This is a genomic window from Thermoanaerobaculum aquaticum (assembly GCF_000687145.1).
In the GTDB taxonomy this organism is placed as follows: Bacteria; Acidobacteriota; Thermoanaerobaculia; order Thermoanaerobaculales; family Thermoanaerobaculaceae; genus Thermoanaerobaculum; species Thermoanaerobaculum aquaticum.
Genome location: NZ_JMFG01000004.1, coordinates 1 through 46,400, shown reverse-complemented (window position 1 = coordinate 46,400; position 46,400 = coordinate 1). Strand labels below are relative to the sequence as shown.

Sequence of the window (46,400 nt, the reverse complement as noted above, 5' to 3'; positions counted from 1 at the left end):
ACGGGTCTTGCTCCTCGTCCACCACGATGAGCCGCAAGCGCGCCAGCGGTGCCCACAAGGCGGAACGGGGACCGGCCACCACGTCCACCTCCCCGCGGCGGGCCTTCTCCCACAGGGCGAAGCGCTCCCCCGCCGGGAGGGAGGAGTGCAGCACCGCCACCCGGGAGCCAAAGCGGGCCGCCAGCTCCCCCGCCACCTTGGGGGTAAGCCCAATTTCCGGCACCAGGATCAGCGCCTGCCCTCCCGCCCGCACCGCCGCTTCGGCCGTGCGCAGGTAAACCTCGGTTTTTCCCGAGCCGGTAACACCCAAAAGCAGAAAAGCCTGAAACCTCCCGGCCAAAAGCGCCGCCTGGAGCCTGGCGCAAGCCTCCTCCTGGGAGGGGGAAAGGCTTTCCGGTAGAGGCGACGGGGGAAGCTCCCAGCGTTGGGGGGCTTTCTTGCGCAGCTGCTGAAAGCGGCGCAAAAGCCCTTTTTTCACCAGAGCGTCGCTGACCGAGCGGGAAAGCCCGAGCTCGGCCAAAAGCTCGCTTTCCACCGCCCATCCCCCCCGGCGGGAAAGCTCCTCCCAAAGCAGGCGCTGGCGGGGGGAGCGAAGGAGCATCGCTGCATCCGCGCGTTCTGCCACCAACGAAAGCACCGAAACCCAGCTGCCCGCCTCCCGCGGGGGGGCCGGCTGCACCAGCCGCAGCACCTGCCGCTCCTCCAGTTCCGGGAGGAGCCGGCGCAGTTCATCGGGATCGAAGCCACGGGCGCGGAGGTTGGGCAGGGAAACCCGGCGCTTTTCCAGCAAGAACCCCACCAGCTCCCGGGCCTTCCCCGAAAGCGCAGGCCAAAGCTCCACCGCCCGCGGGCCCAGCTCCAAGCGAGCGGGCGGCAACTGCATGAGCTTGGGGGGAATGGCGGTTTTGGCCACCAGGCCGGGCGGGCAAAAGTAGTAATCGCTCACGAAGCGCACCAACTCCAAAACGTGAGGGGGAAGCAGCGGTTCTTCGTCCAGGACCTCCTGCACCGGCAAGATCGTGGCAACACCCTCAGGGGGCTGCGTTTCTTGCTCCAACACCAGCCCTACCCGCGCTCGCCCGCGCAGGGGCACCAGCACCCTCACCCCCGGACGGGCCTGCGGAACCCAGGCCTCCGGGACCCGATACGTCAAAGCTTCAGGAACCGCCAACGGAAACGCAACCCGGACAAACACCGCAGGATGATACACTCGCGCGGTGATGGACGAAGGCAGGCTTGCCACCTTTCGCGAGGCCGTAAACCGGCTCCGGCAGGGCCCTCACCCCCGAGGGGAAGAGTTTGAGCTTTGCCGCGAGGTCCTGGCCGTGGCCCCAAGCTCCCCCGAAGCGGCCCAAGCGCTGCGGGTACTTTTGGAGGGGGCCATGGCCGATGCCCACACCTCCATTGCCGATGCGCAAATCATCATGCGGCTTTTGAAGGCCCTGGACCGTGGCGAGGTGCAGCCCGCCGATCTCTTACGCTAGGAAAGGAGGCCCCATGGCAATTACCCTCGATTCCCAGGACCGCAAGGAGCTTTTGGAGCGCTTTTTGCGCTACGTGCAGGTGGACACCCAGTCGGATGAAAACAGCACTTCGTTCCCTTCCACCGAAAAGCAAAAGGACCTGGCCCGCATGCTGGTGGAAGAGCTCAAAGCGCTGGGACTGAGCGACGCCGCCATGGACCAGTGGGGCTACGTTTACGCCACCCTGCCCAGCAACATCCCCGCAGACCACCCAGCCCACGGCAAGGTCCCCACCATTGGCCTGATCGCCCACCTGGACACCTACTTCGGCACACCTGGGGGCGGGGTCAAACCCCAGGTGATCGAAAACTACGCCGGTGGCGACATCACCTTGCCCGGCGATTCCAACCAGGTCATCCGCTACGCGGAAAACCCCAACCTCGCCCGCTGCCTGGGCCACACGTTGATTACATCGGACGGCACCACGCTCCTGGGCGCCGACGACAAAGCCGGCATTGCCGAAATCATGACCGCCCTGGCCTGGATGCAGCGCCACCCCGAGTTCCTCCACGGTACCGTCCGGGTGGCCTTCACCCCCGATGAAGAGGTAGGCCGCGGCACCGAGCACTTTGACGTCCCGGGCTTCGGCGCCCGCTACGCGTACACCCTGGACGGCTCCGATCTCGGCGAAATCGAGGACGAGACGTTTTGCGCCGACTCGGCCTTGGTTACCGTGGAAGGTCACGACGTCCACCCCGGCTACGCCAAGGACAAGATGACCAACGCCGTGCGGGTGGCTGCCGCCATCATCGAACGCCTCCCCAAGGACTTCCTTCCCGAAACCACCGAAGGCCGCCAGCCTTACCTCCACCCCTACGACATCCGCGGGGACGTGAGCAAGGTGGAGGTGAAGTTCCTGGTCCGCGCCTTCAGCGAAGAGGAGCTGCACCAGCAGGAAGCCACCCTGCAGCGCATCGTGGAGGAGGTGCGAGCTTCCTTCCCGCAGGCCAAGGTCAGCATCACCATCAAGGAGTCCTACCGCAACATGGCTTACGCCATCCGCAAGGAGCCGCAGGTGCTGGAGGTGGCCCTGGAGGCGGTGCGGAGGATGGGCCTGGAGCCGGTGCGCAAGGCCATTCGCGGCGGCACCGACGGGGCCCGCCTTTCCTTCATGGGCCTCCTCACCCCCAACATTTGGGCCGGCGGGCAAAACTTCCACTCGGTGCAGGAGTGGGTTTCTCTGGAATGGATGGCCAAAGCGGCCGAGTGCGCCTTGAACATCCTGGCGTTGTGGGTGGAGCGGGCCGGCGCTTAAGTTTTGTAAACCTGCAAAGCCCGCAGCTCCTTGATGCGGTCACGAAGGCGCGCCGCTTCTTCAAACTCCAGCCGCTTGGCCGCGGCCTTCATTTGCTTTTCCAGTTCGGCAATGGTCTTGGTGAGGGACTTTTCGTCCAGAACCTCCAGCTCACCCACCCGTGGCGGCTGGGTGAGCGCGTCGTGGTAGTCCAGGTTGGCCATTTGCACCAGGGGGTTGGCAATGTCCTTGATAATGGTGCGCGGCTCAATACCGTGCTCCCGGTTGTAAGCCTCTTGAATGGCCCGCCGCCGCCGCGTTTCCTCAATGGCCTTGCGCATGGACTCGGTGATGGTGTCGGCGTAAAGGATGGCCGTGCCGTTGACGTTGCGGGCCGCCCGGCCAATGGTCTGGATGAGGGCGGTGTGGGAGCGGAGGTAGCCTTCTTTGTCGGCGTCCAAAATGGCCACCAGCGAAACCTCCGGCAAATCCAGCCCTTCGCGCAGGAGGTTGATGCCCACCAGCACGTCAAAGACCCCGCGGCGCAGGTCGGCCAGGATAGCCGTGCGCTCCAGGGTATCAATTTCGCTGTGCAGGTAGCGGGCGCGAATGCCTAGCTCCGAAAGGTACTGGGTGAGGTCCTCGGCCAGGCGCTTGGTGAGCGTGGTCACCAGCACCCGCTCCCCCGCTGCCACCCGCTCCCGGATGCGGGCAATCACGTCGTCCACCTGCCCCTGGGCCGGCCGCACCTCCACCACCGGATCCAAAAGCCCGGTAGGGCGGATGAGCTGCTCCACCACCACCCCGTTGGAGACCTGGATTTCCCACTCTCCCGGCGTGGCCGAAACGAAAAGCACCTGGTGCAGGCGGGACATGAACTCCTCAAAGGTCAGCGGCCGGTTGTCCAGCGCCGAAGGCAGCCGAAAACCGAACTCCACCAGCGTTTCCTTGCGGGAGCGATCGCCGTGGTACATGCCCCGCACCTGGGGGATGGTCACATGCGACTCATCCACGATTAGCAGCCAATCGGACGGGAAGTAGTCCAAAAGCGTGGGTGGTGGCTCGCCAGGCTTTCTGCGGGTGAGGTGGCGGGAGTAGTTCTCAATGCCCGGGCAGTAGCCGAGCTCCGAAAGCATGTCGAGATCGAACAGCGTGCGCTGGGAAAGCCTCTGGGCCTCCAAAAGCTTGCCAGCGGCTTTCAGCTCCGCCACCCGCTCATCCAGCTCCGCCTTGATGTCGGCAATGGCCTGCTGGAGGATGTCCCGGGTGGTCACGTAGTGGGAGGCCGGGTAAATGGGCAAGCGATCCTCCACGTCTTCCAGCACCACCCCGCGGAGGGGATCGATGCGGCTTATCCTTTCGATTTCCCGGTCCCAGAACTCCACGCGAATGGCGTGGTCCTCGTAAGGAGGGTAGATCTCCAGCACATCCCCCCGCACCCGGAAGGCGCCGGGCACCAAATCCAGCTGGGTGCGTTCGTACTGCATGGCCACCAGCTGCCGCAACACCGGCTCCATCCCCGGCGCCGTACTCGGCTCCAACAGCAAAAGCATTCCGTAATAGGCCGCCGGGTCGCCCAAGCCGTAAATGCAGGAAACCGACGCCACGATCAGCACGTCCCGTCTTTCAAAGAGCGAGCGGGTGGCGGAAAGGCGCAACCGATCTATTTCCTCGTTGATGGAGGTTTCCTTTTCGATGTAGGTGTCGGTGGCGGGCACGTACGCTTCCGGCTGGTAGTAGTCGTAGTAGGAAACGAAGTACTCCACCGCGTTTTCCGGGAAAAAGCCCTTGAACTCCTGGTAAAGCTGGGCGGCAAGTGTCTTGTTGTGAGAAAGCACCAGGGTAGGCCGGTTCAAAGCTTCGATGACCTTGGCCATGGTGAAGGTTTTCCCCGAGCCGGTGACCCCCAGAAGCGTCTGGGCAAAAAGGCCCTGGCGGAACCCCTCCACCAGCTTGGCAATGGCTTGCGCCTGGTCTCCCGCCGGCGCAAAAGGCGCCACCAATCGAAACGGCTTGCTCATTTCTGGCCACAGGCAGCGCGCGCCGCCTCCAGCACGCGGTGAGCTTCTTCGGGGCTCAATTGGCCGTCGGCGAGGGCTTCCCTGGCTGCTCTCATAAACGCACCGCTCCGCTGGGCGTTCAAAAGCCCACCTTCGCGCTGCAACTTGAGGCAAACCAAGGAAGCCAGCAGCTCATCGCGCAGCGGTGACGGCAGCGTCCTGGCGCGGGCTTCCAGCTCCCCCATGGTTTTATCCCAGGCTCGCCCTTCCAGCTGGCGCACCTTTCCCGCGAGCCCCAGCAGCAAAACCACCAGGACCAAAAGCAGCGCCAGCCCTAAGCCGCGCCACACCCACAACCTGCCAGCGGACAACGCCCCCATGGGCCGCCCTCCAACTTGACAGTCTAGCCACTTTGTGGGGATTCTCACGGCGATGGGGAAGACGCTGTTGCGCTGGCTGCTGGTGGGCTTGCTGGCGGGGCTGGCGGTGGGTGCCATTGCCGCCGTGGTGGTGGCGCGGTTTATCCAGCTGCCGGCGGTGGAGGCCCTCACCGCCTATCAACCCCCGGCCGCTACCGTGGTGAAAGCCCGGGACGGTTCGGTCATTGGCAGCTTTGCTGCCGAACGCCGGCTCCCCGTGACCTTCGAGCAAATCCCCAAGGTGTTCCGGGATGCCGTGCTGGCGGTGGAGGATGCCAACTTTTACAAGCATCCCGGGGTGGACCCTTCGGGCATGGCCCGGGCTTTCCTGCGCAACGTGCTGTCCTTAAGCAAGGCCCAGGGGGGATCCACCATCACCCAGCAGCTGGCCCGCAACGTGGGGATCGTGAGCCGCGAAAAGAGGCTCATGCGCAAGCTCAAGGAAATCCTCCTGGCCATTGAAATCGAGCAACGCTTTTCCAAAGACCAAATCTTCACGCTGTACGCCAACCAGGTGAACTTTGGCCATGGCGTTTACGGCGTGGAGGCAGCCGCCCGTTTTTACTTTGGCAAGCCGGCTTCGGCTCTCACCCTGCCGGAAGCGGCGCTGCTGGCGGGGCTTCCCCAGCGACCCACCGACCTCTCCCCCATTGACCACCCGGAGAGGGCCTTGCGTCGGCGCAACCACGTGCTCAAGCGCATGCTGGAAGAGGGCATGATTGACCGCACCACCTACGAAAAAGCCATAGCGGAGCCACTGGGGGCCAGCCCCCATCTCGATCGCGAAACTTCAGCCGCATACTTTTTGGAGGAAGTGAGACGCTCCCTGGAAGAAAAGCTGGGGAGCGAGCTGCTGCTGGAAGGTGGCCTTACCGCCGAAACCACCCTCGATCCCACCCTTCAAAGGCTTGCCGAAGAGGCCCTGCGGGAGGGCCTGGTGGAGTTGCAAAAGCGCCTGGGCTGGCCGGGGGCCTTGCGCAACCTGATCGACGAAGGGATCAAAGACCTCAAAGCCTTCCGTCACCCTAGTTGGCCGTTCCTCAAGTGGCAGCCCGGTGAGCTCACCTACGCCGTGGTCCAGGAGGTAAAAGCCCAGGAGGCCAAGCTCATTATCGGCAGCCGGGAAGGCCGTCTGCCCCTGGCCGAGGCGCAATGGACCAAGCGCACGAGCCTGTACTCCCTCATCAAGCCCGGGGACGTCCTTCTGGTTCGGCTGAAGACCCTGCCCCCGGCACCTGCGCCCGTGGAGGTGAGCCTGGAAGCCGAGCCCAAGGTGGAAGGCGCCATCGTGGTGCTGGACAACCGCACCGGGGCCATCCTGGCGCTCGTAGGGGGATTTGACTTCAACCGCTCGCAGTTTGACCGGGCCATGCAAGCCAAAAGGCAGGTAGGGTCGGCGTTCAAGCCGTTTGTGTACGCCACCGCTTTCGAGGCCGGCTACTCCCCCGCCGATACCATTCTCGACGCGCCGGTGCTCTTGCCCGACGAACACGGCCTGCCCACCTATTGCCCCCTCAACTACTACCGCAAGTACTTTGGCATCGTGACCTTGCGCTACGCCCTGGAGCACTCCCTCAACGCCTCAGCGGTGAAGCTGCAGCAAATGGTGGGGGGCGAAAGGGTCATTGAGCTCGCCCGCCGTTTGGGGATTCGGGAGGAGCTCCACCCCTATCCCTCCATGGCCCTGGGGTCTTTTGAGCTCCCCGTGGTGAGCACCGCAGCGGCCTACGCCGCCTTCGCCAACGGCGGCATGGCCGTGGAGCCTTTCTTCCTCACCAAAGTTCGGGATGCCCAAGGGCAAGTGCTCGTGGAAAATCGGCCGCGGGTTCGGCAGGCTTTGAGCGAGCAGGTGGCGTTTCTGGTCACCCATACCCTAGAAGGCGTAATCCAGCGCGGTACCGCTGCCAAAGCCGCGTCCTTACCGGGGCATTTGGCTGGCAAAACCGGCACCACCGACGCTTACACCGACGCTTGGTTTATAGGCTACTCCCCGCGCATCACCTGTGCGGTGTGGGTGGGGCGGGATAAAAAAGAGCCCATCGGTCGCCGCATGACCGGAGCGGAGGCGGCCTTGCCCACCTGGATTCGCTTCATGCAGGCTTACCTGGAAAGGCTCCCGGCGGGGGTGCGGGACGAGGAGTTCCAGCCGCCGAGCTCCGGGGTGACGCTCATTGCCGTGGATCCCCGCACCGGGCTGAGGGCCACCCCGGAGTGCGGAGAAAACGTCATTCTCGAGGCTGTCCCCGAAAGCAAGGTGCCGGTCGCCTGTTCCCCGCAAGCTCACGCGGTGGCTGAGCTACCGTGGGAACGGCAAATGGGTTACTACACGTTCAAGCCAGGAGAGCCCATCACCACGCCGGAGGCGGTAGCAGTAGCTAACGCCAAAGCTGCAGAAAAGGACAACTGAAACTACAAAAGCCGCGGCTGGTTGTAAGCCAGAGGTTAGCCCCAAAACCCCCGAACGCCGTCGACCACCCACCAGGTAAGGGCAGCCACCAGGGCGGTAGTGGGTAATGTCAAAACCCAGGCCCATACGATGCGACTGGCCACCCCCCACCGCACCGCCGACACCCGCGTGGTGGAGCCCACACCGGCAATGGCACCGGCAATGGTGTGGGTGGTGGATACGGGAATCCCCGCGAGGGAAGCACCAATCAGGGACACCGCACCAGCACTTTCGGCACAAAATCCCCCCACCGGCCGCAGCCTCGTCAAGCGGATCCCCATGGTGTGGACCACGTTCCAACCCCCAAGTAGGGTGCCGAGGGCAATGACACCGTGACAGGAAAGGATGACCCAAACCGGCACGTGAAACTCCTTAAGGTAGCCGGTGGAAAACAGCAGAACGGTAATGATGCCCATGGTTTTTTGCGCATCGTTGAGGCCGTGGCCCAGTGAGTATGCTCCTGACGAAACCAGCTGTCCCACCCGAAACCAGCGGTCCACCTTCTGGACCTTTACCTTTCGGAAAATCCAGAAAACCGCGACCATAAAAAGCCAGCCCAGGATCATCCCCACTACCGGCGAAATGACGATGAACGCTGCCACCTTCCCAATCCCGGAGGGGATGAGGGCAGCCAAGCCTCCCTTGGCCGCGCCGGCCCCCGCCAAGGCGCCAATGATGGCGTGGGAAACGGAAATGGGCAGCCCCAGGGCCGTGCAAAGGTAGGTCCAGACAATGGCCGAAAGCAACGCCGCCAGCACCACAAAGGGATCCACCACACTGGGGTGCACGATGCCCTTGCCCACGGTGCCCGCCACCTTCACCTCGAAGCCAAAAGCTGCCACGAAGTTAAAAAAAGCCGCCCAGAGCACCGCTAGCCTCGGCGGCAGCACCCCGGTGGCCACCACCGTTGCCACCGAATTGGCCGCATCGTTCATCCCGTTGAGAAAGTCAAACACCAAGGCTAAGACCACGATAAAAACCACCAAGGTCAGCATTGCCGGCCCTCCCGGTGAGCCTCAAGCATCACGAGGCCTTGATGATGATGGTCTCAATGATATTGGCCACGTCTTCGCAGCGGTCTGTCCCTTCTTCGAGAAAGGCGAAAAGGTCCTTTTGCTTGATGATTTCCACGGGATCCCGGTGATTCGCAAAAAGATCGGCCAGCGCGTCGCGGTGGATTTGATCGGCTTCGTTTTCGAGCCTGTTGATTTCCACGCAGCAGGTCAGCGCTTCCTTGTGGCGTCGTGGATCGTGCAGAGCAACAACCGCCTTTTGCACCTCGCGGGCAGAGGCGAGAAGAAGCTCCGCCAGTTGCACCAGGCGGTCGGGGACTTGGCCCACGCCGTAAAGCAGAAGCCGATGGCCGGTGGCGTCCACCGCATCCAAGATGTCGTCCAGCTTGGTGGCCAGGGCGTGGATGTCCTCGCGATCAAAAGGGGTCACAAAGCTGGTGTTGAGACGAGCTAGCGTCTCGTGGGTATAGCGGTCACCCTGGTGTTCCAAGGCCTTGAGCTCTTCCACCCGCGCCGCAAGCTCCTTGGGTTCTTGCAGCATGCGGGTGAAAAGCTCCACCGCCTGCACAATGTTGCCGCTGGCAAGGTCGAAGATTTCCAGAAACCTGCTGTCTATTGGCAAGAACCAACGCATGCGAGCCCCCCGTGCCGTCCGGGCACAGGGGGCATTGTACAGCCCTTGCAGGCGCTTGTGAAGAAGCCCACAAGAAGGCTTTAGCTGCCGGCCTTCACGTTCTCAAGTTCCCGCAAAAAGTCCTGGGGTTCTAGGTACCCGGCAATGCGGTAGACCTCCTGGCCCGATTTGTCGAGGAAGACCACCGTGGGGTAGCTATCCACCCCAAACTTCTGAGCTAGCTCCCGCCCGTCGTTTTCAGCGTCCAGGCGCACAGGAACAAAACCATCACCAATCTTTGCCGCCACTGCCGGTTCGCTCAAAGTGGTGGCGTCCAGCCGCTGACACCACCGGCACCAGGTGGTGTAAAAGTCCACCATCACCAGCTTGTGCTGAGCCTCAGCTTTGGCTAAGGCTGCCGTGACGTTGGATTCCCATGGGATGGTGGCGGGAGCCTTGCTTTGCCCCCGCGGCCCCAGTGCGTAGCTCATCACCAGCAACCCACCAAACACCACCGCAAGCATTAAGCCCGTCCGTACCTTCATACCGCCTCCGATCACTATTCTTTGCCCCGGGTCTTCCACAAGTAACACGGCTTCGCCCCACTCTGCCAGATAACTTTCGCACACCGCAGCCCACAAGGCCAGCTGCAAACGTGAGGGTTAGGGACGCGCCGAAACCCGGGCACCTGGGCTAAACCAATGAAAAACTTTTGGCCCGCGGCTGATTCTCAATGTGGATCGTAAAAAAGGACCGAGCGGGGCTGGACAACCACCAAATATTTTTCGACGTTTTGAATACGCCCTTGACATCGCTTTGCCGGCAGCTCCAGAATTCAATCAACAAAATCGATCCCCCGGTCGGGGGAGCCTGACCGGGGAGGGAGGTCAGGTATGAAGAAATTTGTGGTTACGCTTGCGGTCATGGTGATGATGGGGGGCCTTGCCATAGCCGCCGGAGTAAGGGCCCCCATGACGGCGTTAACCGACGACCAGCTTGCCGGATTGGGGAAGCTGGAAGCGGTGGAAACCCTGTCGTTTAACGATGCCGGGGTTCCCACCTTCATCGCCGGTGAGCTGGGTCGTTTGGAAAGCGGGGACCACGCCGCAGGCGCCCTTCGCTTCCTCCAGGAGCTCACGCCCATGTTCCGCGCCACGGGCCGCGAAGAACTGGCCCTCAGTGAGGTTAAGGAAGACGAGCTGGGCAAGGTTCACGTTCGCTTCCGGCAGACCCTCCGGGGGATCCCGGTGGTAGGCGCTGAGCTGTTGGTGCACGCCGATAAAGCTACCGGCAAGGTCTACGCCATCAATGGCACCTTTGTTCCCGATGAAAACCTGCCCCAGCGGCCGGCCCTTTCCGGCGAGGTGGCGTTGCAGCAAGCAGCCCGCGAGGCCGGGATCGTTTCCGGTGTGGCTTTGGATAGGCCGGAGCTTGTGTACGTGGTGCGTGAGAACGGAAAGGCTTACCTGGCGTGGATGACGCGGGTGGCTTTTAGCGATGCCAAGGGCGAGCACCTGGACCGGATTTACGCCGACGCCGTGACCGGCGAGCTGGTCACCAGCGAAGCGCTTATCCACAGCGCCCTCTACCGCAAGATCTACACCGCCAACAACGGGACCTCGCTCCCCGGCACCCTGCTCTTCGTGGAGGGAGGCTCCTCCTCCGATAGCGTGGCCATGGCCGCCTACAACAACCTGGGCTACACCTACAACTACTACAAGACCAAGTTCAACCGCGACTCCATTGACGGCGCCGGCATGCAGCTCATCGCTACCGTGCATTACGGCAATGCTTACAACAACGCCTTCTGGAACGGTTCGCAAATGGTGTTTGGCGACGGCGATGGCACCACCTTTTCGCCTTTTGCCAACGCCCTGGACGTGGTGGCCCACGAGCTGGCCCACGGTGTTACCGAGCGGACCGCCAACCTTACCTACTCTTCGGAACCCGGAGCCCTTAACGAGGCCTGGTCCGACATTTATGGGGCCAACGTCGAGGCCTACCGCGATGGCGCCGTTTCCTCCAACACCTGGAAGATCGGCGAGGCGTGCTATACGCCGGGCACTTCCGGTGACGCCCTGCGTTACATGAACAACCCGACCGCCGACGGTTACTCGGCCGACTACTACCCCGAGCGGCTTTATCCCAACTGCACGCCCTCTTCCAGCAACGACTACTGCGGCGTGCACGGTAACAGCGGTATTGCCAACCTGGCCTACTACCTGCTGGTAGCCGGCGGTACGCACCCGCGGGGTAAGACCTCGGTGAGCGTGCCGGCCATCGGTATGGCCAAGGCCGAGCAGATCTTTTATCGGGCCCTCACCACGTACATGACCTCCTCCACCAACTTCCAAGGTGCCCGCAACGCCACGGCGCAAGCGGCTGCCGACCTTTACGGTGGCACTTCTTCCGCCGAGTACAACGCCGTGCAAAAGTGCTGGGACGCCGTGGGAGCCCCCGGTGGTGCCGTGCAGGTGACCACCCTTTCCAACGGGCAAACCGTGTCTAACCTTTCCGCGTCCACCGGTAACTGGCTTTACTTCAAGATCACGTTGCCCTCCGGGCAAACCCAACTCAAGGTTGTTACCAGCGGGGGATCGGGCGACGCCGATCTCTACGTGAAGCGTGGGGCTCTGCCCAGCACCTCCAGCTACGACGGCAAGTCCGAGGGTAGCACCACGGCGGAAACCGTAACCATTTCCAACCCGGCGGCTGGTGACTTCTACATCGGCCTGTACGCCTACTCCTCGTATTCGGGAGTTTCGCTCACCGCGACCTACTCCGGTGGTAGCGGCGGTGGCACCACCATGAACGAAACCGAGCCCAACGGCTCCACCTCGTCGGCCAACGTCATCTCCACCTCTGGCACCACGGTGACCGGTTATATCGGTTCCTCCACCGACGTGGATTACTTCAAGGTCACGGTGCCCGGGTACAAGACCCTCACCGTGGACCTCACGGTGCCCTCCACCAAGGACTACGACGTCAAGCTCTACAACTCTTCGGGAACGCTTTTGGCCTCGGGCACTAACGGGACGGGGCAGGCCGAACATGTGACCTGGTACAACTCTGCCAGCACCAGCCGGGTGGTTTACATCAAGGTCTACGGTTACAACGGCGCTTACTCCACCACCTTGCCCTACTACCTGAAGACCACCTGGTAACCAAACCAGCAAAGCTTGAAAAGCCCCGCCTTCGGGCGGGGCTTTTCGTTTTTCGGGATCCCGCGTCACGGCGGAATCGCCATTAAAAACCACTCCTCGTCGAGCGCAGCTCCTGCGGCGGTGAAAAAAATACACCGCGAGTCCACGAACGCGGGCTCTCGATAAAGCTTCTTTTCCCTCTCGCCCCTGTCGCAAAAACTCTTTTGTCCTACCAGTGCAGGATCTTGACACCGCCCTCTCTTTCGTTCAACGTATGAGCCAGGAGCTTGAGGAAAGGGAGGCCAGGATGCAAAAAACGACATTTTTAAGCATGGCGCTAGTCGTTAGCTTGGGGGCGGCGGTAGGCCAAGCCCGGGAGGGCAGGCTGCTGGTGAACCTTCCCGACGAGAGCAGCGCTACGGCCGAAGCAGCTGCAGTGGCGGTGCAATTTGCCACGCGCGAGGCGTCACGGGTGCTGGGGTTGTCGGCCCGGGAGGGGCTGGCCTTGCGCACCGCCGACCATGACGGCGCGGGCGTAGTCCACGTGCGCTTCGACACCCGCGTGCAGGACGTGCGGGTGGTGGGCGGTGAGGTCATCGTCCACGTGGATGCGGCTAGCCGGCGAATCGTAGGTCTTTCCAACTTCCACCGCCGGGTGAATGTGGAGGATCCCACGCCGCGGGTCAGCGAGGGGGATGCGGTGGGCATGGCCTGGGCGCTCATGGCGCCGGCCAGCGCACCGGCGGAAAAGCCGCAAACCGAGCTGGTCTTTTACCCCAGCAAGGGCAGCTACCGTCTGGCCTGGATGGTGAGGATGTTCGTGGAAAACGAGGTGGAAGAGCCGCGGGCCGAAGCCTTCGTGATTGATGCCAAGACCGGCGAGGTTTTAGACCGCTGGGACGACCTCCGCACCGGCAAGCCCGGTGGGAGCACCCCACCTCCGGGAAGCGGTTCTCCTGCCGTGGGAACCGCAAAGACCCTCTATTTGGGCCAGCTTTCCATTGACACCGAGTTTTACTCCTCCGCCAATTTGTACGGCATGGTGGACCGCGTGCGGGGCAACGCCTACACCACCGATATGAACAACCGTCAAACCGGTTCTGGCACCCTGTTTACCGATGCCGACAACACCTGGGGGAACTTCACCAATTCCGACCGGGCCACTGCCGGTACCGACGCCCACCTGGGGATGGCCTTTACGTGGGATTACTATAAGAACGTGCATGGCCGCAACGGCATCTACAACGATGGCGTGGGCGCTTTCTCCCGGGTTCACTACGGTCGCAACTACAACAACGCCTTCTGGTCTGACTCCTGCAAGTGCATGACCTACGGCGATGGCGATGGCAGCGTGCTTTCGCCGTTGGTGTCCCTGGATGTGGCCGGACACGAGATGTCTCACGGCGTCACCTCCGCCACCGCCAACCTCCAGTACTCCGGGGAGTCCGGTGGCCTCAACGAGTCCACCTCCGACATCTTCGGCACCGCCGTGGAGTTTTACGCCAACAACCCCAACGATCCCCCCGACTGGTGGATTGGCGAGACGGTGTATACCCCCAGCAAGCCGGGCGATGCCCTCCGCTATATGGACGATCCCAAGAAGGATGGCCGCAGCGTCGACCACTATTCCCTCTACACCAACGGCATGGACGTCCACTACTCCTCAGGCATTGCCAACAACTTCTTCTACCTCCTCGCCAACGGTGGCACCAACCGCACCTCTGGAATTTCCGTGACCGGTATTGGCCTCGCCAAGGCCGAGAGGATCTGGTACGTGGCGCTTACCGGCTACATGACCTCCACCACCAACTTCAGCCAAGCGCGACAAGCCACCATTCAAGCGGCCACCCAGCTGTTTGGCGCTTCCTCGGTAGAAGTGCAGCGGGTGAAGGACGCCTGGACCGCGGTGGGCGTCTACTGATCGATTCCAAAAAACAACTGAAAAAGGGCCCGCTTCTGCGGGCCCTTTTGCTTTTGCGGCATTCGGCTCGCGCCACAAGCCCCGAGCCGCCACTTCTCCTGGGTGCCTCAGTCCGGTTTGACGAGAGGCCCGTGACGCTCCAAAGGAGACGTGAGACACACCTCGGTGGCCGAGCGCACAAAACCCGGAACCTTGTGCAGCCGCGTAAGCAAAAGCTCCTGCAAATGCACAGTGTCCCGGGCCCGGACCTTCACCACCAAATCGTACTCACCGGTGATGAGGTGCACTTCCTCCACCTCGGGAATAGCTGCGAGCTCGTTTACGGTCTTATCCAGCCCGGCGGCCAGATCCACCCGCACGTGAACAAGCGCGGTGACCGTATAACCCAAAGCGTGGGGATCCACGTTGACCTCGAATCCCCGCACCACACCCGCCGCCCGCAGCTTGGCCAACCTTTCGTGCACCGTGGCCGGTGCCACCCCTGCCCTTTCGGCAATAGCGGAAAGCGGCATCCGCCCGTTTTCTTGCAACGCCGCGAGGATTTTTCGATCAAGAGCGTCAAGTACCACGGCGCGTATTCTATCGCATTGCGATGTGTCTTTTTTCACAAGGTGTGCCATAATTCCGCCGTGGAGGATCGCGTATGCAGCTCAAACTAGCCATGATCGGGTTTGGTGTGGTGGGGCAAGGCGTCGCTAAGATCCTGCGCGATCGTCAGGCCCACCTGAAGGAACGCTACGGCGCTGAGTTTGTCATTACCGCAGTGTCCGACGTCAAAAAAGGGGCCGTTGCTGACCCTAACGGTCTCGACCCCAAGGCCCTCCTCGACCACCTGGACAACCATCCCGACCTCACCACCTTCCCGGCACCCGAGCGGGGATGGGATGCCCTCACCACCATCCGCAAGGCCAACGCTGATGTGGTGGTGGAGGTCTCGTGGACCGACGTCAAAACCGGCGGCGCCGCCCTCGGGCATTTGCGGGAGGCGTTTGCCTGCGGCAAGCACGTGGTCACCACCAACAAGGGCCCCATGGTGGTGGCCCCTTGGGAAATGCTGGAGGCAGCCGCCCGCGCCGGGGTGGAGTTCCGCTTTGAAGGCACTGTGATGTCCGGTACTCCGGTCATCAACACCGCCTGGAAGTGCTTGCGGGGCTGCGAAATTACCGGTTTTTCCGGAATTCTCAACGGCACCACAAACTTCATGCTCACCCGCATGGAGCAAGGGCTCACCTACCAGCAAGCGTTGGCCGAAGCCCAAAGCCTGGGCTACGCCGAGGCTGACCCTTCCGGCGACGTCTTGGGCTGGGATGCCGCCGGCAAGGTGGTAATTTTGACCAACACCGTGCTGCGTAAGCCGTTGAAGCTCGCCGAGGTGCAGCTTGCGTCCGGCATCACCGAAATCACCCCGGCTCACATCGAGGAAGCCAAGAAAACCGGCGAGCGGTGGAAGCTGGTGGCCCAAGCCAACGTGGAGGACGGCACCGTTAAGGCCAGCGTTTTGGCCCAACGCGTCCCCCTTTCCGACCCGTTAGCGGGGGTCATGGGACCCACCAACGCCGTAACCTTCCACACCGACCTTCTGGGCCCGGTGACCATCGTGGGGGCTGGTGCCGGTCAAAGGGAAACCGCCTTTGCGGTGATTTCCGACCTCTTGGACATTCACGCCACGCTTTTAGCGCGGCAAGGTTAGGAGGACACCATGGACATGCTCATCAACGGCCAATGGGTGGCCACCAAAGAAACCATCCCCGTCATTGACCCCTGGGACGGCTCACTGGTGGACACCGTCCCCCACGGCACACCCCAGCACGTGGATCAGGCTATTTCCGCGGCGGTTTCCGCCTTTCGCAGCTGGCGCTTTTCGCCGGTGGCCCAACGCATGGAGATCCTGCGCAAGGTGGCGGACACGGTGGCCCACTACCTGGAGGACTTTGCCCGCCTCATTGCCCGGGAAGGCTCCAAAACCATCCGCGAAGCCCGCAAGGAAGTACGCCGGTGCGTCAACACCTTGAGCCTTTCGGCAGAAGAGGCCCGCAGGCTCTACGGGCAAACGATCCCCTTCGATTCTTTTCCCGGCGGGGAACACCGCCACGGCTACTGGTACCGGGAGCCCATTGGCGTCATTGCCGCCATTACCCCCTTCAACGATCCCCTCAACCTGGTGGCCCACAAGCTGGGCCCTGCCATTGCCGGCGGTAACACCGTGGTCTTGAAACCCGCCACCGTCACCCCCCTTTCCGCCTTGAAACTGGCCCAGGCTTTTCAAGACGCCGGGCTGCCGGCCGGCGTCCTCAACGTCGTTACCGGGCCTGGCGGTGAGGTGGGGGATCCGCTGGTGAGCGACCCACGGGTGAGAATGGTTTCCTTCACCGGTGGGGTGGAAGCGGGTCTTCACATCACCCGCCTTGCCGGCCTCAAGAAGATCGGTATGGAGCTGGGCTCCAACTCACCGGTCATTGTGATGGCGGATTGCGACTTTGACCGCGCGGTAGCCGATACGGTTTCCGGGGCCTTTTGGGCAGCGGGGCAAAACTGCATTGGCGTGCAGAGGGTTTACGTGCAGAGGCCTATTTTTGAGCGCTACCTTGAAGCCTTTGTGGCCAAAACCAAGACCTACAAGGTTGGCCCTAAGCTTGAGGAAAACTGCGACATGGGCCCGGTGATTACCGAAGCGGAAGCCAAGCGCATTGAAAGCTGGATCCGCGAGGCGGAAGCCTCTGGCGCCACGGTGCACTGCGGGGGCCAGCGGGGCGGCCCCATTGGCACGGTGGTGGAGCCCACGGTGATGACCGGCGTGACCATGGCCATGAAGCTGGGGTGCCAGGAGGTCTTTGGGCCGGTGGTGGCCCTCTGGCCGTTCGATGAGCTGGAGGAAGCGGTGACCCTGGCCAACAGCGTGGACTACGGCTTGCACGCCGCCATCTTCACCCGTTCCCTTTCGGCCGCCCACTACGCCATCAAGCACCTGGAGTGCGGCGGGGTCATCATCAACGATTCCACCGACTACCGCCTGGATCAAATGCCCTTCGGCGGCATCAAGAACTCGGGGCTGGGGCGGGAAGGTGTAGCTTTTGCCCTTTTGGAAATGACCGAACCGAAGGTGGTGTGCTTTACCGAGTAGCGAGGGACAGGGCTGGAGGTGGGGTAAACCCCACCTCCACCAGCACCACACCCAGTTCCCGTGGGTCGTTAGCCGGAAGGTAAGGATCCGTGGAAACCACCAGCTCCCCCCGCCGCCGCTGGGCAAGCTCCTGGGGAACGGGCAGCATGGCCGTGACCGGCTGGGGCCCCACCGGGATCTTCGCTTCCACCGCCCCCAGGCGCACCGTGACCATCGCTCCTCCGGGTCGGGGCGCCGCCAGGGTGAGCTGCAGCAAGCCGCTTCCCAAAGGCAGCGACAGCGAACAGCGAGCCTGGCACCAGGCGCCGGAAAAGCCCATGAACTGCTCCGGAGCGTGGAGACCCTGGCCCGAAACTGCCTGCACAAACATGGGCACAGGAAAAGGCTTCACCCCGTAGGGGCGGGGGTTCCACGGCGAGGCCTCCAACGACACAAAGAACACCCGCAACGCCAAGGGCCGATAATCCCCCGCCAGGCGGCGATACTCCGAGGCTTTCAGGCGCAGAGGGATGATCCAGGCGACCGTCTGGCGCTGTGGCAACTCCGGCACGGGAACGGTAATGAGGTTGCGCCCGGCAGGAAGCTCAAAAACCCCCACATGCTGGTCACCGACCCAAGCTTCCACCTGGCTGGAACGCACACCGGGAGGCAGCTCCACCGCCAGCGTAACAAAACCAGGACCCGAAACCGCCGGAAGGAGCAGGGTGCTTTCGGGAAAAAGCCACACGAAGGGGTGACCATCTTCCTCTTCCAGGACGGACCCCCCTTCCCAGAGGAGCACCGGGTTTTGCACGACCTCCGCCCGTAAAAACCGGTCCTGGGAAAGCTCCAGCACCCGGGGCTCGCGGATTTCCCACCGGTTGACCCAGGTGACCGAAGCAGGCAGGTACACCCGCTCGCTTTCCCGCAGCAGGAACAAGTTGCTGCCCCCCACCGCGAATTTAGGAGCTTTTACCTCCGAAAAACGCAGGCTGGCTGCACGAAAAAACCCCACCCGCGCCAGGTAATTCCGGAACGAAAAGAACTGCTCCTCAAACACCAGGGTTCGCTTTTCATCCCTGCCCACCGCGGTTAAAGCTTCCACCACCGGCAGCGGGTGCGAATGCACGTACGAAAGGGCGGGGTGGGTCCAAAAGGCCCCGAGGGTGGCGGCTCCAGCGGCAGCGGTTGCCACCAAAACGTTCGCCCGCAGCAGTGCCTTAAGCCCTGCCACCGCCAGAGGGGCACATAAAAGCCAGGTCAGGACCCAGTAGCGGGGATAGGTGCGGTTGTGGGTAAAGAGCAGCAGGTAAATCAAAAAGCCACCGGCCAGAAGGTTCGGCACAAGCTTGACCTTCCCCTGCATGACTAGCCAAAGCCCCCCTACCACCGACAGAAGCCCCACGACGACCGCTGGCACCAGGCCACCCAAGCCCCGCACCCATCCCACGTGCGGGAAGGAAAAACCCTCGGTGCCCAAAAGCGCCACGTGGTACTGCCCGTGGGTTTGGAAGGCCCACCAGTAAAACTCCCACCCTCCAGCTTCAAAAATCAGAGGCCCCAGGCTGAGGACCACCAGCAAACCCGACCACAACGCCGCTTTTCCAAGGAGCCTCGGGTTTGCCCTTATTTCCCAAGCCCAAAGCAGCACAACCACGGCAAAAAACGGCGCCAAGGGGGGACGGATCAGGGCCGCGGCCGTGACCAGCAAGGAAGAGGCGACGAAATTACGGGTCACACTCCAGAGCGCCAAGGCCACCAGAAAAACCCCCGCCGAAGGGGTTTCGGAAAAGCCGCGGCTGGCGTGGAACCACACCCCGGGGATGAAAGCCGCTGCCAGCACCGTCACCGCCGCCAGGTTCCGCCCCAGCCAGCGGTTCGTCACGACGAATAGCGCCCAAAGCCCAAGAAGCGAAAGTGCGGCGCTGGCCAGCTGCAAGGCCAAAAGTGGCTCCCCAGCGCCCAAGCGCATAACCAGCCGCCCCAGCCAAATCCACAGGGGAAAGCCCGGGGGGTGAGGCATGTGGTGGGCCGGGTCGAAGTCCATCACCCCGCAAGCCAAAAGCGCCTCGTCTTGCTCCCAGGGGCCTTTGGGCAAAAAGGCAAGGCGGGAAACCGCTAACACCGCCAGCATTGCCGCCGACAACAGCTGATCCGCTCGGCGTTGGCCGGTTTCAAAGAAGGGCCACAGCTCCGTCACCGTGAGCACGGTAAGACTTTAGCAAAACCCCGTAAAAACAGCAGGAGACGTTTAACCATGGTAAGCTTGCCGGCGTGGTGGAGCTTCGCTTTTCGGGTTTGAGCAAGCGGTTTGGCCGGCGGGCGGTTTTGCGAAACGTGAACGGTGCCGCCAAACCGGGTGAGGTGCTGGTGGTGACCGGCCCCAACGGCTCGGGTAAGTCCACCCTCCTCAACATCTTGGGTGGGCTTTTGCGTCCCTCCCAAGGGGAGGTGAGCTACCTAGCCAACGGCCGGGCCCTGCCCAAAGAGGAATGGCACCGCCATTTAGGAGTATGCGCTCCCGATTTGTCGGTTTACGAAGAGCTCTCCGCCATGGAGAACCTGCGTTTTTTCACCCAGGTCCGGGGTTTACGGCTCCCCGACAAGGAGCTGGCCGCGGTGCTGGAACAGCTGGGGCTGAAGGGAGCTGATTTTTCCCGTCCGGTGAAGCAGTTTTCCTCGGGGATGCTGCAGAGGGTCAAGCTGGCCCAAGCTCTGGTGCATCGCCCGGAGGTGCTGCTTTTGGACGAGCCTTCTTCCAACCTCGACGAAGCGGGCCACAGGCTTCTTAAAGAGTTGGTAATGGCCTGGCGGGAACGGGCCACGGTGGTGGTTGCCACTAACGATCCGCGTGAGGTGGCATGGGGAGACAGGGTCCTTGAGCTTGCTCATTGAGAGCTTCACGGTTCTGCGCAAGGAGGTGGTGTCGGAGCTCCGCAGCCGGGTGGCGGTGTCCTCGGTGGGTCTTTTTGCCCTCACCACGCTGGTGGCCGTGGCCTATCAAATTGGACCCTACCGCATCCACGAGCAGGACCGCCCCCACCTGCACTCGGCGCTTCTGTGGATCATCTTGTTCTTTGCCGCCAGCTCCGGCCTCCCCAGGGTTTTCGTCAAGGAGGAGGATGCTCACACCGCCAAGGCTCTGCGGCTTGCCGCCCGGCCCGGCGCGGTTTTTACAGGCAAGTTCCTGTTCAACCTGGTGCTGCTTTTGGGGCTTGAGTTTTTCTTGGTGCCGCTTTTCTCGATTTTTATGGGCTTTTCGGTGGCCAACGTGCCGGCGTTGACGCTGGTGCTGGTAGCCGGGGCCCTGGGTTTGGCAGCCACCGCCACCATGGTGGCGGCGATCATCTCCCGGGCCACGGGATCGGCCACGCTGTTTGTGGTTTTGGCGGTGCCTTTAGTGTTGCCCATGTTGGTTTTTCTCATTCAAGGAACGCGTATGGCGGTGACCGCTGCCGAGCTTTCGGCGGTGCTGCCTTCTCTGCGGGCTGTCTTTTCTCTCACCGGGGTGACGTTGGTCTCCTCGGCATTCCTCTTTCCGGTGGTGTGGCATGACTAAGACCAAAAAAATCTCGTTGGCTGTTCTCTTCGTGTGGTTTTGCGTGGTGATTTGGGCGGCTTTCTTTTACGCCCCTGCCGCCGCGGGCTTTAAGGGGGAATCGTCCCGCATTGTGTTCTTCCACGTCCCCCAAGCCTGGGTGGCGGTTTTGGCCTTTTGCGTGAACTTAGTGGCTTCGCTGCGCTACCTCCGGCACCGCAACCTGCTGGACGATGCGCGAGCGGCCGCGGCAGCCCGCCTGGGGCTAATGTTTGCAGTGCTCGCCACCGTAAGCGGGTCTCTGTTTGCCAAGGTCATGTGGGGCAGTTTCTGGAACTGGGACCCCCGGGAGGTTTCCATTGCCATTTTGCTTTTGATTTACGCCGCCTACTTTGCCTTGCGCCAGGCGGTGAGCGATGCGGAACGCCGCGGGTCCTTATCAGCCGCTTATGCGATCCTCGCCTTCGTTACCATGCCGTTTTTGGTGTTCGTGGTCCCCAGGATTTACTGGTCCCTGCACCCCGACACCATCATCAGTGCCCAGGGTTCGGTGAAGGTGCAGATGAACCCCAGGATGTTCCAGGTTCTCTTGGGTTCGCTTTTGGGATTTACCGGGCTGTTCTGGTGGTTGTATTCTCTGGAGGTGAGGCTTTCCCGCCTTAGACTGCGGCGGGAAGAGGGGGGAGAGTAAAGATGCCAGCACCTGAAAGCTTGTTTTGGGTTGCTGCCGTAACCATCGGCATTTGGGTAGGGATTTTCCTGTACTGCCTGGGTTTGGAACGCCGCTTGGCCAAGTTAGAGGAGGAAACCCAATGAACCGGCGCGCCGTTTGGACCGTGGTGGGACTTGCGTTGATTGTGGGTTTTGTGGCGTTTGGGGCCGGGGCGTTTAAAGCCAGCCTAACCCCCTACGTGAGCTTTGCGCAGGCCAGGGCCTCGCAAGACGCGGTGCAGGTGGCCGGAAAGCTGGTGCAGGGCTCCTCCTACTACGACGAAGCCAACGGCAAGCTGGTTTTTGTGCTGGAGGACACCCAAGGCGATCGCATGAAGGTGGAATTTGCCGGCACCAAACCGGGGAACTTCGAAGAGGCCACGCAAATCGTCGCCATCGGTCGCTTCACCAACGGGGTTTTCGTTGCCGAAAAGCTCTTGGTCAAGTGCCCATCCAAGTACCAGGGAGTTGAGGAAAAGCAGTACGGCGCCCGTTCCTAAGAGGTCGTTGGCGCTTATCTAAAAGGGGGGAACCATGTACTGGCCTGGAGTCATTACGTTGTGGGCGGCTTTCCTGGCGTTTGCCGCCTCCGCCTTTTTTTACTGGCGGGCCGATCGTGGCCGTGAGGAGCTCAAAGCCTACGCCCGACAAGCCTATTACTACGGCACCTTTGCGGTGTTTTTGGCTTCAGGAATCCTCCTTTACCTCATCCTCACCCACGATTTCCGGCTTCATTACGTGTTTTCGTATTCAGACCTTTCCCTTCCCTGGTTTTACTTGGTTTCGACCTTCTGGGCTGGGCAAGAGGGTAGCTTCCTCCTTTGGATCCTTTGGGGGGCGGTCATTGGCATCTTTTTCATCCGCTTTTCCCGGCACTATGAGAACCGCGCGCTTTTGGTTTACAACCTGACCCTCCTGTCCCTCATCGCCATCTTGCTGAAGCAGTCCCCGTTCCGCTTTCTCCAAGGCCTGCCCCCGGGGCAGGTGCCGGTGGACGGTCAGGGCCTCAATCCCTTGCTGCAGAACTTCTGGATGACCATTCACCCGCCCATTATGTTCTTGGGTTACGCCGCCACCGCGGTGCCTTTTGCCCTGGCCATTGCTGCCCTTTGGAGCCGGCGCTACGAGGAGTGGGTGAAAGCCTCTCTACCCTGGGCTCTAGTGACGGTGGTGACGCTGGGTGCCGCCATCCTGCTGGGAGGCTACTGGGCTTACGTGACCTTGGGCTGGGGCGGTTACTGGGGTTGGGATCCGGTGGAAAATTCCTCTCTGGTGCCGTGGCTTACCTCTTCCGCCTTGGTTCACGGGCTTGTCCTGCAAAAAGCCCGCAACCGCTTCCGCAAGCTCAACTTCTTCTTGGCCATTGTGTCTTTTGTGTTGGTGGTGTACGCCACGTTTTTGACCCGATCGGGGGTTCTTGCCGACTTTTCGGTGCACTCCTTTGTCGATTTGGGTATCACCGGATGGCTGGTTTTCAACCTGCTGTTCTTCCTATCGCTGGGACTTGCATTTCTGTTTTGGCGGTGGCGGGAGATCCCCTCAGAAGTGGGTGAGGAGCCGTTCTTTTCCCGCACCGTGTTTTTCGTCATTGCCATTGGGGCTTTGCTAGCCACCGCCACGGTGGTGCTGGTGGGAACATCCTCCCCGCTCATTACCCGGCTGTTCACCAAGCCATCCCAGGTGGGTGCCGACTTTTACAACCGCGTCACCTTGCCGGTGGGCATCCTGCTGGCGCTGCTTTTGGGGGTGGTTCCCTACCTCCACTGGAAAGGCACCGCCAAAGAGCTTGGCCAAAGGCTCCTTTTGGCCTCAGGTGTAGCGCTTGCTGGCACTCTGGGAGCGGTAGCCTTTGGTGCGCGGGGCGTGCTGTTTTTGGTTTTCCTCTTCGTTTCCATCCTGGCTTTTGCCTCTAACCTCTTGAAGAGCATGGACGAGATGCGGCAGCGGCGTTTTCGGGCCATGGGCGGCTACCTAGCCCACGTGGGTTTGGGGCTCATGCTCACCGGCATCATTACTTCCTCGGCCTACGACAAGACGCAAAAGGTAACCCTCGCGGAGGGTCAGCCGCAAACACTTTTCGGGTACACGCTCACCTTCAAGGGCATCCGCAACGACAACCCCTTGGAAAAGGATGTGATGCTGGTGGAGGTTAAGGACAGCCAAGGGCGCCTGCGCCAGGCTCGCCCCAGGATGTTCATTAACGAGAAGACCCAGCAGCTGGTGGCCCACCCCGATGTGCTGGTGCGCCTCACCCACGACTTATACATCTCGCCAGTGGAGTACAACCCCGGCCGTCCCCCGGAAGATGCCGGCATGGTGGAGTTGGGCAAGGGCGAAAGCACCCAGCTCGGGCCGCTCTTCATTACTTTCCAGGGCTTTGACATGGGCGGTGGCCACGAAACGGGCGAGGAGCTCTCCATTGGTGCCCGATTGCAGCTCACCACTGACGGCCAAACCTATGCCCTCACGCCCAAGCTGGTCTCCAAGCCCACCGGCCTGGAAAGCCACGGGGTAGAGGTGCCCGGCCGCCCGGGCATCAAGGTGCAGTTGGTGGGGGTGAATGCCTCGGCCGGCAGGATCCGCCTGCACGTGGCGGGTATCCCCTCCGGGGTGGCCAAGCGGGCCTTCCTCAAACCGGGGCAGTCCCTGGTTTATCGCGGGGTCACCTTGACCTTTGACACGTTTGACCTCTCGGATTTCGACCCCCAGGCGGGAAAGATCAACATCGGCGCGGTTTTCAAGGCTAAAACCGCCGACGGGAAGGAGTTTGAGGTCACACCGGCGGTGAGGAGCGGCGGCCAACGCCTGGACGCGGCCCTGCCTCCCCTTTCCGGGGTTTCCATCCGCATCGGCCAAATGAACGCTGACGAAAAGCTGGTGGAGCTTTTGGTCCTTGATCCCAACGCTCCCCCGGACCCCGGTGAACCGGCCCGTTTTTCCGCAGACGTAAGCGTCAAACCCATGATTGGCCTGTTGTGGACCGGGCTGGTGGTGCTCCTGGCCGGCGGGGTGCTGGCCGCCTGGCGGCGGCAAGAGGAGTTTGCTTAAGCCGCGCCTTTTGCCTCCCGGTAAAGGCTGTATACTGGAAGAGCATGCAGGCGGGTTTCGTGCTTCCCCTTTACCCGTTGGATGGGTTCGTGCTCTTGCCGACCTTGGAGGTGGAGGTCACCCCCGTGGGGGCCGTGGCCCTTGAGGTGATCCGCCGGGCTTCAGCGCATGATGACCTGCTGGTGGCTTCCTTCTACGAGGACGAAGCGGTCCATGAGGTGGGGGTGCGGGCCCAGGTCATCCCCACGGAAAAAGGCCGGGGAAGCGTGATCTTCCGCGCCCTCAGCCGTTGCCGGCTGCGCCAGCTGGAAGCCGAGGACATCCCCATGGTGCGGGCGGAGAACTTTCCCGACACGCCGCGGCCCCTGCAACGCCAGGAGCCCCTCCGTCGCCTGTTGCTCCGTCGTTTTTCCAGGCTGTGGTGCGATGCCGACCGCGAGCTTTGCCACGGCATGCGCACCTTGAGCTTGGAAACGCTCACCTGGCGCCTGACCGCCCAGCTCCAGCTGGAGCCCAGCCAGCAGCAGGGCCTGTTAAACCTCGCCGACCCCGTGGCCCGCGGCCAGGTTTTGCTCTTGGCCCTGCGGGAGCTGGAACGAAGGCAGAGGTTTTTGCGGCCGTACATGTGGTTACGGAAAGGAGGGCAGTGGAACTAACGTGGGCAAGCTCGACCTCAACCTCGACGCCTACCGTCTCATTGCCGACCTCCTCCACCGCCTCCGGACTTCCGTGCGTGAGCGGTTGAGGGAGTTGGCGGGAGAAGCCTGGGAGGAGCGGATTCCCGAAGATTTACGGTTGTTCTTGGCTCAGCGCCGCCTGCGGGAGCAGGGGGTGAGCTGGTTTCGCACCGACAGCTGCGATCTCCTGGACTACGCGAGCTTTTCCGATCTGGCGGAAATCCTCGCCGCAAACCCCACCCTCCTGGAGCAAGTGGATTGGCTTCCCACCAGTGGCCGGGAAGCCATGCTGCGCGTGCGTTTTTTGGAGCTCGACACGGTATTTCAAAGGGTGGCCTACGCCCGGCCCATCTCCGAACTGGAGATGGAGCTCCTGGCCGGCCTGGGGGAACGCATCCGCAAGAGCTTCGAAGGTACGAGCAGGACGCCCACGCCTCCTGCACCAGCGAAAGCACAAGAAGCAAAGCCTGCCGAGGCCCCGGCAGTTGAGCGCAAAAGCCCTCCCACTCCCGCGCCTCCACCCGCTGCTCCGGAAACCCGAGCGGCGCCTGCCTCCAGCCAGGGGCTCAGCAAGGAGGCCCTGCTTCGAGCCCTAGAAACCGGCGACACCAAGAAGATCATGGCGGCCCTCTACCAGGAGGTGGTGCGCACCGCCGATGCCATCTTCAAAGAAGGCAAAGCCCCCGCTTGCCCGGTGTGGGAAACCGTGCGGGAGTCAGCTTGGTACGAGAAGAACTTTCGCCCGCTTTCCCTGGCGCCGCTTTCGCATTTTTTCGACATTGTGGAGGACACCAAAGAGCTGGCCCGCTCAGCAAGCCGCGAGGAGATCCTGGAAGCCGTGAGAAACCGGGGGTTTGCGCAAACCCTTTTGCAGCTAAAGGAGCTCTTTCAACCCTACTTGGGGGCAGCGGCTTAGAGCTCTTACAACGCAAGGCTCTTCTGTAGCTAGGAACCTGCCTTTTCGGAGAAAGGCTTGCGGGCTACCAAAAGGTAGTCCCGAGCGCCGGAAAGCCAGGCATCCAACTGCTGGAAAATAGGTCGCCACCTTTCGTCGTTCACTTGCGCGGCCAGCTGCTGCTCCGGAGGGAACGGCCGCAGCTTGCGAACCTCCACCAGCTCAAGACCCACGGCTTCCGCCACGAAGCGAGCCGCCTCCGGGTGCACGGGGCGGAGGTGGGTGGGGTCCACCCAAAACAACCCTGCCCCCACCCTGAGGGTTTCCGGGTTGGGGCTTTCCACCGCCAGGATGCCGCCCGGGCGTAGCACCCTTGCCGCGTGCTCAAAGAGCTTCATCCAGCGGGCCGCCGGGAGGTGCTCGATGAGATGGACGCAGGCCACACCACCGAGGCTCCCCTGGGGCTGCGCCGCCAGGGCTTCCAGGGCGTCCAAGACGCGGGCTTCAAGGCCCCGCCGTTGGCATTCTGCCACTGCAGCTGGATCGCTGTCCACGCCAAAGGCGGGAATTCCCGCTTTGGTGAGCGCCTCCAGCAGCTCCCCCCGGCCACAACCCAAATCCAGCACGGGGCCGGCCCCGCGGAAAACCTCCACGTACTCGGAAGCTCGGGTCAGAATTTCCTGCCGGCTCCCCCGGTGGGACTGCAAAAACCGCAGCCAGGCGCGACGGACTGCCTCCGGCAGCTCCTCCTCCCAGGGTTGCTCCAAAACCCCCACCTGCAAAGGCTCGTGGGCCAGCAGGCGGTCCACCAGGCTGCGGGTCACCGTGATCTCTTCGAAAAGCCGCTCCACCAACGCTTCAAGCCTGGCGGAAGCTGCCGGAAGCCTATGGTCGCGAATCTCCTCGCCCAGGTGCTGAACAGCCTCAAGCCCCCGTTGGAGCGCATCCACGGCCCGGGCCAGCTCCGGCATCCGGCTATCGCGAACCAACTCCAGCTCTTGCTGCAGCTGTTCATGCGCCTTTTGCAGCAACCCTTGCGTTGTTTCCACCCGGGGGAGAGCTTCGTCCCGCAGTCGGACAAGCTCCCGCTGGAGCTCGTCGAAAGCTCCCTGCAGCCCCTGGGCAGCCCGCTCCAACACCAGAAGCCGCACATCCCGTAGCTGCTCCAGCTCCCCCTGGAGCGCCAGAAAAGCCTTTTGGAAGTTGGCAAAATCCGCCTCCACCCTGGGGAGGCGTGTATCGCGGACCTCTTCAAACTCCGAGCGGGTGGCCAGGTACGCCTGGCGCAGATCGCTTAAATCGTGCTCCCGGGTTGCCCGCTCCTCTAGCAGCGCTTGGCCCAACGTGGCGAGCTGGGTTTGGCTTTCGCCGAGCTCCTCCCGTAAGCGATTCAAAGCCCGCTCCGTTTCAGCAATCCTGCCCAGCTCGTCCTTCAGCAAAAAACGAAAAGGCGCCGCCAGCAGGCGGCGCAGCTTTCCCTTCCAGCTTACTTGGCGGGAGGCTGGGCTCCCTTCCATAGGGCTAGCTCTGGCTTTCCAGAGGCTCCACGTGCACCACCAAAGGAACCGTTACATCCCGATGCAGGTGAAGCTCCACGGTGTAGGTGCCCAGCCGCTTGATGTGCTGGGGCAGCACCACCTTGCGGCGATCCACCGCAAACCCTTTGGCTTCCAGAGCCTCGGCAATATCCGAAGCGGTAACCGAACCGTAAAGGGTGTCCTCCTCCCCGGCCCGGCGCTTGAAGGTGAGCTCAACCCCGGCCAAGCGAGCGGCCAACTCACTGGCCGTGGTTTTCTCCTTCTCCTGGCGCAACTCCCAGCGCTTCTGCTCCGCCTGGAAACGAGCCAGGTTGGCCGGGGTCGCTTCGTAAGCAAGGCCCTTGGGAATCAAGTAGTTTCTGGCGTAACCCGGCTTTACCTCCAAAACTTGCCCGCGATCCCCCAAGTTCGGAACATGCTCGTTCAAAATCACCTTCATGACGAACTCCCCTCGTTATCTGACGATGGCCGCAGCCTGACAAAACTGTCAAGCAAGCCAAGACCAGCGTAAATGAACGCTATCGGCACCTGGATCCCCAAAACCACCACCGCCATCCGCACCCAGCGACTGCTGCCCCAGCGGGGACCCAAATACGCGAGAATAATAGCGGTTCCATGCACAAAGTACAAGGCTAACACGCAAGCGAGCAGGTTGGCCGCCAACCATCCCCACGCGCCGGGCGCAAAAACCCAGCCCAACCCGCCCACCACGAACCCCAAAGGAAGCCATTCCTCCGAAACGTAAGCGAGAAACGACTCACGGCCCTGGGCGAAACCCAAAAGCGGCAGCTTGGACCAAAGCAAAAGCCCAACCCCCATGACGTAAATAGCCACCAGAAAAGGGGTTAGGTAGCCAAGCATTCCCGCCACCGCCTGCAGCAACTCGGACTCCCCGAGACCCCAGAGCTTGGCCGTTTGTTGGTGGCCCAGCATCCAGCGAACCATCAACTGAGGCAGCTCCTCCGCCACCCTTTCGGGACCCAAAAACGCCGCGGCGACTGAGCTTGCCACGGCCCACGCCCCTAAGGTGAGGATTGCCAGCCAGCGGCCGGTGGACCACGGGCGCCGCTGCCAGACCTCCACGCTCACCGTGGGCCACACCGCCACCAGCAAATAACCGGTAACCGCCAGGGTCAGCCAGCTGCTGGGAGCCAAAAACGCCGCTCCCACCAGCACCACCAGCACCCAGCCCCAAGCGGCAAACGCTGGCCTCCCCAAAGCCAGCTCCCGCACCAGGGGAAGCGGAGACAAGAGCGCCACGAAGCCGCCAATTAGCGGAACCAGAAAAAGCGCGCCGTAAAAGAGAAGCGACACCACACCAGCAACAAAGGGGCCGGACCACGCCGCCCCTTTGTTTTCTCGATGTGATGTGCCTTCCATGGCTTAAGAGGAAAAAATCCCCGGGTTAGTCACCTACAAACGGCAGAAGCGCCATGATCCGCGCCCGCTTGATGGCCCGGGTGAGCTTGCGCTGGTAAATGGGGCTGGTACCGGAAACCCGGCGGGGCAGAATCTTCCCGGAAACCGGCGTGAACTGGCGCAGCAGCTCCACGTCCTTGTAGTCAATGTAATCAATGCCTTCAGCCGTGAACTTGCAAACCTTTTTGCGCTTGCTCAAGAACTTTTTCTTGGACATTAGGCCTCCTCCGTCGGTGATGCACCGACCTCACCGGCCGCCGGGGCGGGGACCGCTTCCGTCCCCTGTTCCGCAGCCTTGGCGGCTTGTTGGGCAGCGCGCGCTGCCGACAGCTTCCGAGCCCGCCGCAACTCGCGGTCGAGGTTGAGCGTCAGGTAGCGAAGCACCTCGTCGGAGAGCCGCAGCTTGTACTCCAGCGGCGCCACTGCGGTTCCCGGTGCCTCGAACTGCCAAAAGAGGTAATACCCCTCCCGCTTATGGCGGATGGGGTAAGCTAGCGTCCTCTTGCCCCATACGTCTTCCTTGACGATGGTGGCCCCTTGGGTGGCGAGGAGCTGCTTGAGCTCACCGATGAACGCTTCTCTTGCCTCGTCTTCCAAATCGGGAGTTAACACCAAACCTAACTCGTAAAGCGCCATACTATCTCCTTTCGGCCCTTCGGCCCCCTCATCCGGGGAGGGAGCAAGGAGCCTGCATATTACCACACAACGCCCAATCCGCAACGGCCCCAAAGAGGACCTTTCGCGTTTTCACTCCAGTGCGTTCCTCACGTTGAAGCGGTTGGCCGCCCGGGCCAACCCCGAAAACAACGCTTCTTCCACGCAGTCAGCCGCCCGCTGAACCATCGCTTCGGCCACCGGTTCTTCTTCCTCGGTAAAAGGCGCCAGCACGTAGGCGGCAAGGTCGCTCCACGGCTGGGCGCCCCGCACCCCCAGCCGCAGCCGCGGGAACGACTCCCCTACCGCCTCCACCACCGAGCGCAAGCCATTATGTGTACCCGGCCCGCCTCGGGAACGGAGTCGCAGCTGCCCCAGAGGGAGGTCCACGTCGTCCACAACCACCAAAACTTGAGCTGGAACCAGACCTTCCTCGCGACAGAGGGCCGCCACCGCTTGCCCCGAGCGGTTCATGTAGGTAGTGGGTTTTACTAACAGCACGCGGCGGGAGCCTGATCTCTCCGCCACCAAAGCGTAGGGTCGGGGCTTGAACGACCCGCAGCGAAAACGCCGGGCGAGCTCGTCCACCACCCGGAAGCCCACGTTGTGCCTGGTGCGTTCGTACTCCGCTCCGGGGTTGCCCAAACCCACGATCGCGGCCAGCTCCACAGGTTAGGACTCTTCCTCGCCTTCCTCGGCCTCGGCCTTGCCCCGCCGAATGACCTCGGGTTCGGCCATCTCTTCCCCCGCCGGCGCCGCAGCCAGCTCCTCTTCAGCAGCCGCAGCTCGGCCTTCGATCGTGACCAGGACCTTGTGCGGATCATCCAGGAGCTTGGCCCCTGCCGGCAGCGAAACATCGGCGGCAGTAACGTGCTGGCCAATGTGGAGCCCCGAAATATCCACCACGATCTTTTCCGGGATGGCATCGGCCGGGCACTCAATGTGCAGCGAACGACCCGTGAAGTCCAGGAACCCGCCGGCCTTGACCCCCACCGATTCCCCGGTCAACTCCACCGGCACCTCCACCCGCACGTGCTGCCCCTTCATGACCCGGATGAAGTCCAGGTGGATGTACTGCTGGGTGATGGGATCCACCTGGAAGTCCTTGAGCATGGCGTGGCGCTCCTGCTTGGTGCCCTTCATCCGCAGCAAGAAGATGGTGTTCTTGCCCTTTTCCTGGTGGAGAAGCTCGGTGACAAACTTGCGGTTCACCACCACCGGCACGGGTTCCTTGCCCCCGCCGTACACCACCGCGGGGATCAGCCCCTGGGCCCGCAGCTTGCGGCTGGCTCCCTTGCCAAAGCGTTCCCGACGCTCCACCTCGATGACCAACTCACCCATGGCACAATCCTCCTACCTGCGCCCCAAACGAGGCGGCAAAGCTTACCACAAATCCCCAGTTAAACGAAAAGGCTGGACACCGACTTGGCCTCGTGGATGCGGCGAATGGCTTCGCCCAAAAGCTCGGCCACCGAAAGCTGGCGAATCTTCGCGCATTGAGAGGCCCGCGGGCCGAGGGGGATGGTGTCGGTGACGATGACCTCCTCCACCACCGAGGCCTCGATTCGGTCCACCGCCGGTCCCGAAAGCACCGGATGCACACCTGCCGCCAGCACCCGGGCCGCCCCACGTTGATGCAACACTTCGGCCGTCTTCACCAGGGTACCTGCGGTATCAATGATGTCGTCCACAATGACGCAGGTCTTCCCCTCCACATCACCGATGATGTGCATGACCTCGGCGTGATTGGGGCTGGTGCGCCGCTTGTCCACAATGGCCAACCCGGCGTCTAACCTTTTGGCAAAGGCACGGGCCCGCTCCACCCCGCCGGCATCGGGGGACACCATCACCAGGTTAGAAAGCCCCTGCCTCTTGATTTCCTCAATGAGGACCGGGGCAGCAAACAAATGGTCCACGGGGATATTGAAAAAGCCCTGAATTTGCGCGGCGTGCAAATCCATGGTTAAGATGCGGGTCGCCCCCGCCGAAGTCAAAAGATCGCTCACCAGCTTGGCGGTGATAGGCACCCTCGGCTTATCCTTCCGGTCCTGCCGGGCATAGCCAAAGTACGGAATGACCGCCGTAATTCGCTGCGCCGAAGAACGGCGGCAGGCGTCCAGGATAATGAGCAACTCCATCAGGTTGTCGTTCACCGGCGGACAGGTGGGCTGCACTACGAATACGTCGCCGCCGCGCACGTTTTCTTCGATTTGGCAGGCGTTTTCTCCGTCGGAAAAATTAAAAAGCGCGATTCTTCCGGGGGTGATTTGCAGGTAATCGCAGATTCGCTCGGTAAGGTTCGGGTGCGCTCGACCCGAAAGCACAATCAGCGGCAGCTCCCCGTCCATCCCTCCCCCTAAACACAAGCTGGCTGGGGCGGCAGGACTCGAACCTGCACATGCGGGATCCAAAGTCCCGTGGCTTACCAATTTGCCGACGCCCCAGTCGGCGCGAGTATTGTAACGCCAAAAGCCCCACCTGTCGAGAACCCGGAATTACCTCGGGGAGCGCTCGGGCGGCAAAAACACCGCCCGTACCTCCAGATTTGCGGGTTGGTGGCACGCAGGAGTTACTTCTACCCCGGCTCAGGCAAAATAGGGCGGGGAGCAGCGGCTCCGGGGAGGCTTCATGACGCGGTGGTTTTTGGGTTTCTTGTTGCTGGCCAACGCGGTGTTTGCCGAGGAGGCAGTCTTTTCCGTGGCCCAAGCCGGTTGGGAACGCCGGCCACAGCCGGGCGGAGAGGCGGGGGTGGTGGCGCTGGAAGTTCGTTTGCAAGAAGGTTGGCACGTGAACCCTCCCAACCCATCCGACCCTTACCTCATCCCCACCCGTGTGGAGCTGCAGCTTCCCCAGGGGTGGGAAGCGGGAGAACCGCAGTTTCCACAACCGAAGAAGGTCAAGCTGGAGGTTTTTGAGCAAGCGGTGGAGCTCTTTGAGGGGAGCTTCTGGGTGAGGATCCCGGTGAAGGCTCCGGCGGGTGCCGGCGAGGTGACGCTAACCGGCTTCCTTGAAGCCCAGGCCTGCAACAACGTGAGCTGCCTGCCGCCCAAGAAGGTGGCGTTTTCGGTCCCTTGGGGTGCGATGGTAAGCCCACCGACAGCCAATACCGTGCCCTCGGCACCCGCTGGCGGCGCAGTAGCCCAAGGCTCGGTGAGCGAGCGTTTTGCTGGTGCTTCGCTTCTCTTGCAGCTTTTTCTGGTTTTTCTGGGGGGACTGGCGTTGAACCTCACGCCCTGTGTGTACCCCATTATCCCCGTGACCGTTGGGTTTTTCCTCAACCAAACCGGAAGCAGCAAGCGCACCGCTCTGCTTGCTAGCTTCTACGTGCTGGGTATGGCGGTGACCTACTCGACCCTGGGGGTGGTAGCCGCCCTCACCGGAAAACTTTTCGGTGCGGCGCTGCAATCGCCGTGGGTCACCGGCGGGATTGTGGTGGTGGTTTTGGCGCTAGCCGCCTCCATGTTTGGCCTTTGGGAGATCCGCATCCCCGCGTGGGTTTCTGGAGTAGCTGGGGCCCGCCAGGGGGTGGTGGGTTCCCTGGTGATGGGGCTGGTGGTGGGCTTGGTGGCGGCTCCTTGCATTGGGCCGTTCGTTTTGGGCCTCTTGGCCTACGTGGGGCAAAAGCAATCGGTGATGCTGGGCTTTTTGCTCTTCTTCACGTTGGCCCTGGGTCTCGGTCTTCCCTACCTTTTCCTGGCCCTTTCCACCCGCAGCCTGGAAAAACTCCCCCACTCCGGGGCGTGGATGGAAGGGGTGCGTCAGCTTTTCGGGGTGCTCCTGGTGGCCCTGGCCTTTTACTTTGCCCGTCCTTTGCTCCCCGGGGACCTCGGGGACAAGCTGTTGGCGTTAAGTCTGGTGCTCGGTGGCTTTTACCTGGCTGTCATTGCCCGACCCGGCTACGAAATTGCCGCGGTAGATCGCTTCATGCGGGCGGTGACGCTGGCTCTGGTGTTGGCGGGGGCGTGGCTTTGGCCGCACTCGGGCACCACCCCCGCACAGGAGCTTTCCTGGGAGAAGGCCAACGCGCAGGTGTTGCAGGAGGCCATTGCCCAGGGTGGACCGGTGATCGTGGATTTTTACGCCGACTGGTGTTTGCCCTGCAAGGAGCTGGATGAAAAGACCTTCTCCCGTCCGGAGGTCAAAGCCAAGCTTGCGAGCTTCCGCCGCCTCAAGGTTGACCTCACCCAAATTTCTCAAGAAACCGAGGAGCTGCGGAAGGCTTACGGGGTGGCGGGGGTTCCCACGGTGCTGTTCTTTTACCAGGGCCGCGAAGCTCAGGATCTGCGCCTCACCGGCTTCGAGGGTCCGGAGGAGTTCCTGCGCCGTGTAAGGAAGCTGGTGCCGGCGGGTTCTCCAGCGAGCTAGCCGTTTGCTTTTTGCTCCTCAGCGTTTTCCTCGCCGGCCTTCCACTCCCAAACCTTTTCGTCCTCATCAAAGGGCGGGAGGTTGGGCATGCGGCCGCGGGCGGCGTTGACCCGCCACTCCCAGAGGATGGCCCACTTGAGGTACGTTCCAAAGGCTTGCAGCATGCAAAACACCAGGCCCGCCATGCCATCGAGAAAGCCCAGTTGAAAAACGTACATGCGGATGAAGCGCCAGGTGGAACGACCAAAAACCTCAAGAAAGCCGGACCTCCTGCCGGTTTTCCACCCTTGCGCCGCTCCCCAAAAGCCGTACTTGATGATGCGGGGGAGGTACTGCTCGAAGGACTCAATCATGAAGTGCAGCATGGGGTTCTTCAGCACCGGAGCGGGCCCGCGGGTTTGCATGTCGGCGTGCACCCTCCGGTTGGGATAGCGTCCTGCGCCGCGCTTCACCAGCCGCACCACCCGGTCGTGCTGCCAGCCGGAAAAGCGGATGACCCGGTCCATAAAGTACACCCGCCTTTTGATGGTGTAAGCCTCGTACTTGGGGCCGGAAGCCAAAAGGGCCTCGATTTCCGCTTGCAGCTCCGGGGTGCAGCGCTCGTCAGCGTCAAAGATCAAGATCCACTCGTACTGGGTCTGATCCATGGCCCAGTTCTTTTGCGACGCCGAGCCGTAGTAGGGCCTTTGAAAAAAGCGCACCTTCTCGTAAGACTTGGCGATTTCCGGGGTGCGATCGGTGGAAAAGGAGTCCACCACCACGATTTCATCGCACCACAGGAGCGACTCAATGCAATCGCCGATATTTCGCTCTTCGTTGTAGGTGGTAATCACCGCGGAAATCTTCGGTCGCTGCAACTCAGGCATGAAACCCTCCGCACCCATGATAGTCGAGCAACAAGCCCACCCTAAGGGTTGCCGTTCGTGGACTCAGCTTCGCAGCCAGGTAGAGCCTGCAGCGCAACGGCGTTTGGGGCGCACACCGTGCGCCCCAAACTTTGCCGGTTTCCTTTTGCAAACCCCGGCGGTGGGAGCTTACGCCCGTTCCCGCCGGGCCGCCCACCTACATCCTGGCGACGATGGCTTCCCCAAAGCCCGAGCAGGAAACGAGGGTGGCCCCCTCCATTTGCCGGTGCAGGTCGTAGGTCACCTGCTTGTCGGCCACCGCCTTCTCCAACCCCTTCACCACCAGGTCGGCCGCTTCGGTCCAGCCCAAGTAGCGGAGCATCATCTCGCCGGAAAGGATCAGCGAGCCGGGGTTCACCTTGTCCTGGCCTGCGTACTTGGGGGCGGTGCCGTGGGTGGCCTCAAACACCGCGTGCTCGTCACCCTGGTTGGATCCCGGGGCCATGCCCAGGCCGCCCACCTGCGCTGCCAGAGCATCCGAAAGGTAGTCGCCATTGAGGTTGGGGGTGGCAATGACCGAGTACTCGGAAGGCCGCAGCAACACCTGCTGGAACATGGAGTCGGCAATGCGGTCCTTGATCACCACCTTCTTGCCGGTGGGGAGCTGGCCGTTGAATTGGCTGTATAGCTCGTCCTCGGTCAGCACCACATCGGCGAACTGCTCCTTGGCCACCTGGTAACCCCAATCGCGGAAGGCACCCTCGGTGTACTTCATGATGTTACCCTTGTGCACCAGGGTGACGGAGTCCCGGTGGTTTTCCAGGGCATAGCGGATGGCCTTCGCCACCAGGCGCTTGGAACCAAAGGGCGAAATGGGTTTGACGCCAATCCCCGACTCGGGCCGGATTTTCTTGCCCAGCTCACGCTCGATGAACGAGCGAAGCTTTTCCGCCTCGGCCGAGCCCGAGGGCCACTCGATGCCGGCGTACACGTCCTCGGTGTTTTCCCGGAAGATCACCATGTTCACATCCTGCGGCCGCTTCACCGGCGAAGGAACCCCGGGAATCCAGCGTACCGGGCGCACGCAGGCGTAAAGGTCCAACACCTGGCGCAGGGTTACGTTGAGGGAGCGGATCCCCCCACCCACAGGCGTGGTCAAAGGTCCCTTGATGGCTACCCGGAAGTACTGAATGGCCTCAACGGTTTCATCGGGGAGCCAGTTGCCCGTGAGGTTGAACGCCTTTTCCCCGGCCAACACCTCCACCCACGCGATTTTGCGCTGGCCACCGTAGGCCTTTTCCACGGCCGCATCCAGAACCCGCTTGGTGGCGCGCCAAATATCCGGCCCGGTGCCGTCCCCTTCAATGAAAGGAATGATGGGCTTATCGGGCACGGAAATCTTTTGCCCATCCCAACCAATCCTTTCCCCCCATTCTGGGATTTTGAGATTTTCAAGTCCCATCGTACCCTCCCTGGCAACTCCTGCCGCCGGGAGGTTACACGCTTGCCAGACTTTGGTCAAGATTTCACAGGCACAAAGCTGGACCGAAAGGGCAAGAGGCTGTATGGTGAAAACATGGACCTTGCACCGGTGATCATCCGCCAGCTCATTGAAAAAGCCAAACAAGCGCAAGCCCAGGCCTACGCCCCGTACTCGCGCTTTCCGGTGGGAGCCGCGATTTTAGCCGAAGACGGGCGGGTTTTTACGGGGTGCAACGTGGAAAACGCTTCCTTTGGCTTGACCATTTGTGCCGAACGCAACGCCATAGCCGCCACCGTGCTGGCCGGGGCTCGGCCGGTGGCCGTAGCCATCGTTGGCAACCAGCACGATTTGCTGCCCTGCGGCGCGTGCCGACAGGTGCTGGCGGAGTTCAACCCTGACCTGTTGGTGGTGACCCAAGACGCCAACCACAAAACCCAGGTTCGTTCCCTCCGGGAGCTGTTGCCCGGGGCGTTTACCTTGCGGGAGACCTGAAAAAGCTCACACCCCGCGCCGGCGCCGGAGGTAGCGGTAGTCGGGGATGCTGTACTCCTTGAGCTTGGCAATGAGAGCGCCCCGGGAGATGCCCAGAATCCTCGCGCCTTTGGACTGATTGCCCTTCACCTTGCGCATCACCCGGTCGATGATGAGCTGCTCCACCTTGGGCACCACCTCTTTGAGGTTGTCCGAGAGCAGGACCTCCGCACCCTCCACCCCACCGCTCTTGGCGGCCACCGTCGTCACCTGCTCGTCGCAGCGCACCATATCGCCCTCGGCGGTGGCTGCCACCAGCCGTCGCAACTCCCCCACCAGCTCCGCCATTTGCCCGGGAAAGCTCCGGGACAGCAGCGCGTTCAGGCACTCCACGGTAATGCCGCGCACGTTTTTCCCTTGCTCTGCCGCCACCTGTCGCAACAGGGAAGCGACAATCAAGGGCAAATCCTCCTTGCGTTCCTCTAGGCGTGGCACCCGCAGCATGCGCGAGGAAAACACCATGAACAAAGCCGAAGACAGCTTGCCCTGCTGTACCAAAGCCAGTGGATCCTCGCCGCAGGTCACCACCCACCGGGTGCTGGTGGACGACAATGGCTGCTGGGCCTGGGTTTTGACCACACCCACCAGCTCCACCTGAATGGGTTCCGGCAAAAGCTCGGCGTTGCGAACCACCAAAAGGCCGCCCCGCGCCTCGCCCACCAAGCCACCCATGGTTCCGGTAAAGGTGGGTTTGCCCGATGGGCCAAAGAGCTCCTGCCGCAGAACCTCCAGAGAGGCGTCGCGGCCCTCAAAAATCACCACCCGACGACCGGCCACCGGCTCCAAGGTGGCCAAAATGCGGGCGGTTTCCGTACGCCCCGACCCGGGAGCCCCACAAATCAAAACTGGCTCCAGACCGCGGGCCGCTTGCAGAAGACCATCGCGCAGCACCTGGATGGCCTGCGAGGTGCCCGGGAGCAGCATCTCCAGGCGGTGGCGTGCCTCCAGCTCCCAGCTGGTGAAGCTTGAGTCCATGCGCTCCACCTGCTCCCAGAAGAGCCCCAGAAGCCGCGCGGCTTCCGCCACCAGCGCCACGCCTTCATCACCCAACGCCCCCACCGGTCGGGCCAAAAGCAGCGCCACCAGGGAGCCCGTGGGCGTTCGCACGGCCACAAAGGCGGTACCGCCATCCTTCGCTCCGTCCTGAATCACAAACTTGCCCGGAGTCGCCAGCTCCCGGAGAATTGCCGCCGGTACGTTGGGCAGCTCCCCACTCCACAGGGAAGCCAACACCACCCCTTCGGCTGCCGGTCCCCCTCCTTCCCGGGGAATCACCAAGGCAAATTCTGCCTCCCCTACCGCCTCGCGCAGGATGGCGATGAGCTGATGGGTGCGGTCCGGCCGACTTTGGGCAAAAAGCTCCAAAAGCCGCATGCGAGCCTGGGCAAACCCTCCAGGCTCCGGACGCACCACCACCGACTCGGCGGTGGGCTGAGCCGGGGCTTTGATCGGTCGCGGGGGCTCCTCCTCGGTCAAGGCCACTTCACCGCCAACCATGCCCCGGAAAACCAGGGTCACGGTGCCCAAACGCAATCGGTCGCCGGGGTTAAGAACCCCTCGGGAGCGGCGCTCACCGTTTAACACCACCATTTGCCGTTCGGCGGTCACAAAGGTGAAGGCCTCCCCGCTGCGCTGAATGATCAAATGACGATCACCAACGCCTGGGCCGGTGACCACCACATCGTTGCTGGGTGCGGAACCCACAGCAATTTTCGTCTTCTGCAAACGGTAGGTTAGTGTGGCCCCGTTTTCCGATTCAACTGAAAGCAAGAGCATTTTGATGCCCTCCGTTCATCGCCGTGCTATTTTGTATCACATTCGATAGCCTGAGTGCAAGTACCCCCTCCGGGATGTAAAACAAAAAACTGAAAGCAAACAGATTGGCACATTCTGTTAACAATATGGTCACACTATGGGGTCCCCGATCCAGTAACGTTCAAAACCCATTCGGCCAGGCGCGGCATGTGCTGGTAAAAGCGCGCAAAAAAGGCAGCTTGCCAGGGGATCACTTTGCTTCCCCCTCCCCGCTCCAAAACCCGAAGCAGGGTCCTTGCCACTTTTTCGGGTTTCAAAATGGGAACAGCCAGACGCGCCAAAGGGGGGAGCTTGCGGTGGGGCACCCCGTCCACGATCATACCGGTGGCCACAGGACCCGGACACACCCAGCCCACAGCAATGCCCGTGCCGCGCAAATCCAGCTTGAGGCAAGAAAGGTAGGCGTTGATGGCGGCCTTGCTGGCCGCGTAAACACCACCCCCTCGGTAGGGGATAAGGGCTGAAAGGGAGCTCACCACCCCAACGGCGGAGGGATTGTGCTGCCGGAGATAGGGAACCGCCGAGCGGATGGTGTTGACCACCCCCAGGAAGTTCACGGAAACAACACGCCCCACCTCCTCTGGAGAGGCCCGCCACCCTTCTCCGTGGAAACCCACCCCGGCGTTGGCAACCACCACCTGCCAGCGGCCCAGCCAGGACGCCGCTTGCTGCGCCAGATCGTCCATAGCCTGGGCGTCGGCCACGTCCCCCGCAAACACCGCTGCTTCTCCACCCACGCCCCGGACTTCCCGGGCCACCAGCTCCAGCTCATCCGGGTTGCGGCTCACCAAAGCCACTCGACAGTGACGGCGGCCAAGCTCTAGCGCCAACGCCTTGCCGATGCCGCGACTCGCTCCGGTCACAAGGACACCCACTGCACGTATGCGCATGGCGGAATCTTGGCACAACGCCTCTGTTATATTCAACGGCGATGCGTATTGGTGCGCTTTCCGTTGACCCGCCGTTGCTGCTGGCCCCCATGGCCGGCATCACCGACCGTGACTTCCGCCTGCTGATCCGGAGGCTGGGTGGTTGCGGTTTGGTGAGCATGGAGTTTATTTCGGCGGTGGGACTTCTGAAGGAAAAGCCCAGCACCCTCCGCATGCTTCACTTCGTGGAGGAAGAGCGCCCCATTGCCATCCAAATTTACGGCTCGGATCCCGAGACCATGGCCGAAGCGGCTTCCCAGGTGGAGGCCATGGGGGCGGATGTGTGCGACATCAACATGGGCTGCCCGGCCAACAAGGTGCTCAAGGGCTGTGCGGGGGCAGCCCTCACCGGCGATCCTGAACTGGCCCGTCGCATCGTCCGGGAGGTGCGCAAGCGCATCCGCATCCCGCTTACCGTAAAGTTCCGGCTGGGGGTGCGTTCAGACCGGCTCACCTACCTGGAGCTGGGGCGCATCTTTCAGGACGAAGGCGTAAATGCCATCACCCTCCACCCCCGCACCGCCAAGCAAATGTTCACCGGGCAAGCGGATTGGAGCGCCATTGCGCGGCTGGTGGAAACCGTTTCCATTCCCGTGATTGGCAACGGGGATGTGAAAACGCCTGAAGACGCCCTCCGCATGTTCCGCGAAACCGGCTGTCAGGGCGTGATGATTGGGCGGGCCGCCCTCCTTAACCCCTGGATCTTCCGCCAGACCGCCGATTTGCTGGCCGGTCGGCAACCCCAGGAGCCCACCCTGGAGGACAGGTACCGGCTCATGCGCCAGCATTTTTCCTGGGTTTTGCAGCGAGAAGACGCAAAAACCGCTCTCCACAAGCTCAAGACCTTCGTGGGTTGGTACACCCACGGCCTCCCCCACGGCCGCCGTTTACGGTGCCAGCTTTCCCAGCTGCAGAGCGCCGAGGACATCATGGCCTCTGTGGACGCCTTTTTCACGGCGCAAATGGAGGGGGCGTGAGCAAGCTCCCCCAGCCCATTCCCCGCCAGGCCCTGCGGGACCTGCTCCCCGACGTTCCCGAAACCGTGTTCAGCGAGGAGTTCACCCGGGCCTGTGAGGTTTTGGACGCCTTCGTGGGGGACTGCCTTCGCTTTTTGGTGCACGAGCTCTCTCTGGGCGGGTTTGCGGGAACGGCCGAGGATTTTGCCCGCTTGCGGAGGCACTCACCCCACGGCCTGGCCCTGTCCCGCTGGCTTTTCGACTGCCTGCGCCTTTACGGGCTTGCTGAGGAGCAAGACGGCATCGTGCACGTACCCGCCATCGTGCCGAGGGTTGACCTGGAAGCTGCCTTTGCCGCAGCAGTGGCGGCCAGCCCCCAAGCGGAGCCGGCCATGGCGGTGCAGAAGCTGGCCACCCAGGCGCTTCCTGACGTGCTGGCAGGAAAAACCACCGGCGAGGAAGCCCTCTTTTCCTTAAGCCAGCTGGATTTGTGGTTTTCCTACTTTTCTAACCGCAACATTCACTACGCCCCCACCAACGCTCTGGCCGCCCTGGCCCTGGCCCGCGCCGTGGGCCCTCAGGCGCGCCTCCTGGAGCTGGGGGGTGGCGGTGGGAGCGCCGCTGAGGCGGCTTTGATAGCTCTTTGGGATGCCGGCAAACCCCCGGCCCTTTACGTCTTTACCGAGGTGCACCCGGCTTTCCTGCGCCGGGGCAGCCGCTTGGTCCGCCAGCTTCTGCCTGAAGGTTGCCAACTGGAGGCTCGGCCTTACGACATCGAGCTTGCCCCCGAAGAGCAAGGGCTTCCCGGAGTGCTTTTTGACGCGGTTTTTGCGGTGAACGTCCTGCATTTGGCCAGCGACGTGGTTTTGGCTCTTCAACGCTTGCGCACCCTGCTTGCCCCCGGTGGGGCTTTGGTCCTGGGGGAGCTGATGCGCCCCAGCTTTCAAGCGCCGGTGCATCTGGAGCTGCCGTTTTTGCTGCTCAAAAGCTACCAGCAGGCCAAGAACCAGGACGGCATCCGCAGCCGCCCGGGGTTTTTGTGTCAACAGGGCTGGCAAAACGCCCTCCGTGCGGCAGGGTTTGGCGATGCCATGGTGCTCCCCGCAACCCTGGACCGCTGCCTTGCCCTTTACCCCGGCTTTTACTGCGCCGCCCTCGTCGCCCGTTAGTGCCGCACCCGCACCCGGTACGCCAAGGCACTCTGCCCATGAGCGGGCACCGGCACCGAAAACACCACCACAAAAGCCGAGCGTTTCTGATAGGGGTGCGAATGGGAAAGCATTTCCCAATCGCCGCCGATGCTTTCTTCCACCTCCACGGTAATGGGCTCCTCCTTGTGGTTGCGAAGCCGCACTTCAAAAGCGCTTTCCGTGACCTTATCAAAAGACCGAAAGTCCGTTTGTACCCGCTCAGCGACCACATCAAAGGCCGTGCCTATTTCTAACTTGACGGTTTCGTCTTTGGGGGTGTGTTCGATCCGGTCTTCCCCCATGAACTGCTCGACCCCGCGGCTATCCCGCTGGTACACGCGCACGGTCCCCGCCGGCAGCGGCAAACCCAAGCCGTTGGCGGCGGTGTTGGCCATCTCCAGCTTCACCCGTACCGGCTCGCGGTGGAGGTCCTGCCGCGACCAAAAGTAGTAAGGAAAGCCGGCAACCACAAAGTGCTTGACGGCCTTCACCCCGGAAGCTTGCAGCAATGAAACCTGCTTGTCCTGGCGGTCGAGGATCGTGGTGGGGCGCTCCAGCGTGTAAAGGTGGTACTCCCCCAGGGCTTCTTCTGCCATCCCGGGGGCTTTGGCCATCATTTTTTCGGCCATCACCGCTTCCCGGGGCCGCTCTTCCCGCACCACGTGCACTTCCCCGGCAACCAGCTGCAGCTTGGCTTCCGGGTAAGACGCCCCGGAGTTGTTGGAAAGGGTCACCCACCCGGTAAGGGCCCCTTTCTCCCCCTGTTGGTCCAGGCTCAACACGTAGTCGGCCCGCCAGGTGATGCCTTCGGTGAGGTAGGTGGCCTGCACCGTGCGCGGTCCCGCCTTCTGGCTTTGCAAAAGCCAAACCAGCGTGGGTTTTTCCCGCAGGTAAGGCGGCACCGAGTCAAAAACCAGCTCCCGGTAGGCTGGGTTGGCCACGATGCGATCACCCACCCGCCACACCGTGCCGTTTTCCACAGACAAAAGCGTGGCGCGGATTTCCTGTCGCACGGTTCCGGGGCCGTCCAGGCGCGGCTCTTCCCGCACCAAAGTCACTTCCTTGCCCAAGAACTTGGTCAAAAGCGTTTTGGGAGAAAGCAGGTCGTACTCGTAGTTTTGCTCCAGCACCACGGTGTCATCGGCCATGAACGCCACGGTTTGCGGCATCACTTTGGCAGCAATGTCGCGGTATTCGAGCTTGACCACGCCGGAGGGCAACACCACCGGCCGGCTGTCCCGCACCAGGGCCCGACCCACGTTGTACACCGTAAGCGACAGCGTCTGCCCCCCATCGGCAGTGGAAATGACGGTAGGGGGCTCCGCCGACCAAGCTAAACCCAGGCACACGCCACCGGTCAAAGCAGCGGAAAAAAGCCAACGGAGCTTCATGGCTACCTCCTGGGTTCCATTGTAAGCGCGATGGTTCCGGAAGTCCCCGAGATGACGGTGCCGATGACCGCCGCGTGGGGCAACTTTTCCAAAAGCTCTTTTGCACTTTGGGCAGGCACGGCGGCCAAAAGCCCACCGGAGGTTTGAGGGTCGCAGAGGATCAAGGCCCACTCCTCGGGGATGAGCTCCCAGCCGCTCACCCGTTCGCCCACCCAAGCCCGGTTGGCCTTCAGCCCCCCCGCCACGGCTTTAGCGCAAGCAGCTTCCATGGCTCCAGGCAGCAACGGCACCGCGGAAGCCCAGAGCTCGAAAGCCACACCTGACGCCTTAGCCATCTCTAGCGCATGGCCCAGTAAGCCAAAGCCAGTGACGTCGGTGAGGGCATGAGCGTGCTCGCGCAGCACCCGGGAGGCTTGCAGATTGGACTCTTTCATGGAAGCCACCAGCGGCTGCAGGAACTCCTCAGGCATTTGCCCGCGCTTGAGCCAGGTGGAAAGCAAACCGGTGCCCAAAGGCTTGGTGAGAACCAAGAGGTCCCCCGGTTGGGCTCCCGCCTTGGTCAAGAACCGCCTGGGGTGGACCGTGCCGGTGACCGCCAGGCCGTAAAAGATCTCAGGAGAGCGAACGGTGTGCCCGCCCAAAAGCACCACGCCTTCCCGCGCGCAAGCTTGGGCACCGCCGCGGAAGATATCCCCGAGCACCGAAAGCGGCACCACATCCGGGGCAAACCCCGCCACTGCAAGAGCGGAAAGAGGCTCACCACCCATGGCGTAGATGTCCGAAAGCGCGTTGACAGCGGCGATAAACCCAAAGTCTTCGCCGTCATCCACGATGGGGGTGAAGAAGTCCACGGTCTGCACCAGCGCCAGGTCCGGATTAAGCTCGATGATTCCCGCGTCGTCCAGGCGGTCACCGCCCACCAGGACCCGGGGGTCCGAAGGGAAGGAAAGCTGCGCCAGAGCCTGGGCCAGGTCCGCCGGACCCAGCTTAGCCGCTCAACCGGCACAGCTCACCATTTCCGTAAGCTTGAAGATCTCCTCCCGCGTCACGGGGGCATGCTAGCACGCCCAACGGACGGGCTTTGGTTTCCGTAGTCTCCTCGGAGGGAGAAATGACCGACCGCACCACAAGCCCGCAAGCACCGGCGCTGGAGCTCATGCTGGCGGCGCTGACCCTTTTGCTTCTGGTTTCCGCCATCCTCTAGACCCCCGGCCAAAGCCCTGGCAAAGTGCGCTAGCATGCCCAAGGAGGGGCGCATGGATCTAGCGCAACTTCGGGACGCCATTGCCGATGTGGATCGCGCGCTTTTGGAGCTCTTGCGCCGGCGCATGGATTTGGCCGCCCAGGTGGGACAGGTAAAGGCAGCACAGGGGCTCCCGGTGGTGGTGCGGGACGTGGAGGACCGGGTCCTCACCCGCGCCCGCCAGCACGCGGAAGCCTGCGGTGTTTCCCCGGAAATCATGGAGGCCATTTTTGCCGCGGTCATCCGCGGCTCGGTGGAGCGCCAGCACCGGGTGGGTGTGGAGCTGCGGCGCCAGCGCGGCCAGAAGGTCTTGGTAGTGGGGGGGGCGGGGGCCATGGGTGGGTGGTTCCGCCATTTTTTGTCGCTGGTGGGGCACCAGGTGGAAGCCCTGGACCCCGCCTGGAGCCCGGTGCCCCCTTCCGAGGGGCTTTACACGCGCTTGGCTGACGTGCCGCTTTCCCAGTACGCCTTCATCATCGTTGCCGTGCCCTTAGACCGCACTCCCGCGGTGCTTTCGGAAATCGTTGGCCTGCGTCCTCCGGGTTTGGTGGTGGAAATTGCCTCCATCAAGTCCCATCTGGAAGAAGCGCTGCGGGAAGCGGAGGAAACGGGGGTACGGGTGGCCTGTCTCCATCCCATGTTTGGGCCCGGCAAATCCCCTTACCAGTCGCTCACCTTTGTCCTTGCCTGCCGCCGGGAGCCCGAGCTGGAGCAGCAAACGATCCTGCCGCTTTTGCAGCACCCTTACACCCACGTGATCCCCGTGCCCTTCCCCCACCACGACCGGCTCATGGGTTGGCTTCTGGGGCTGGCGCACCTCACCGGTATGCTCTTTGGCCGCGCTCTTGCCGCTTCCGGCTTGGACCCCCGGGAGCTGGCCGCTTGCGCCTCCACCACCTTCGAACGCCAGGCCGCCACCGCCGCTTCGGTGTTGTCCGAGGATCCCGACCTGTACCTGGACATCCAACGCTTGAACCCCCACCGCCATCAGGTTTACGAGGCCACGAGAAAAAGCCTGGAGGAGCTGGTCAAGCTGGTGGAAGCCGGGGACCGCGAAGGGTTCCGTCAGCTCATGCAGGAAGCCAGGCAGGCCCTCCCGGAGCTCAACGGTCGGCCATGAAGGCGCGCCACCTGGCCGAGTACGCCGGGCTTTGGCTTTTGGCCCTTTTCTTTCGCGCTCTCCCGCGCCCCTGGGCCCTGGCCCTGGGAGCAGTGGTGGGGCAGGTGGGCTGGTGGCTGCGAATTCGCCGGCAGCTGGTGTTTGCCAACCTGGAAATAGCTTTTCCTGAACTTTCGTTGCGGGAACGCCAACGTTTAGCGGCTGCCGCCGCCCGCAACTTTGGCCGCACGGTGGCGGAGTTCGTGCGCTTTGCCGGGCGGGACCGCCGGCGGGTGGGGGAGCTGGTAGCGGTGCAAGGCGAACAGGAGCTCAGGGAGGCTCTGGCCCAGGGGAAAGGCGCCGTCGTGGTCACCGCCCACCTGGGGGCCTGGGCCCTGTACGTCACCGCCCTGGCGGCCCGGGGTATCCCCTGCGCCCTGCTGGTGGGACGCCAGCACAACCCCTACGTGGACCGCTTCATCCTCGGCATCCCCGGGGACGCGGTGAAATTCATCTCCAAGGGGCGCACCGCCCCGCGGGAAATCCTCAAATCGCTGCAGGAAGGACGGGTGGTGGTGATGGTGGCGGATCAGGACGCCGGTCCCCGGGGCACCTTTGCCCCGTTTTTTGGCAGGCCGGTTTCCACCTTGCCGCTGCCGGG

General features: G+C 62.5%; 43 protein-coding genes and 1 tRNA gene. 21 read left to right on the top strand and 23 right to left on the bottom strand.

Annotation, left to right across the window (positions count from 1 at the left end):
- Positions 1 to 1,195 (bottom strand): primosomal protein N' family DNA-binding protein (locus EG19_RS13540; protein ID WP_161685276.1); only part of this gene is annotated, 1,195 nt, incomplete at its 3' end.
- A gap of 22 nt (positions 1,196 to 1,217) precedes the next feature.
- On the opposite strand from EG19_RS13540, the gene EG19_RS01640 reads away from it, so the two are divergent.
- Together EG19_RS01640 and pepT are read left to right on the top strand one after the other, a co-directional pair.
- Complete coding sequence (locus EG19_RS01640) at positions 1,218 to 1,484, top strand: hypothetical protein (protein WP_152543845.1); 267 nt, start codon at positions 1,218 to 1,220, stop codon at positions 1,482 to 1,484.
- A 13-nt stretch (positions 1,485 to 1,497) separates the two neighbouring features.
- Positions 1,498 to 2,778, top strand: a complete 1,281-nt coding sequence (pepT, locus tag EG19_RS01635) for a peptidase T (protein ID WP_053334752.1) — start codon at positions 1,498 to 1,500, stop codon at positions 2,776 to 2,778.
- Here pepT and uvrB read toward each other — a convergent pair.
- The gene (gene uvrB / locus EG19_RS01630) at positions 2,775 to 4,778 is read right to left on the bottom strand and encodes an excinuclease ABC subunit UvrB (protein WP_038046689.1); all 2,004 of its coding nucleotides are present in this window, start codon (positions 4,776 to 4,778) and stop codon (positions 2,775 to 2,777) included. The two genes, pepT and uvrB, sit on opposite strands and share 4 nt — an antisense overlap.
- Positions 4,775 to 5,137, bottom strand: a complete 363-nt coding sequence (locus tag EG19_RS01625) for a hypothetical protein (protein WP_038046688.1) — start codon at positions 5,135 to 5,137, stop codon at positions 4,775 to 4,777. The genes uvrB and EG19_RS01625 overlap by 4 nt, the downstream gene beginning before the upstream one ends.
- Before the next feature lie 52 nt (positions 5,138 to 5,189).
- Here EG19_RS01625 and EG19_RS01620 point away from each other — a divergent pair, with 52 nt between their 5' ends.
- Positions 5,190 to 7,583: a penicillin-binding protein 1A gene (locus EG19_RS01620; RefSeq protein WP_081799833.1), complete on the top strand. Its 2,394-nt coding sequence runs from the start codon at positions 5,190 to 5,192 to the stop codon at positions 7,581 to 7,583.
- Between the two features lie 35 nt (positions 7,584 to 7,618).
- Here EG19_RS01620 and EG19_RS01615 read toward each other — a convergent pair whose 3' ends face one another.
- The 3 genes from EG19_RS01615 to EG19_RS01605 all read right to left on the bottom strand — a co-directional run bounded on the left by EG19_RS01615 (position 7,619) and on the right by EG19_RS01605 (position 9,793).
- A complete protein-coding gene (locus EG19_RS01615; protein ID WP_038046687.1) occupies positions 7,619 to 8,617 on the bottom strand; it encodes an inorganic phosphate transporter in 999 nt (332 codons plus the stop codon).
- Positions 8,618 to 8,645: 28 nt separating this feature from the next.
- A complete protein-coding gene (locus EG19_RS01610; protein ID WP_038046686.1) occupies positions 8,646 to 9,269 on the bottom strand; it encodes a DUF47 domain-containing protein in 624 nt (207 codons plus the stop codon).
- A gap of 80 nt (positions 9,270 to 9,349) precedes the next feature.
- Entirely contained in the window at positions 9,350 to 9,793 is a 444-nt protein-coding gene (locus tag EG19_RS01605; RefSeq protein WP_038046684.1) for a thioredoxin family protein, read from the bottom strand.
- Positions 9,794 to 10,141: 348 nt separating this feature from the next.
- On the opposite strand from EG19_RS01605, the gene EG19_RS01600 reads away from it, so the two are divergent.
- Positions 10,142 to 12,412, top strand: coding sequence for a M4 family metallopeptidase (locus EG19_RS01600; RefSeq protein ID WP_053334750.1), 2,271 nt, complete (start codon positions 10,142 to 10,144; stop codon positions 12,410 to 12,412).
- Between the two features lie 286 nt (positions 12,413 to 12,698).
- The gene (locus EG19_RS01595) at positions 12,699 to 14,312 is read left to right on the top strand and encodes a M4 family metallopeptidase (protein ID WP_161685273.1); all 1,614 of its coding nucleotides are present in this window, start codon (positions 12,699 to 12,701) and stop codon (positions 14,310 to 14,312) included.
- A gap of 107 nt (positions 14,313 to 14,419) precedes the next feature.
- Here EG19_RS01595 and EG19_RS01590 read toward each other — a convergent pair whose 3' ends face one another.
- Positions 14,420 to 14,881 (bottom strand): Lrp/AsnC family transcriptional regulator, encoded by a 462-nt coding sequence (locus EG19_RS01590; RefSeq protein ID WP_038046678.1) that lies wholly within the window; start codon positions 14,879 to 14,881, stop codon positions 14,420 to 14,422.
- A 74-nt stretch (positions 14,882 to 14,955) separates the two neighbouring features.
- On the opposite strand from EG19_RS01590, the gene EG19_RS01585 reads away from it, so the two are divergent.
- Both EG19_RS01585 and EG19_RS01580 read left to right on the top strand, forming a co-directional pair.
- Positions 14,956 to 16,002: a homoserine dehydrogenase gene (locus tag EG19_RS01585; protein ID WP_038046675.1), complete on the top strand. Its 1,047-nt coding sequence runs from the start codon at positions 14,956 to 14,958 to the stop codon at positions 16,000 to 16,002.
- A gap of 9 nt (positions 16,003 to 16,011) precedes the next feature.
- On the top strand, positions 16,012 to 17,433 hold the full coding sequence (locus EG19_RS01580; RefSeq protein ID WP_038046671.1) for an aldehyde dehydrogenase family protein: 1,422 nt from the start codon (positions 16,012 to 16,014) through the stop codon (positions 17,431 to 17,433).
- Here EG19_RS01580 and EG19_RS01575 read toward each other — a convergent pair.
- Complete coding sequence (locus EG19_RS01575) at positions 17,423 to 19,621, bottom strand: hypothetical protein (RefSeq protein WP_038046669.1); 2,199 nt, start codon at positions 19,619 to 19,621, stop codon at positions 17,423 to 17,425. The two genes, EG19_RS01580 and EG19_RS01575, sit on opposite strands and share 11 nt — an antisense overlap.
- Positions 19,622 to 19,686: 65 nt before the next feature.
- On the opposite strand from EG19_RS01575, the gene EG19_RS01570 reads away from it, so the two are divergent.
- Genes EG19_RS01570 through EG19_RS01540 form a run of 8 tightly spaced genes read left to right on the top strand, consistent with a single transcriptional unit; the run spans position 19,687 to position 26,302 of the window.
- On the top strand, positions 19,687 to 20,307 hold the full coding sequence (locus tag EG19_RS01570) for an ABC transporter ATP-binding protein (protein WP_053334748.1): 621 nt from the start codon (positions 19,687 to 19,689) through the stop codon (positions 20,305 to 20,307).
- Positions 20,291 to 20,971, top strand: coding sequence for a heme exporter protein CcmB (locus EG19_RS01565; RefSeq protein ID WP_053334747.1), 681 nt, complete (start codon positions 20,291 to 20,293; stop codon positions 20,969 to 20,971). Before EG19_RS01570 ends, EG19_RS01565 begins: the two co-directional genes overlap by 17 nt.
- The gene (gene ccsA, locus EG19_RS01560) at positions 20,964 to 21,641 is read left to right on the top strand and encodes a cytochrome c biogenesis protein CcsA (RefSeq protein ID WP_038046667.1); all 678 of its coding nucleotides are present in this window, start codon (positions 20,964 to 20,966) and stop codon (positions 21,639 to 21,641) included. Before EG19_RS01565 ends, ccsA begins: the two co-directional genes overlap by 8 nt.
- A gap of 2 nt (positions 21,642 to 21,643) precedes the next feature.
- Positions 21,644 to 21,766 (top strand): CcmD family protein, encoded by a 123-nt coding sequence (locus EG19_RS13325; protein WP_152543844.1) that lies wholly within the window; start codon positions 21,644 to 21,646, stop codon positions 21,764 to 21,766.
- A complete protein-coding gene (locus tag EG19_RS01555) occupies positions 21,763 to 22,161 on the top strand; it encodes a cytochrome c maturation protein CcmE (protein ID WP_038046664.1) in 399 nt (132 codons plus the stop codon). The genes EG19_RS13325 and EG19_RS01555 overlap by 4 nt, the downstream gene beginning before the upstream one ends.
- 34 nt (positions 22,162 to 22,195) lie before the next feature.
- Complete coding sequence (locus EG19_RS01550) at positions 22,196 to 24,709, top strand: heme lyase CcmF/NrfE family subunit (protein ID WP_053334746.1); 2,514 nt, start codon at positions 22,196 to 22,198, stop codon at positions 24,707 to 24,709.
- Between the two features lie 44 nt (positions 24,710 to 24,753).
- The gene (locus EG19_RS01545; RefSeq protein ID WP_038046659.1) at positions 24,754 to 25,365 is read left to right on the top strand and encodes an LON peptidase substrate-binding domain-containing protein; all 612 of its coding nucleotides are present in this window, start codon (positions 24,754 to 24,756) and stop codon (positions 25,363 to 25,365) included.
- Between the two features lies 1 nt (position 25,366).
- The gene (locus EG19_RS01540; protein ID WP_038046656.1) at positions 25,367 to 26,302 is read left to right on the top strand and encodes a hypothetical protein; all 936 of its coding nucleotides are present in this window, start codon (positions 25,367 to 25,369) and stop codon (positions 26,300 to 26,302) included.
- A 29-nt stretch (positions 26,303 to 26,331) separates the two neighbouring features.
- On the opposite strand, the gene EG19_RS14240 is transcribed toward EG19_RS01540, so the two are convergent.
- From EG19_RS14240 to EG19_RS01495, 9 genes are all read right to left on the bottom strand, one after another.
- Entirely contained in the window at positions 26,332 to 27,798 is a 1,467-nt protein-coding gene (locus EG19_RS14240) for a class I SAM-dependent methyltransferase (RefSeq protein ID WP_053334745.1), read from the bottom strand.
- Between the two features lie 4 nt (positions 27,799 to 27,802).
- On the bottom strand, positions 27,803 to 28,258 hold the full coding sequence (rplI, locus tag EG19_RS01530; protein ID WP_038046655.1) for a 50S ribosomal protein L9: 456 nt from the start codon (positions 28,256 to 28,258) through the stop codon (positions 27,803 to 27,805).
- Positions 28,255 to 29,199, bottom strand: coding sequence for a YybS family protein (locus EG19_RS01525; RefSeq protein ID WP_152543843.1), 945 nt, complete (start codon positions 29,197 to 29,199; stop codon positions 28,255 to 28,257). The genes rplI and EG19_RS01525 overlap by 4 nt, the downstream gene beginning before the upstream one ends.
- 25 nt (positions 29,200 to 29,224) lie before the next feature.
- Positions 29,225 to 29,455: a 30S ribosomal protein S18 gene (gene rpsR / locus EG19_RS01520; protein WP_038046653.1), complete on the bottom strand. Its 231-nt coding sequence runs from the start codon at positions 29,453 to 29,455 to the stop codon at positions 29,225 to 29,227.
- Positions 29,455 to 29,874, bottom strand: coding sequence for a 30S ribosomal protein S6 (gene rpsF, locus EG19_RS01515; protein WP_053334744.1), 420 nt, complete (start codon positions 29,872 to 29,874; stop codon positions 29,455 to 29,457). Before rpsF ends, rpsR begins: the two co-directional genes overlap by 1 nt.
- Positions 29,875 to 29,985: 111 nt before the next feature.
- Positions 29,986 to 30,555: an aminoacyl-tRNA hydrolase gene (pth, locus tag EG19_RS01510; protein ID WP_038046719.1), complete on the bottom strand. Its 570-nt coding sequence runs from the start codon at positions 30,553 to 30,555 to the stop codon at positions 29,986 to 29,988.
- A 9-nt stretch (positions 30,556 to 30,564) separates the two neighbouring features.
- Positions 30,565 to 31,233, bottom strand: coding sequence for a 50S ribosomal protein L25/general stress protein Ctc (locus EG19_RS01505; RefSeq protein ID WP_038046652.1), 669 nt, complete (start codon positions 31,231 to 31,233; stop codon positions 30,565 to 30,567).
- Between the two features lie 59 nt (positions 31,234 to 31,292).
- Positions 31,293 to 32,240 carry a ribose-phosphate diphosphokinase gene (locus EG19_RS01500; protein ID WP_038046650.1) on the bottom strand — a complete coding sequence of 316 codons (948 nt, stop codon included), beginning with the start codon at positions 32,238 to 32,240 and terminating at the stop codon, positions 31,293 to 31,295.
- A gap of 20 nt (positions 32,241 to 32,260) precedes the next feature.
- A tRNA-Gln gene (locus EG19_RS01495) sits at positions 32,261 to 32,336 on the bottom strand.
- 184 nt (positions 32,337 to 32,520) lie between these two features.
- On the opposite strand from EG19_RS01495, the gene EG19_RS01490 reads away from it, so the two are divergent.
- The gene (locus EG19_RS01490; RefSeq protein WP_053334743.1) at positions 32,521 to 34,257 is read left to right on the top strand and encodes a protein-disulfide reductase DsbD family protein; all 1,737 of its coding nucleotides are present in this window, start codon (positions 32,521 to 32,523) and stop codon (positions 34,255 to 34,257) included.
- Here the strand turns inward: EG19_RS01490 and EG19_RS01485 are convergent.
- Positions 34,254 to 35,123: a glycosyltransferase family 2 protein gene (locus EG19_RS01485; protein WP_053334742.1), complete on the bottom strand. Its 870-nt coding sequence runs from the start codon at positions 35,121 to 35,123 to the stop codon at positions 34,254 to 34,256. The two genes, EG19_RS01490 and EG19_RS01485, sit on opposite strands and share 4 nt — an antisense overlap.
- Positions 35,124 to 35,319: 196 nt before the next feature.
- On the bottom strand, positions 35,320 to 36,564 hold the full coding sequence (icd, locus tag EG19_RS01480) for an isocitrate dehydrogenase (NADP(+)) (protein WP_038046648.1): 1,245 nt from the start codon (positions 36,562 to 36,564) through the stop codon (positions 35,320 to 35,322).
- 114 nt (positions 36,565 to 36,678) lie between these two features.
- On the opposite strand from icd, the gene EG19_RS01475 reads away from it, so the two are divergent.
- Entirely contained in the window at positions 36,679 to 37,077 is a 399-nt protein-coding gene (locus EG19_RS01475) for a cytidine deaminase (protein WP_038046715.1), read from the top strand.
- 6 nt (positions 37,078 to 37,083) lie between these two features.
- On the opposite strand, the gene EG19_RS01470 is transcribed toward EG19_RS01475, so the two are convergent.
- Entirely contained in the window at positions 37,084 to 38,841 is a 1,758-nt protein-coding gene (locus tag EG19_RS01470; RefSeq protein ID WP_235208685.1) for a sigma 54-interacting transcriptional regulator, read from the bottom strand.
- A 185-nt stretch (positions 38,842 to 39,026) separates the two neighbouring features.
- Positions 39,027 to 39,821 (bottom strand): SDR family NAD(P)-dependent oxidoreductase, encoded by a 795-nt coding sequence (locus EG19_RS12165; protein ID WP_081799829.1) that lies wholly within the window; start codon positions 39,819 to 39,821, stop codon positions 39,027 to 39,029.
- A 41-nt stretch (positions 39,822 to 39,862) separates the two neighbouring features.
- Here EG19_RS12165 and dusB point away from each other — a divergent pair, with 41 nt between their 5' ends.
- Together dusB and EG19_RS01455 are read left to right on the top strand one after the other, a co-directional pair.
- Positions 39,863 to 40,837: a tRNA dihydrouridine synthase DusB gene (gene dusB / locus EG19_RS01460; RefSeq protein WP_038046645.1), complete on the top strand. Its 975-nt coding sequence runs from the start codon at positions 39,863 to 39,865 to the stop codon at positions 40,835 to 40,837.
- Positions 40,834 to 41,985: a class I SAM-dependent methyltransferase gene (locus tag EG19_RS01455; protein WP_038046643.1), complete on the top strand. Its 1,152-nt coding sequence runs from the start codon at positions 40,834 to 40,836 to the stop codon at positions 41,983 to 41,985. The genes dusB and EG19_RS01455 overlap by 4 nt, the downstream gene beginning before the upstream one ends.
- Here EG19_RS01455 and EG19_RS01450 read toward each other — a convergent pair.
- Positions 41,982 to 43,397 (bottom strand): DUF4139 domain-containing protein, encoded by a 1,416-nt coding sequence (locus EG19_RS01450; protein WP_038046640.1) that lies wholly within the window; start codon positions 43,395 to 43,397, stop codon positions 41,982 to 41,984. The two genes, EG19_RS01455 and EG19_RS01450, sit on opposite strands and share 4 nt — an antisense overlap.
- A gap of 2 nt (positions 43,398 to 43,399) precedes the next feature.
- Positions 43,400 to 44,413: a selenide, water dikinase SelD gene (gene selD / locus EG19_RS01445; protein ID WP_081799839.1), complete on the bottom strand. Its 1,014-nt coding sequence runs from the start codon at positions 44,411 to 44,413 to the stop codon at positions 43,400 to 43,402.
- A gap of 240 nt (positions 44,414 to 44,653) precedes the next feature.
- On the opposite strand from selD, the gene EG19_RS01440 reads away from it, so the two are divergent.
- Positions 44,654 to 45,760, top strand: coding sequence for a prephenate dehydrogenase/arogenate dehydrogenase family protein (locus EG19_RS01440; RefSeq protein WP_038046638.1), 1,107 nt, complete (start codon positions 44,654 to 44,656; stop codon positions 45,758 to 45,760).
- The coding region (locus EG19_RS01435) for a lysophospholipid acyltransferase family protein (RefSeq protein WP_038046636.1) at positions 45,757 to 46,400 on the top strand (644 nt) is incomplete at its 3' end. The genes EG19_RS01440 and EG19_RS01435, both read left to right, overlap by 4 nt.

Excerpts from the sequence above, each read along its gene's own strand:
- pepT (WP_053334752.1), top strand. The coding sequence starts at position 1,498 with ATGGCAATTACCCTCGATTCCCAGGACCGCAAGGAGCTTTTGGAGCGC.
- uvrB (WP_038046689.1), bottom strand. The coding sequence starts at position 4,778 with ATGAGCAAGCCGTTTCGATTGGTGGCGCCTTTTGCGCCGGCGGGAGAC.
- EG19_RS01625 (WP_038046688.1), bottom strand. The coding sequence starts at position 5,137 with ATGGGGGCGTTGTCCGCTGGCAGGTTGTGGGTGTGGCGCGGCTTAGGG.
- EG19_RS01620 (WP_081799833.1), top strand. The coding sequence starts at position 5,190 with ATGGGGAAGACGCTGTTGCGCTGGCTGCTGGTGGGCTTGCTGGCGGGG.
- EG19_RS01615 (WP_038046687.1), bottom strand. The coding sequence starts at position 8,617 with ATGCTGACCTTGGTGGTTTTTATCGTGGTCTTAGCCTTGGTGTTTGAC.
- EG19_RS01610 (WP_038046686.1), bottom strand. The coding sequence starts at position 9,269 with ATGCGTTGGTTCTTGCCAATAGACAGCAGGTTTCTGGAAATCTTCGAC.
- EG19_RS01605 (WP_038046684.1), bottom strand. The coding sequence starts at position 9,793 with ATGAAGGTACGGACGGGCTTAATGCTTGCGGTGGTGTTTGGTGGGTTG.
- EG19_RS01600 (WP_053334750.1), top strand. The coding sequence starts at position 10,142 with ATGAAGAAATTTGTGGTTACGCTTGCGGTCATGGTGATGATGGGGGGC.
- EG19_RS01595 (WP_161685273.1), top strand. The coding sequence starts at position 12,699 with ATGCAAAAAACGACATTTTTAAGCATGGCGCTAGTCGTTAGCTTGGGG.
- EG19_RS01585 (WP_038046675.1), top strand. The coding sequence starts at position 14,956 with ATGCAGCTCAAACTAGCCATGATCGGGTTTGGTGTGGTGGGGCAAGGC.
- EG19_RS01580 (WP_038046671.1), top strand. The coding sequence starts at position 16,012 with ATGGACATGCTCATCAACGGCCAATGGGTGGCCACCAAAGAAACCATC.
- ccsA (WP_038046667.1), top strand. The coding sequence starts at position 20,964 with ATGACTAAGACCAAAAAAATCTCGTTGGCTGTTCTCTTCGTGTGGTTT.
- EG19_RS13325 (WP_152543844.1), top strand. The coding sequence starts at position 21,644 with ATGCCAGCACCTGAAAGCTTGTTTTGGGTTGCTGCCGTAACCATCGGC.
- EG19_RS01555 (WP_038046664.1), top strand. The coding sequence starts at position 21,763 with ATGAACCGGCGCGCCGTTTGGACCGTGGTGGGACTTGCGTTGATTGTG.
- EG19_RS01550 (WP_053334746.1), top strand. The coding sequence starts at position 22,196 with ATGTACTGGCCTGGAGTCATTACGTTGTGGGCGGCTTTCCTGGCGTTT.
- EG19_RS01545 (WP_038046659.1), top strand. The coding sequence starts at position 24,754 with ATGCAGGCGGGTTTCGTGCTTCCCCTTTACCCGTTGGATGGGTTCGTG.
- EG19_RS14240 (WP_053334745.1), bottom strand. The coding sequence starts at position 27,798 with ATGGAAGGGAGCCCAGCCTCCCGCCAAGTAAGCTGGAAGGGAAAGCTG.
- rplI (WP_038046655.1), bottom strand. The coding sequence starts at position 28,258 with ATGAAGGTGATTTTGAACGAGCATGTTCCGAACTTGGGGGATCGCGGG.
- EG19_RS01525 (WP_152543843.1), bottom strand. The coding sequence starts at position 29,199 with ATGGAAGGCACATCACATCGAGAAAACAAAGGGGCGGCGTGGTCCGGC.
- rpsR (WP_038046653.1), bottom strand. The coding sequence starts at position 29,455 with ATGTCCAAGAAAAAGTTCTTGAGCAAGCGCAAAAAGGTTTGCAAGTTC.
- rpsF (WP_053334744.1), bottom strand. The coding sequence starts at position 29,874 with ATGGCGCTTTACGAGTTAGGTTTGGTGTTAACTCCCGATTTGGAAGAC.
- EG19_RS01505 (WP_038046652.1), bottom strand. The coding sequence starts at position 31,233 with ATGGGTGAGTTGGTCATCGAGGTGGAGCGTCGGGAACGCTTTGGCAAG.
- EG19_RS01500 (WP_038046650.1), bottom strand. The coding sequence starts at position 32,240 with ATGGACGGGGAGCTGCCGCTGATTGTGCTTTCGGGTCGAGCGCACCCG.
- EG19_RS01490 (WP_053334743.1), top strand. The coding sequence starts at position 32,521 with ATGACGCGGTGGTTTTTGGGTTTCTTGTTGCTGGCCAACGCGGTGTTT.
- EG19_RS01485 (WP_053334742.1), bottom strand. The coding sequence starts at position 35,123 with ATGCCTGAGTTGCAGCGACCGAAGATTTCCGCGGTGATTACCACCTAC.
- icd (WP_038046648.1), bottom strand. The coding sequence starts at position 36,564 with ATGGGACTTGAAAATCTCAAAATCCCAGAATGGGGGGAAAGGATTGGT.
- EG19_RS01475 (WP_038046715.1), top strand. The coding sequence starts at position 36,679 with ATGGACCTTGCACCGGTGATCATCCGCCAGCTCATTGAAAAAGCCAAA.
- EG19_RS12165 (WP_081799829.1), bottom strand. The coding sequence starts at position 39,821 with ATGCGCATACGTGCAGTGGGTGTCCTTGTGACCGGAGCGAGTCGCGGC.
- dusB (WP_038046645.1), top strand. The coding sequence starts at position 39,863 with ATGCGTATTGGTGCGCTTTCCGTTGACCCGCCGTTGCTGCTGGCCCCC.
- EG19_RS01450 (WP_038046640.1), bottom strand. The coding sequence starts at position 43,397 with ATGAAGCTCCGTTGGCTTTTTTCCGCTGCTTTGACCGGTGGCGTGTGC.
- EG19_RS01440 (WP_038046638.1), top strand. The coding sequence starts at position 44,654 with ATGGATCTAGCGCAACTTCGGGACGCCATTGCCGATGTGGATCGCGCG.